General features: G+C 75.5%; 51 protein-coding genes (2 of these 51 cut by a window edge). 20 read left to right on the top strand and 31 right to left on the bottom strand.

Annotation, left to right across the window (positions count from 1 at the left end; all coding sequences use genetic code 11):
* From BUE45_RS00550 to BUE45_RS00495, 12 genes are all read right to left on the bottom strand, one after another.
* Positions 1-1103, bottom strand: partial view of a hypothetical protein gene (locus BUE45_RS00550; RefSeq protein ID WP_073373801.1) — the 5' portion only. The gene continues 259 nt to the left of window position 1, outside the view; only the first 1103 of its 1362 coding nucleotides appear in the window; its start codon is at positions 1101-1103; its stop codon lies beyond the left edge, outside the window.
* Positions 1104-1233: 130 nt separating this feature from the next.
* Entirely contained in the window at positions 1234-2454 is a 1221-nt protein-coding gene (locus BUE45_RS00545; RefSeq protein WP_143173225.1) for a site-specific integrase, read from the bottom strand.
* Positions 2455-2474: 20 nt separating this feature from the next.
* Complete coding sequence (locus BUE45_RS00540; protein WP_073373799.1) at positions 2475-2984, bottom strand: hypothetical protein; 510 nt, start codon at positions 2982-2984, stop codon at positions 2475-2477.
* Between the two features lie 10 nt (positions 2985-2994).
* The gene (locus BUE45_RS00535) at positions 2995-3318 is read right to left on the bottom strand and encodes a hypothetical protein (RefSeq protein ID WP_073373797.1); all 324 of its coding nucleotides are present in this window, start codon (positions 3316-3318) and stop codon (positions 2995-2997) included.
* A 155-nt stretch (positions 3319-3473) separates the two neighbouring features.
* Entirely contained in the window at positions 3474-7070 is a 3597-nt protein-coding gene (locus tag BUE45_RS00530) for a TM0106 family RecB-like putative nuclease (RefSeq protein ID WP_073373795.1), read from the bottom strand.
* A 163-nt stretch (positions 7071-7233) separates the two neighbouring features.
* Positions 7234-7971: a septal ring lytic transglycosylase RlpA family protein gene (locus BUE45_RS00525; protein WP_073373792.1), complete on the bottom strand. Its 738-nt coding sequence runs from the start codon at positions 7969-7971 to the stop codon at positions 7234-7236.
* A 274-nt stretch (positions 7972-8245) separates the two neighbouring features.
* Complete coding sequence (locus tag BUE45_RS00520) at positions 8246-9397, bottom strand: dual specificity protein phosphatase family protein (RefSeq protein ID WP_073373790.1); 1152 nt, start codon at positions 9395-9397, stop codon at positions 8246-8248.
* Between the two features lie 92 nt (positions 9398-9489).
* Positions 9490-10182: a sirohydrochlorin chelatase gene (locus BUE45_RS00515; RefSeq protein WP_073375178.1), complete on the bottom strand. Its 693-nt coding sequence runs from the start codon at positions 10180-10182 to the stop codon at positions 9490-9492.
* A 5-nt stretch (positions 10183-10187) separates the two neighbouring features.
* The gene (locus tag BUE45_RS00510; RefSeq protein WP_073373788.1) at positions 10188-11327 is read right to left on the bottom strand and encodes a uroporphyrinogen-III synthase; all 1140 of its coding nucleotides are present in this window, start codon (positions 11325-11327) and stop codon (positions 10188-10190) included.
* Positions 11324-11683, bottom strand: coding sequence for a nitrite reductase small subunit NirD (nirD, locus tag BUE45_RS00505; protein ID WP_073373786.1), 360 nt, complete (start codon positions 11681-11683; stop codon positions 11324-11326). Before nirD ends, BUE45_RS00510 begins: the two co-directional genes overlap by 4 nt.
* On the bottom strand, positions 11680-14175 hold the full coding sequence (nirB, locus tag BUE45_RS00500) for a nitrite reductase large subunit NirB (RefSeq protein WP_073373784.1): 2496 nt from the start codon (positions 14173-14175) through the stop codon (positions 11680-11682). The genes nirD and nirB overlap by 4 nt, the downstream gene beginning before the upstream one ends.
* Positions 14176-16255: 2080 nt before the next feature.
* Positions 16256-17143: a MerR family transcriptional regulator gene (locus BUE45_RS00495; RefSeq protein WP_073373782.1), complete on the bottom strand. Its 888-nt coding sequence runs from the start codon at positions 17141-17143 to the stop codon at positions 16256-16258.
* 80 nt (positions 17144-17223) lie between these two features.
* On the opposite strand from BUE45_RS00495, the gene BUE45_RS00490 reads away from it, so the two are divergent.
* Positions 17224-18333, top strand: a complete 1110-nt coding sequence (locus tag BUE45_RS00490) for a protein kinase family protein (protein ID WP_245832669.1) — start codon at positions 17224-17226, stop codon at positions 18331-18333.
* Positions 18334-18508: 175 nt separating this feature from the next.
* Here the strand turns inward: BUE45_RS00490 and BUE45_RS00485 are convergent, their stop codons facing one another.
* Together BUE45_RS00485 and BUE45_RS32330 are read right to left on the bottom strand one after the other, a co-directional pair.
* Positions 18509-19483, bottom strand: coding sequence for an arsenic resistance protein (locus BUE45_RS00485; RefSeq protein ID WP_073373779.1), 975 nt, complete (start codon positions 19481-19483; stop codon positions 18509-18511).
* A gap of 4 nt (positions 19484-19487) precedes the next feature.
* The gene (locus tag BUE45_RS32330) at positions 19488-19655 is read right to left on the bottom strand and encodes a MerR family transcriptional regulator (RefSeq protein ID WP_178378412.1); all 168 of its coding nucleotides are present in this window, start codon (positions 19653-19655) and stop codon (positions 19488-19490) included.
* Between the two features lie 706 nt (positions 19656-20361).
* On the opposite strand from BUE45_RS32330, the gene BUE45_RS00475 reads away from it, so the two are divergent.
* The gene (locus BUE45_RS00475; protein ID WP_084736740.1) at positions 20362-21246 is read left to right on the top strand and encodes a SigB/SigF/SigG family RNA polymerase sigma factor; all 885 of its coding nucleotides are present in this window, start codon (positions 20362-20364) and stop codon (positions 21244-21246) included.
* Positions 21247-21497: 251 nt separating this feature from the next.
* Here the strand turns inward: BUE45_RS00475 and BUE45_RS00470 are convergent, their stop codons facing one another.
* Positions 21498-22280, bottom strand: a complete 783-nt coding sequence (locus tag BUE45_RS00470) for an SDR family NAD(P)-dependent oxidoreductase (RefSeq protein WP_073373777.1) — start codon at positions 22278-22280, stop codon at positions 21498-21500.
* A 408-nt stretch (positions 22281-22688) separates the two neighbouring features.
* Positions 22689-23480 carry an SDR family NAD(P)-dependent oxidoreductase gene (locus BUE45_RS00465; protein ID WP_073373775.1) on the bottom strand — a complete coding sequence of 264 codons (792 nt, stop codon included), beginning with the start codon at positions 23478-23480 and terminating at the stop codon, positions 22689-22691.
* 153 nt (positions 23481-23633) lie between these two features.
* Between BUE45_RS00465 and BUE45_RS00460 the strand changes: the two genes are divergently transcribed.
* Positions 23634-24266, top strand: coding sequence for a TetR/AcrR family transcriptional regulator (locus BUE45_RS00460; RefSeq protein ID WP_073373773.1), 633 nt, complete (start codon positions 23634-23636; stop codon positions 24264-24266).
* A 79-nt stretch (positions 24267-24345) separates the two neighbouring features.
* Here the strand turns inward: BUE45_RS00460 and BUE45_RS00455 are convergent, their stop codons facing one another.
* Positions 24346-24720, bottom strand: a complete 375-nt coding sequence (locus BUE45_RS00455) for a DoxX family protein (protein WP_073373771.1) — start codon at positions 24718-24720, stop codon at positions 24346-24348.
* A 116-nt stretch (positions 24721-24836) separates the two neighbouring features.
* Here BUE45_RS00455 and BUE45_RS33695 point away from each other — a divergent pair, with 116 nt between their 5' ends.
* A complete protein-coding gene (locus BUE45_RS33695; RefSeq protein ID WP_073373769.1) occupies positions 24837-25388 on the top strand; it encodes a MarR family winged helix-turn-helix transcriptional regulator in 552 nt (183 codons plus the stop codon).
* A gap of 200 nt (positions 25389-25588) precedes the next feature.
* A complete protein-coding gene (locus tag BUE45_RS00445) occupies positions 25589-26143 on the top strand; it encodes a pyridoxamine 5'-phosphate oxidase family protein (RefSeq protein ID WP_073373767.1) in 555 nt (184 codons plus the stop codon).
* 394 nt (positions 26144-26537) lie between these two features.
* Here BUE45_RS00445 and BUE45_RS00435 read toward each other — a convergent pair whose 3' ends face one another.
* Positions 26538-27323, bottom strand: a complete 786-nt coding sequence (locus BUE45_RS00435) for an SDR family oxidoreductase (RefSeq protein ID WP_073373764.1) — start codon at positions 27321-27323, stop codon at positions 26538-26540.
* 118 nt (positions 27324-27441) lie between these two features.
* On the opposite strand from BUE45_RS00435, the gene BUE45_RS00430 reads away from it, so the two are divergent.
* A complete protein-coding gene (locus tag BUE45_RS00430; RefSeq protein ID WP_073373762.1) occupies positions 27442-28095 on the top strand; it encodes a TetR/AcrR family transcriptional regulator in 654 nt (217 codons plus the stop codon).
* A gap of 28 nt (positions 28096-28123) precedes the next feature.
* On the opposite strand, the gene BUE45_RS00425 is transcribed toward BUE45_RS00430, so the two are convergent.
* The 3 genes from BUE45_RS00425 to BUE45_RS00415 all read right to left on the bottom strand — a co-directional run bounded on the left by BUE45_RS00425 (position 28124) and on the right by BUE45_RS00415 (position 32141).
* Positions 28124-30043 carry a S9 family peptidase gene (locus BUE45_RS00425; RefSeq protein ID WP_073373760.1) on the bottom strand — a complete coding sequence of 640 codons (1920 nt, stop codon included), beginning with the start codon at positions 30041-30043 and terminating at the stop codon, positions 28124-28126.
* Positions 30044-30166: 123 nt separating this feature from the next.
* Entirely contained in the window at positions 30167-30907 is a 741-nt protein-coding gene (locus BUE45_RS00420; RefSeq protein ID WP_073373758.1) for a MerR family transcriptional regulator, read from the bottom strand.
* Positions 30894-32141, bottom strand: a complete 1248-nt coding sequence (locus tag BUE45_RS00415) for an MFS transporter (protein ID WP_073373756.1) — start codon at positions 32139-32141, stop codon at positions 30894-30896. Before BUE45_RS00415 ends, BUE45_RS00420 begins: the two co-directional genes overlap by 14 nt.
* Before the next feature lie 152 nt (positions 32142-32293).
* On the opposite strand from BUE45_RS00415, the gene BUE45_RS00410 reads away from it, so the two are divergent.
* From BUE45_RS00410 to BUE45_RS00400, 3 genes are all read left to right on the top strand, one after another.
* Complete coding sequence (locus tag BUE45_RS00410; protein WP_073373755.1) at positions 32294-32737, top strand: nitroreductase family deazaflavin-dependent oxidoreductase; 444 nt, start codon at positions 32294-32296, stop codon at positions 32735-32737.
* A 317-nt stretch (positions 32738-33054) separates the two neighbouring features.
* Positions 33055-33621, top strand: a complete 567-nt coding sequence (locus tag BUE45_RS00405) for a DUF3887 domain-containing protein (protein ID WP_073375174.1) — start codon at positions 33055-33057, stop codon at positions 33619-33621.
* 53 nt (positions 33622-33674) lie between these two features.
* Positions 33675-34631, top strand: a complete 957-nt coding sequence (locus BUE45_RS00400; protein WP_073375172.1) for a CPBP family intramembrane glutamic endopeptidase — start codon at positions 33675-33677, stop codon at positions 34629-34631.
* 245 nt (positions 34632-34876) lie between these two features.
* Here the strand turns inward: BUE45_RS00400 and BUE45_RS00395 are convergent, their stop codons facing one another.
* Entirely contained in the window at positions 34877-35365 is a 489-nt protein-coding gene (locus BUE45_RS00395; RefSeq protein WP_073373753.1) for a macro domain-containing protein, read from the bottom strand.
* A 112-nt stretch (positions 35366-35477) separates the two neighbouring features.
* Here BUE45_RS00395 and BUE45_RS00390 point away from each other — a divergent pair, with 112 nt between their 5' ends.
* Positions 35478-35897 (top strand): MarR family winged helix-turn-helix transcriptional regulator, encoded by a 420-nt coding sequence (locus BUE45_RS00390; protein WP_073373751.1) that lies wholly within the window; start codon positions 35478-35480, stop codon positions 35895-35897.
* Between the two features lie 6 nt (positions 35898-35903).
* On the opposite strand, the gene BUE45_RS00385 is transcribed toward BUE45_RS00390, so the two are convergent.
* Together BUE45_RS00385 and BUE45_RS00380 are read right to left on the bottom strand one after the other, a co-directional pair.
* Positions 35904-36464, bottom strand: coding sequence for a GNAT family N-acetyltransferase (locus BUE45_RS00385; protein WP_073373749.1), 561 nt, complete (start codon positions 36462-36464; stop codon positions 35904-35906).
* Between the two features lie 109 nt (positions 36465-36573).
* Positions 36574-37221 (bottom strand): winged helix-turn-helix transcriptional regulator, encoded by a 648-nt coding sequence (locus BUE45_RS00380; RefSeq protein ID WP_178378415.1) that lies wholly within the window; start codon positions 37219-37221, stop codon positions 36574-36576.
* 69 nt (positions 37222-37290) lie between these two features.
* Between BUE45_RS00380 and BUE45_RS00375 the strand changes: the two genes are divergently transcribed.
* Positions 37291-38094, top strand: a complete 804-nt coding sequence (locus tag BUE45_RS00375; protein ID WP_073373748.1) for an alpha/beta fold hydrolase — start codon at positions 37291-37293, stop codon at positions 38092-38094.
* A 168-nt stretch (positions 38095-38262) separates the two neighbouring features.
* Here BUE45_RS00375 and BUE45_RS00370 read toward each other — a convergent pair whose 3' ends face one another.
* The gene (locus tag BUE45_RS00370; protein ID WP_073373746.1) at positions 38263-38919 is read right to left on the bottom strand and encodes a TetR/AcrR family transcriptional regulator; all 657 of its coding nucleotides are present in this window, start codon (positions 38917-38919) and stop codon (positions 38263-38265) included.
* 66 nt (positions 38920-38985) lie between these two features.
* On the opposite strand from BUE45_RS00370, the gene BUE45_RS00365 reads away from it, so the two are divergent.
* Positions 38986-39672: a GAP family protein gene (locus BUE45_RS00365; protein ID WP_073373744.1), complete on the top strand. Its 687-nt coding sequence runs from the start codon at positions 38986-38988 to the stop codon at positions 39670-39672.
* 87 nt (positions 39673-39759) lie between these two features.
* On the top strand, positions 39760-41643 hold the full coding sequence (locus tag BUE45_RS00360) for an ABC transporter ATP-binding protein (protein ID WP_073373742.1): 1884 nt from the start codon (positions 39760-39762) through the stop codon (positions 41641-41643).
* A gap of 99 nt (positions 41644-41742) precedes the next feature.
* Here the strand turns inward: BUE45_RS00360 and BUE45_RS00355 are convergent, their stop codons facing one another.
* The 3 genes from BUE45_RS00355 to BUE45_RS00345 all read right to left on the bottom strand — a co-directional run bounded on the left by BUE45_RS00355 (position 41743) and on the right by BUE45_RS00345 (position 44228).
* Positions 41743-42285, bottom strand: a complete 543-nt coding sequence (locus BUE45_RS00355) for a sugar O-acetyltransferase (RefSeq protein WP_073375170.1) — start codon at positions 42283-42285, stop codon at positions 41743-41745.
* A gap of 127 nt (positions 42286-42412) precedes the next feature.
* Entirely contained in the window at positions 42413-43579 is a 1167-nt protein-coding gene (locus BUE45_RS00350; protein ID WP_073373740.1) for an acyltransferase family protein, read from the bottom strand.
* Between the two features lie 28 nt (positions 43580-43607).
* On the bottom strand, positions 43608-44228 hold the full coding sequence (locus BUE45_RS00345) for a TetR/AcrR family transcriptional regulator (protein WP_073373738.1): 621 nt from the start codon (positions 44226-44228) through the stop codon (positions 43608-43610).
* A gap of 445 nt (positions 44229-44673) precedes the next feature.
* Between BUE45_RS00345 and BUE45_RS00340 the strand changes: the two genes are divergently transcribed.
* Both BUE45_RS00340 and BUE45_RS00335 read left to right on the top strand, forming a co-directional pair.
* On the top strand, positions 44674-45387 hold the full coding sequence (locus tag BUE45_RS00340) for a DUF4287 domain-containing protein (RefSeq protein WP_073373736.1): 714 nt from the start codon (positions 44674-44676) through the stop codon (positions 45385-45387).
* Between the two features lie 600 nt (positions 45388-45987).
* Complete coding sequence (locus tag BUE45_RS00335; protein WP_073373735.1) at positions 45988-46923, top strand: serine hydrolase; 936 nt, start codon at positions 45988-45990, stop codon at positions 46921-46923.
* 354 nt (positions 46924-47277) lie between these two features.
* On the opposite strand, the gene BUE45_RS00330 is transcribed toward BUE45_RS00335, so the two are convergent.
* Entirely contained in the window at positions 47278-48318 is a 1041-nt protein-coding gene (locus BUE45_RS00330) for a saccharopine dehydrogenase NADP-binding domain-containing protein (RefSeq protein ID WP_073373733.1), read from the bottom strand.
* A gap of 235 nt (positions 48319-48553) precedes the next feature.
* Here BUE45_RS00330 and BUE45_RS00325 point away from each other — a divergent pair, with 235 nt between their 5' ends.
* A complete protein-coding gene (locus tag BUE45_RS00325) occupies positions 48554-49405 on the top strand; it encodes a GlxA family transcriptional regulator (protein WP_342745968.1) in 852 nt (283 codons plus the stop codon).
* Between the two features lie 231 nt (positions 49406-49636).
* Here the strand turns inward: BUE45_RS00325 and BUE45_RS00320 are convergent, their stop codons facing one another.
* Complete coding sequence (locus tag BUE45_RS00320) at positions 49637-51904, bottom strand: ATP-binding cassette domain-containing protein (RefSeq protein ID WP_073373731.1); 2268 nt, start codon at positions 51902-51904, stop codon at positions 49637-49639.
* A 70-nt stretch (positions 51905-51974) separates the two neighbouring features.
* Between BUE45_RS00320 and BUE45_RS00315 the strand changes: the two genes are divergently transcribed.
* A complete protein-coding gene (locus BUE45_RS00315) occupies positions 51975-52799 on the top strand; it encodes a TetR/AcrR family transcriptional regulator (protein WP_073373729.1) in 825 nt (274 codons plus the stop codon).
* A 25-nt stretch (positions 52800-52824) separates the two neighbouring features.
* Here BUE45_RS00315 and BUE45_RS00310 read toward each other — a convergent pair whose 3' ends face one another.
* Positions 52825-53655: an alpha/beta fold hydrolase gene (locus BUE45_RS00310; RefSeq protein ID WP_073373727.1), complete on the bottom strand. Its 831-nt coding sequence runs from the start codon at positions 53653-53655 to the stop codon at positions 52825-52827.
* 163 nt (positions 53656-53818) lie between these two features.
* Between BUE45_RS00310 and BUE45_RS31600 the strand changes: the two genes are divergently transcribed.
* The 3 genes from BUE45_RS31600 to BUE45_RS00295 form a co-directional block, all read left to right on the top strand.
* Positions 53819-54136 carry a hypothetical protein gene (locus tag BUE45_RS31600; protein WP_143173224.1) on the top strand — a complete coding sequence of 106 codons (318 nt, stop codon included), beginning with the start codon at positions 53819-53821 and terminating at the stop codon, positions 54134-54136.
* A 236-nt stretch (positions 54137-54372) separates the two neighbouring features.
* Entirely contained in the window at positions 54373-55542 is a 1170-nt protein-coding gene (locus tag BUE45_RS00300) for a PP2C family protein-serine/threonine phosphatase (protein ID WP_073373725.1), read from the top strand.
* A 221-nt stretch (positions 55543-55763) separates the two neighbouring features.
* On the top strand, positions 55764-56061 hold the 5' portion of the coding sequence (locus BUE45_RS00295) for a TetR/AcrR family transcriptional regulator (protein WP_073373723.1). It continues 281 nt past the right edge of the window; 298 of the gene's 579 nt are visible here — the first part of the coding sequence; it begins with the start codon at positions 55764-55766; the stop codon falls past the right edge of the window.

Here is a 56061-nt window from a genome sequence, read left to right as displayed (position 1 = left end):
TGGGCCAGGACCGGCTCGGGGATGGGGGTGGAGTCGTCGGTGGGGTCGGGGATGGCCGGCTCGGCCGGGGCCACCCGCTTCCACCACAGGTCGACCTCCTGCGGGGACAGCTCGTCCTCCACCTCCAGCCAGCCGGCGACCTCCGGGTGGCGGCGGCGGGCGTTCCAGGAGCGGGGGTAGGGCTGCTCGTCCAGGACCAGGACGTGTTCGCCGTCCAGGGTGGGGATCTCGGCGGGCACGCCCTCGTTCCACACCCAGGTGCCGTCGTGGGCGACCAGGTTCCACCAGCCGCGCACGGTGCGGGCGGCCGGGTCGGGGTCGTGGTCGCGGAAGGCGCGCACCCAGCGCGGGTCCGGGGGTTCCCCGGCCAGGCCCCGGCCCCCGGGGCCCACCAGGGCGTCGGCGAGCAGGGTGTGGAGCTGGAAGTTGTCGCCGATGCCGTCGAACAGGACGCGGAAGCCGCGGCCGGAGGCGCGGTCCAGGACCAGGGCCGAGCCGGCCTCGGCCATGCGCAGCAGGGCGCGGACCTGCTGGAGGTCGGGCAGGTGGTCGCCGAGCTGGTTGGCCACGGCGACGAGTTCGGCGTGCAGGGTGGGGTCGCGGCGCACGTGGGAGCGGACGGTGGAGCGCGCGAGCATGGTCTTGGCGGCCACGGAGTGGCGGCCCACGGTCCACCAGCACATGGTGGCGCCGGGGGCGTCGGCGCCCAGGTCGGTGGCGACGCGGTTCTCGTCGGCGGCGGTGACGGAGTCGGGCTCGGGGGGCTCGCCGCCGCCGGTGCGCTGCCAGGCGCGGGCGAAGACGATGGCGCCGCGGCCGATGGCGCGCAGGCGGCGCAGGACCTCGTGGCCGGCGGGTCCGGGGTCGGTGCCCATCTCGACCAGGGCTCCGGCCACCACGCACAGGTCGGCGGTGATGCCGGGGGCGGCGTGGTCGCCGGTGAGCAGGGGGGCCAGGGCCTCCAGGGCGAGTTCGCGCTCGGAGACGGGGATGTGGTCGGCCAGGACCAGGACCTGGTGGACCGCGGGCGGGAACTGACGGGGGTCGGCGGACACCGACGCGTCGATCAGCTGCTGGAACGCCGCGCGGAATTCATCGACCATGGGTCCGTCCCCTTTCTCCCGCAACCAACCTAATGTGTCGCGAGTGAAGGATCGCACGGTAAGTGGAGTTTTCCGTGCTCAGTGGCGGGTTTGTTGACGATTCGAGACGGGGCGTGCGCACGGCGGCGCCTCACAGCCCCAGACGGGTGACGGCGTTGTCGTCCAACGGGTCCGCGCTGCGGATGTAGTCGTGCACCGTGCGCGGGTTGGTCCACCGCCCCTGCCGCATGATCTCACGGTCGGCGGCACCGCCCAGCGCCGCCTGGGTGGCGAACCCGGCGCGCAGCGAGTGCCCGCCGAACGCGTCGGGGTCCAGCCCCGCGCGGGCGGCGTACTTCTTGACGACCTCCCCCACCGACTGCCCGGTCATCGCCTTGGCGCCCAGGGCGCCGTGGCGCGAGACGGGGACCAGCAGCGGGCGGCCGGAGCCGTCGGCCAGCGGAGCCAGGTCGGCCTGGGACAGCGCCCCGCAGCGGTGGGCGGCGGCGGGCGGTTCGTCGGCGGCCCCGGCCAGCAGGGCGCGCACCGCCCCGGCGCCGCCCTCCAGGTGCGCGGTGCGCAGCTGCGCCCAGTCGGCCAGCGCGCACACCGGGCAGGTGTGGCGGTGGCGGCCCCGGGGCAGCGCCACGACGTGGCCGCGCCGCCCCTCCTGGTCGGTCTTGGTGGCGCCCAGCGCCACCAGCAGGGTGGTGGCCCCGCCCGCGGGGTCGGTGCGCACCGTGATGTCGTCGAAGGTGATCCCGGCCAGCTCCGAGCGGCGCAGCGCCCCCGCGAACCCGGTCAGCAGCAGCACCGTGTCGCGGCGGCGGGTGGCGCCGCCGGGGTGCCCGGGTCCGGGGCGCCGGGCCAGCAGCGCCTCCAGGGTCGCCAGCACCACCGGGTCCTTGCGGCGGGGGCGGGCCCGGCGAGTGCGGCGGATGCCGCGCAGGGTCAGGCGCACCACCTCGGCGCGGGTGGGCGACTCCAGCCCGTGGGCGCCGTGGACGGCGGCCACGGCCGCGGCCCGGCGCTCGATGCTGGCCGGGGCCAGCGCCAGGCGCCCGTCGGGGGTGCGGGCCTCGGCGCAGGCGGCCAGGTAGACGGCGACGTCGACCGGGTCGGCCGGCAGCGAGGTGCGCCCCTCGGCCAGGCACCAGGCGGTGAAGGCGCTCCAGTCGGTGCGGTAGGCGCGCAGGGTGTTGGGCGACTGGGCGTTGGCCAGGAACCGGCCCAGGGCGCGGGCCTGGTCGTCGTCGAAGCGGTCGCGGACCCGCTCCAGGGCGCGGGCGTCGACCAGGACGCTGTGGGTGACCGCGGCCAGGCGGGTGCGCACGGCCTCGGGCAGGGCCACGGCGCGGTCGGGGGCGTCCACGGGCTCCTCCTCCTCGGGGGTCAGCCTGTCAGGTGGGCGCGCAGGGCGTCCCACAGCTCGGCCGGGGGCATCGCCCAGAACACCAGGGCGGCCGAGACGGCCAGGGCGGCGGTGAAGCCGATGGCGGCGATCTTGCGGCGCAGGACCACGGCGGCGACCGCGGACAGCGCGGGCACGGCCAGGGCCAGGACCAGCAGCCAGATCAGCGAGGTGCCGATGGCGTCCACCGCGCGGGCGGCCCCCCGGGGGTCGCCCGGGTCGACGGCGGCGGCGTCCAGGGTGGTGAACAGCAGCACGGCCAGCGCCAGCGGCGAGCCCAGGCCCCAGAGCAGGCCCAGGACCACCCACAGGGCGGTGACGCGCCGGTCGGGCGGGTCGTGCACGACCACGGGGGTGCGCGAGACCCTGCCCGGGGCGCCCGCTCCGGGGTCCGGGCCGGGCGGGGCGCCCGCCCGGCCCGCGTGCTCGGGGGCGGGTCCGCGGCCGCTCTCCCGGCCCCGTCTGCGCTGCCTGCGTTTCTTGGGTGACACGCCCGGGAGCCTACCCGCCCAGGGGGGTGAAGTGGATCAGGGACACGAACACCAGCGGCCAGGCCAGCAGCACCAGCGATCCCAGTGCGGCCCTGCGGTCCCCGGCGACGGTGGCCACGGCGGCGGCCAGCAGGGGGATGCCCACGAACGCGCCGAAGGAGAGGGTGAACCACTCCGCGGCCGATCCGGCGTGGGACTGCGCGTTGGTGCCCATGAGGTACCCGGCGGGTCCCAGGACGAGGGCCATCAGGGCCAGGACGAGGACGACGACGCGGATTCCGGTGGGGTGGCGGGTGTTGCGGCCACCGCCGGAGGCGGAGGGACTGTCGGACACGGGGGCCGGGGTGCCTTTCGGGAACGGGGCGGGGTGGGCCGTCGCGCACGCACGGCGCACGGCCCCGCGAGGGTGCGCGGAGCGGCCGTGGCAGGGGGCGTGCCTGTAAAACGTACTCCACCCGGCGGGTGCCCGAAACCGGTGCGGGCGTGTCGTCACCGGAGGTCGGGCCAGGGGCGGGCGGCGCCGGACAGGCGGGTGAAGGAGGCCAGCAGGCGCAGCTCCTCGATGCTGCGCGGGGCGGTGGTCGCCAGGTGCGGGGAGTGGACCAGCACGGCGATCAGCTGGGCCCGGGACAGGGCCACGTTGAGGCGGTTGCGGTCCAGGACGAACGCGGTGCCGCGGCTGGTCTCGGCGGCGTCGGAGGTGGTCATGGAGCAGATGACGGCCGGGGCCTCCTGGCCCTGGAAGCGGTCGACGGTGCCCACGCGCACGCCCTCCAGGGCGGGGTCGGCCTCGGCGGCGCGGGCCAGGGCGCGGCGCAGGGCCCGCACCTGGAGGTTGTAGGGGGCCACGACGAGGATGTCGTGGCCGGTCAGCGGCCGGGGCGGGGCGCCCGGGTCGGTGGTGACCTTGTCGGCGACCAGCGCCAGGGCCGTGGCCACGACGGCCTCGACCTCCTCGGGGCTGTGGGTGGTGCGGCCCCGGTGCTCCACGACGCGGGAGTACAGGCCGGGCTCGCGTACGGCCAGGCCGCGCCGGGCGGTGGTGGGGTGGGCGTGCAGGCGGCCCTGGTAGGACAGGTCCGAGACGGGGGCGCACACGGCGGGGTGCATGCGGCGGGTCTGGTCCAGGAAGTAGCCGCGGGCGGGGTCGATGATCTGGCGGCCGCCCATGAGGTGCTGGAGGGCGGAGGCGTCGGCGCCCTCGCCGTGGGTGCCCTGGACGACCTGGGGCAGCTGCTGGGGGTCGCCCAGCAGGACCAGGTCGCGGGCGGAGGCGGACACCGCCAGGGTGTCGGCCAGGGCGAACTGCCCGGCCTCGTCGATGATGAGGACGTCCAGGGGGTCGGCGACCATGGAGGCGTTGGCCATGGCCCAGGCGGTGCCGCCGATGAGGACGGGGCGGCCCTGGGCGGTGTGCTCGGTGCGCCACCCGGCCAGGGCCTGGGGGCTGGTGGGCTGGTCCCAGGGCAGGTCGGGGTCGGCGTCCTTCTTGGACTTGGCGCGCTTGGCGGCCGGCAGGTCCACGCCCGCCTCCTCGGCGGCGCGCAGCGCGGCGGCCATGACGTTCTCCACGGCCTTGTGGCTGGTGGAGCACACGCCCACGCTCTTGCCCTGGCGGGCCAGGTGGGTGATCAGGCGCCCGGCCAGGTAGGTCTTGCCGGCGCCGGGCGGGCCCTGGACGGCGAGGTAGGAGTGGTCCAGGCGGTCGACGGCGGCGACGGTCGCCGCGATGAGGTCGCCTCCGTGCCCGGCGGGGTCGGGCAGGGGGCCGGCGGGGGACAGCCGCGGGGGGATGCGGCGCAGCAGGTCCAGTCCGGCGTGGCGGGGCCACTCGGGCAGGTCCTCCAGGGCGCTGCCGGCGACGATCTCCAGGGCGCCGTCCTTGGGGGCGGGGTTGACCGGGGAGCCGGGCAGGACGGCGACGGGGTTGCGAAAGTGCAGGGCGTCGGCGTCGCAGGTCTCGACGATGGTGAGGCTGTCGGGGCGGGCCTCGGTGACCGAGGCGGTGGCGGCCAGGGCGGGCTGCCCGGGGGCGCCGGGGTAGAGCAGGTGGATGTCCTGGCCTGCGGTGAAGGGGTGGGGGTGGGAGGTGTCCAGGCGCATGAGGATCTCGCGGCGCGCCTTGCGCTGGCGCCCGGTGGGCTCGATCCACTCCCCCGCCCGGACCTGCCAGGGGACGGCGCAGTCGGTGTCGGTCTCCAGGTCGGTCAGGGGGGCGTTGGTGCGGCGGTAGTGCTCGCGCCAGGGCGGGAGGTTCTCGCGCTGGTAGTAGCCGACCAGGGCGGCCAGGGAGGCGCGGGCGGCGTCCTCCTCGGTGCGTTCGGCCGGGTCCTCGGGTACCTGGGACAGGAGGGGTTCGGTGAGGGCGGCCTGGCGGGCCAGGCGCTCGGCGCGCTTGCGGGCGCGCTCGGCCTCGTCCTCGGTGAGTTCGAGCTGGACCAGGGGGCGGTCGGTGATGCCCTGGAGGGTGCGGTGCTCCTCCAGCCAGTCGCGCAGGCGGGCGGTGGAGTGGCAGTCGTCGCGGTTGTAGGCGGCGATGTCGGCCAGGACCTGGGCGGCGCGGTCGCCGTCCCCCGCCTCGCCGGCGGCGAGGTAGGCGGCGTAGGCGTCGATGCTGGAGGTGGCGGTGGTGACGCCGCCGGAGCGGGCGTCGGGCAGGTAGAGGGGCTCCAGGTACTTGATGGAGTAGGAGCGCTGGGACACGCGCAGGCTCTTGCGGACCACGGTGTAGAGGTCGACGAGGCGGTGCTCGCGCAGGAGGCGGTTGACCTCCTCCTCGCGGGTGGCGAACTCGGAGCTGAGGTGCTTGAGGCGGTCGACCTCGTAGGAGGCGTAGTGGTAGATGTGCGCGTCGGGGTCGGCCTCGATGCGGGCGCAGGCGAAGTCGACGAAGTCCTCCAGGGCCTTCTTCTCCTGGATGCGGTCGTGGGCCCAGTAGGTGTGGAAGGTCTCGGTGCCGTTCTCGTCCTCGGTGGTGGCGCCGAAGAGGTACTCCAGGCCGCGTCCGCCCTCGCGCGAGTGGTAGGGGTAGCCCTCCATGTCGAAGAAGACGTCGCCGGCGGCCGGGGCGGGCAGGGAGGCCAGGCCGTCGGGGGCGAAGACCTCGGCGGTGACGGTGCCCTGGGGGTTGTCGGGGGTGCGGGTGGTGTCCTGGCGGACCTGGAGGGATGCCTGGGCGCGCAGCTGTTCGAAGGAGCGGCGGGGCAGGGAGGCCGGGCGGGCCGCGTCGTCGGCGCGGGCCAGGTCGTCGATGGTGTGGATGCCGGCGTCGATGAGCTTGGCGGCCTGGTCGGTGCGCAGGCCCGCGACCAGGGACAGGTGGCGGGCGGCGGTGCGCCCGGAGGAGCACCAGGAGGAGTAGCCGCAGCCGTCGCAGGAGGGGCGGGGGGCGCCCCAGGTGGGCGCGGGCAGGGCGGGGTCGGTGGCCAGGGAGTCCAGCAGCCGGTCGGTGACGGTGCCCAGGATGGGGGTGAAGTCGGTGGTGTCCAGGCTGTGGGTGTGGCCGTCGCCGGTGAGCAGGTGCATGCGGCGGGGGGTGCGGCCGGTGGCCACGGCGACGGCCTGGGCGTAGGCGGCGAGCTGGACGACGGCGCCGGGGCCGGGGCGGCGGGCGAGCTTGGTGTCCCAGGGTTCGTAGGTCCAGGGCTCGTCGGGGTCGGCGTCGGGGCGGGTGCCGCCGGTGGCGGGGTCCAGGTCGGCGCGGATGAGGAAGTCGGAGCGGCCGTGGAAGGAGACGGGGACGCGCCCGCGGGGGGTGAGGGGGTGGTGGAAGGAGCCCTGGTAGATGACGGGGGCGCCCTCGGCCATGGCGCGGGCGGTGGCGGCGGCGGCCTCGGACAGGGACGCGTCGTCGGGGTGGGGGTCGGGGATGTGGACGACGCGGCCGAACAGGGCGGTCAGGCGTTCGAGTTCGGCCTGTTCGTGCAGGTGGCCGTGGTGGGCGACGAGGGGGTCGACGGGTTCGGGCGCGGGTGCGCCCTCCACCCGGGCGGCCAGGGCGGCCTTGAGGGCGCTGCGGTGGTCGCATTCGAGGGTGTCGACGAGGTCGGTGGGTGAGACGACCCAGCCGGTGGTGGTGCGGAACAACGCCCCTGCTCCCTCGCGTGTCGGTGGTGATCGTGCGAATGACGGGGATTGTGCCACGGGGTGGGGACGTGCGGGGCATCACACGCGCGGCCGGGAGTGCCGGGAACGCCGGGCGCCCCGCGCCCCGGTCGGGGGTACGGGGCGCCGCGGGGGTGCGCTGGGCCTAGGAGACGACCTGCCACTGCACCTGGCCGACGCCGGCTCCGGTGCCGATGATCTGGTCGAACGCGGCGGTGGACAGGTCCAGGCAGCGTCCGGCGATGAAGGGTCCGCGGTCGTTGATGCGCACGGTCACGGACTGGCCGTTGTTGGGGTTGGTGACCTGGACCATGGTGCCGAAGGGCAGGGTCTTGTGCGCGGCGGTCATCGCGGAGGGGTCGAAGGTCTCGCCGTTGGCGGTGGTGCGTCCGGCGAAGTCGGCCCCGTAGAAGGACGCCTCGCAGGTGCCCCCCTCGCCGGTGGGCTCCCCGCCGCCTCCGCCGTCCGAGCCGCCTGCGGTGGAGGCCTCCTCCTCGGGTTCGGGCTCGGGCGCCTCCTCGATGTCGGAGGCGTCGGCGCTGGTGGTCTGGGTGGCCCCGGCGACGGCGTCCTCGGCTCCCTGGGCGGCGCCCTCGTCCGGGTCGCCCTGGCCCTGGGCGGGGACGAGGGGGTCGGCGTCGGCCTCGGGGACAACGGTGGCGCTGGTGGCCGACCCGGGGTCGCCCCCGGTGGCCACGACGGCGGCGGTGGCGGTGCCGCCCACGATCAGGGCCAGGCCCGCGGCGCCGGCGATGAGGAGGGTGCGCTTGCGCCGGGCGCGCTTGGCGGCGACCCGCGGTCCCACGGGCGCGGGCCCGGGGGTGGTGTCGACGAAGGTGGCCCCCTCGTCGTCAGGTTCGGTCTGGGGCTGGTGTTCGCCCACGTCGGAGTCCTTTGAACGGGAACAGGGCTGTGCGGGCCGCGGGTCGGCCCGCGCGCGGCACCGCCCTGCGAGCGGGAGGGCGGGGGGTGGGTGCCGGGTGCGCGGTCCCGTCGGGTGCCGGGCCGTACCGGGGCCCGGTCGCGGGGCCGGAGGGACCGCCGTGCGGTCTCGCGCGGGGTCTGAGCGCAGAGCATAAGGGGTAACGCGGGGGTAACGGTACCGGAAAGCGACGGTTTGTGGAACTTCTCACCGCGCGGTGGCGGACGGTCCCGGGTCAGCCGGTGATGCGGGGGTCGGGCAGGTCGGCGCGGCGGGGCGGGGTGCCGCCGGGGAACAGGGCGGCGGCCGGGTCGGCGAGGTCCTGGCCGCTGAGCCGGGCGACGGCGCGGGCCAGCGAGGGGTTGTCCAGGTGGCCGCCCACGGTGCGGATGAGCAGGGTCAGGGAGGGCAGGACCGGGGCGCCCAGCCCGGCGGCGGCGTAGCGGGCGGCCACGGCGGGGGTGCGCGAGGCCCCGGCCCAGCAGTGCAGCAGGACGCGCTTGCCCTCGGCGCGCAGGGCGGCGACCGCGGCGGCGGCCTCGTCCAGGGCGAAGTGGAGGTTGGGGTTGCGGCCGGGGTCGTCGTGCAGCCAGACCCGCACCCAGTCGGCCCGGGGCAGGCCGGGGGCGTCGGTGGGGTGGGTGCGGCACAGCGACACCGCGGCGTCGAAGGTCTCGGGGCGGGCGCGCAGGTGGTCGATGTTGCCGAGCAGGACGTCGGGGTCCAGCGGGTGGGGGACGGCGAAGGGCGGCAGGCGGCGGGGCTCGTCGGCGAGCACCGTGGCGTGCGGCCACCGGTCGGGGCGGTGGCCGCGGACCAGGGCGAAGGTCGCGGCGAGCAGGGCGTGGGGGTCGGCGGTCCCGGCCATGGCGCGCTGGGCCTGCAGGGGGACGGCGGACAGGCCCCAGCGGGCGCCGGCCAGCGCGCCCGTGTACATGGCGGCCAGGTCCCCCGCGGAGGTGTAGGAGGTCCAGACGGCGTCGACGAGGTGGGCGCAGGCGAACGCGCCGCGGTCGGGCGCGTGGCGGGGCACGGGGGTGCGGGTCAGGGCCCGCCAGGAGACCCCGCGGGGGTCGTCGGCGGGCGCGTGCTCCAGGTCCGGGGAGCGCTCGGGCGGGGCGCCGGTGCGCACCAGGGTGCGCACGGCCCCGACCCAGGCGCGGTCCAGGGGGTCCCCGCCGGGTGGCGGGCGGTGGTCCAGGGCGGCGCCCGCCAGAGCGGCCAGGCGGGCGGGCGGCGAGGGGGCCGGGTCCAGGAACCGGGCGGCCAGGGAGGCGTCGGCGCCGACCAGGGCGGTCGCGGCTGTGGCGCCGGTGAGGACTCCCAGGGCGCGGTCCCAGGAGGGGTCGCGCAGGTCGTCGGCGGGCGGCGGTGCGGGGGCGGGCATGGCGGGCCTCTCGTGGACGGGGGCGGGTCCACCGGAGTGTCTTCCCCGCCGGGGGGCGGGCGTGCACCCCGTTGCCGCAACCGGCCACGCCCTCACACCGGGAGCGGCACGGCGGCCTCCCGGTAGCGGGCGGCCACGGCGCGGGCCGGGGCCGGGTCCGGGCACAGCGGGTCGGCGACCACGTCGGCCCCGGACGCGGCCAGGCGCCGCTGGAACAGTCCCGGGGCCAGCAGCCAGGACGCCACCGCGACCCGGCGGTGGCCCGCGGCGCGCAGCTCGGCGACGCGGTCGGCCACCGAGGGCCCGCACGTGGACGCGAACGCCGGGTGGACGGGGGTGTCCAGGCGGGCGGCCAGGGCGTCGGCGGCGCGGTGCAGGTCTGCCAGGGCGCGGGGGTCGGAGGTGCCGGCGCAGCCCAGGACGACGGCGTCGCCGGGCCGGTACCCGGCCCGGCGCAGGCGCCGCACCGCGGTGTCGCGCACGGCCGGGTGGCCGCCCAGGGCGGGGGTCAGGACGGCGTCGGTGCGCCCGGCCCGGACGAGGGCGTCGGGGATGTCGGTGCGCACGTGGTAGCCGGCGGCCAGGAACGCGGGGACGACCACCAGGGGGCCGGGGTGGGCGGCGGCGACCCGCCCCACGGAGGGTTCGCGCACGTCGGCGAAGGCCAGCAGGGTGGGGACCCGGACGAGTTCGGCCGTGCGCAGGGCCAGGGAGTGGGCGACGGCGGTGCCGCGGGGGTCGCGGGTGCCGTGCACGGCCAGCAGCAGGGCGGGGCGGCGCTGCACGGGCCTCACCCGCACCCGGGGGTGTCCAGGGCCAGCCGGTAGCCGCGTTTGACGACCGTCTGGATGAGGGCGGGGTCGCCCAGGGCGGTGCGCAGGCGCGCCACGGCGGTCTCCACGGCGTGGGCGTCGGCGTCCTCCCCCAGGCAGGTGAGCAGGCGGGCGCGGTCCAGGACCTGGCCGGGCCGGCGGGCCAGGGCGCGCACGAGCCGCATGAGGGTGGGCGAGAGGGTGTGGACGGTGCCGTCGACCAGGACGGCGTGGCCGCGCAGGCGCAGCCGGTGCCCGGCCACCGACAGGGCGGGGAAGCGGGCGGGCAGCTCCTGGGCCAGGGCGCGCACCTGGGAGCCGATGCGGGCGCGCTCGGGCCAGGTGGTGGGGATGTCGTGGGCCATGAGGGGGCGGGCGGTCACCGGCCCCACGCACATGCACAGCACGTCCGAGCGCAGGGCGCGCACGAGGGCGTCGGTGCGGCCGGTGGCGCCGGCGCGGGCGAGCAGCCCGGCGGCGGCCGGGGCGCTGGTGAAGGTGACGGCGTCCACTCCCCCGCAGGTCAGGGCGTCGATGAGCCGGTCCAGGGGTGCGGTCTGCTCGGGCTGGGTCCACCGGTAGACGGGGATCTCCACGACCTCGGCCCCGGCCAGGCGCAGGGCGGCGGTGAAGTCGGGCAGCGGCTCCCCGTGCAGCTGGACGGCCACCCGCAGCCCCTGGACGCCGCGGGCCAGGAGGTGGTCCAGGACCTCGGCGGAGGACTCCGAGGGCGGGGACCACTCCTCGGTGAGCCCGGCGGCGCGGATGGCTCCCCGGGCCTTGGGGCCGCGGGCCAGCAGGCGGGAGGAGCGCAGGGAGTCCAGGAGCCCGTCGACGGTGCCCCAGGTCTCGCAGGCCTCCACCCAGCCGCGGAAGCCGATGCCGGTGGTGGCGACGACGACGTCGGCGGGGCGGCGGACGAGGTCGTCGGAGACCGCGGCCAGGCGCTGGTCGTCGCTCAGGGGGACGATGCGCAGGGCGGGCGCGGCGATGACCTGGGCGCCCTTGCGGCGCAGCAGGGCGGAGAGCTCGTCGGCGCGGCGCGCCGCGGTGACGGCGACGGTGAACCCGGCCAGCGGCGCGGTGGTGGGCGGGGCCGCGGCCGGTGCCGCGGTCACGGCGTCCCCTCGGTGCCGATGCGCACGGTGGTGCCGTCGTCGTGGACGGGCCAGGTGTCCAGGCGCACCGCGGGGTCGTCCAGGCTGAGCCCGGTGCGCAGCGAGAAGACGTTCTTGAGCAGGGGCGAGGCGACGGTGGGCTCGCCGGCGCGGTCGCCGACGATGCCGCGGGAGAGCACGGCCGCCCCGGTGAAGGGGTCGATGTTGTCGACGGCGTACAGCCCGGTGCGGGTGCGGAACAGGGCGGCCTGGCGGCCCCCGGGCAGCAGCACGGCGACCCCGTCGTCGGGGCGCAGGCGGGCGCTGGGGCAGGCGGCGGTCCAGGCGGTGGGTGCCTCGGTGGCGTAGGCGGTCATCGTGCGTCCTCCCGGGTGCGCAGGGACGGCATGCCCAGTCCGACGGGGACGGGCTGGTCGCGGGTGGTGGTGAAGGCGATGGTGGGGTCGGGGGTGTCGGGGGCGTTGGCGAAGGACTGGAAGCGGGCGAGCTTGTCGGGGTCGGCCAGGACGGCCGCCCACTCGTCGGTGTAGGTGGCGACGTGGCGGTCCATGGCGGCCTCCAGGTCGGCGGCGATGCCCAGGGAGTCCTCCACGACGACCTCGCGCAGGTGGTCCAGCCCGCCGTCCATGGCCTCGATCCAGGCGGCGGTGCGCTGGAGGCGGTCGGCGGTGCGGATGTAGAACATGAGGAAGCGGTCGATGCAGCGGATGAGGGCGGCCTCGTCCAGGTCCGAGGCCAGCAGGTCGGCGTGGCGGGGGGTGAAGCCGCCGTTGCCGCCGACGTAGAGGTTCCAGCCGTGGTCGGTGGCGATGATGCCGAAGTCCTTGCTGCGGGCCTCGGCGCACTCGCGGGCGCAGCCCGAGACCGCGGACTTGAGCTTGTGGGGCGAGCGCAGGCCGCGGTAGCGCTCCTCCAGGCGGATGGCCAGCCCCACCGAGTCCTGGACGCCGTAGCGGCACCAGGTGGTGCCCACGCACGACTTGACGGTGCGCAGGGACTTGCCGTAGGCGTGCCCGGACTCGAACCCGGCCTCGACCAGGCGGGTCCAGATGGCGGGCAGCTGCTCCAGGCGGGCGCCGAACAGGTCGATGCGCTGGCCGCCGGTGATCTTGGTGTAGAGGCCGAAGTCGCGGGCGACCTCGCCGATGACGATGAGCCGGTCGGGGGTGATCTCGCCGCCGGGGATGCGCGGGACGACGGAGTAGGTGCCGTTGCGCTGCATGTTGGCCAGGTGGCGGTCGTTGGTGTCCTGGAGGGTGGCCTGCTCGCCCTCCAGGATGTGGCCGTTGCCCAGGGAGGCCAGGATGGAGGCGACCGCGGGCTTGCACAGGTCGCAGCCGGTGCCGGTGCCGTGCGCGTCGATGAGGGCGGAGAACGTGGTGGTGCCGGTGGCGCGGACGATCTCCAGAAGTTCGGCCCGGGAGTGGGTGAAGTGCTCGCACAGGGCCTTGGACTGGGCGATGCCCTCCTTGTCCAGGAGCCGCTTGAGGACGGGCACGCACGACCCGCAGCTGGTGCCGGCCCGGGTGCAGGCCTTCAGCGCGGGCACGTCGTGGCAGCCCTCGCCGATGGCCCGGACCAGGTCGCCCTTGGTGACGGCGTTGCACGAGCACACCTGGGCGGTGTCGGGCAGGGCGTCGGCGCCGACGGGCTCTCCCTGGGGGGCGATGAGCGCGAGCGGGTGGCCCGGGATCGGGGAGCCCACCAGGGGGCGCAGCGAGGCGTAGGCGGCGGCGTCGCCGACCAGCACGCCGCCCAGCAGGGTGGAGGCGTCGTCGGAGAGCACGAGTTTGGCGTAGCGGCCGGTGGCGGCGTCGTTGACGACCACGTCCAGGCAGCGGGGGGTGCGCCCGTGGGCGTCGCCGAAGCTGGCCACGTCCACGCCCAGGAGTTTGAGCTTGGTGGAGGTGTCGGCGCCGGTGAAGGTCGCCCGCCCGCCCAGGAGGCGGTCGGCCAGCACCTCGGCCATGGCGTTGCCGGGGGCGATGAGCCCGTAGACGGTGCCGCGGTGGCAGGCGACCTCGCCGACGGCGTGGATACGGGGGTCGGAGGTGGTGCAGGTGTCGTCGACGACGACGCCGCCGCGCTCGCCCACGGCGATCCCGGCCGCGCGGGCGAGTTCGTCGCGGGGGCGGATGCCCACGGAGAAGACCACCAGGTCGGTGTCCAGGTGGGTGCCGTCGGCCAGGCGCAGCCGGGCGGCGCGGCCGTCGGGCCCGGCCTCGACGGCGGTGGAGGCGGCCCCGGTGTGCACCTGCACGCCCAGGTCGCGCACGAGCCCGGCCAGCAGGGCGCCGCCGCCCTCGTCGACCTGGGCGGGCATCAGGTGCGGCGCGAGTTCCACGACGTGCGCGCGGAGCCCGAGCAGGCGCAGCGCGTTGGCGGCCTCCAGGCCCAGCAGCCCGCCGCCGACGACGACCCCGGTGCGCGCTCCGGCCCGGGCCGCCGCGGTGATGGCGTCCAGGTCCTCGATGGTGCGGTAGACGTGGCAGCCGGGCAGGTCGTGGCCGGGCACGGGCGGCACGAAGGGGGCGGAGCCGGTGGCCAGGACCAGCCGGTCGTAGGAGAGGGTGCCGCCGGTGGTGGTGACGGTGCGGGCGCCGCGGTCCAGGGAGGTGGCCCGCTCGCCCACCCGGACCCGCACCCCGGGCCCGGCCAGGTCGCCCAGGGAGAGGTCCTGGGCGGTGGCGCCGTCGAAGTACGAGGACAGGGCGACCCGGTCGTAGGCGGAGCGGGGCTCCTCCCCCACGACGGTCACCCGCCAGCGCCCGTCCCCGCCGCGGTCGCGCAGGGCCTCGACCAGCCGGTGCCCGACCATGCCGTTGCCGATGACGACGAGTTCTTCCATGGGGTCCCTCCCGGTGCGGTTGCGTTTCAGGCAACCGCCGGGGTGTTACCCGGGCGTTGGGCGACGGTGTCGGGCGTGTTTCTTTGTCCTGTCACCCCAGGTGGAACGGGAGTGATCCGGCACGGGCCGCGGCGCGGGGGCCCGCCACCTGCCACGACACCGGACCGGACCGCGGACGGCCCGCCGCAGACCCCGGCCACAGGGGGGGCGGTGTGGTTCCTCACCCGACCGGGGCGCTGGGTCATGGTCGTTGAAATGACCGGGGTGCCCGGCCCCAGCCGGTCGGCTGGCCGCGACCTCGCCACATACCTTCCGGCCCGACCGGGGCTCTTGGTCGCAGTCGTCGAGGTGCCGGGGTGTGCGCCGTGGTGGTTGTTCTCTGAACAGGGGCGACCGGCCCCAGCCGTCGAGGTGACCGGGGCATGCGCCGTGGTGGTTGTTCTCCGCACCGGGCCACCCGGCCACTACCGGTCGGCGGACCGTGGCCTCCACCACGTGGTTTTCCACCCGATCGGGGCGCCCGGCCACAGCCGTAGAGCGTTGCTCCCCGCTCAGGTTGTGGGGGTGAGAGCTCGACCGGAGTTCTCCGAAAGCTCAGCCGCTTGGGAAGGGCGGCCAGCGGAGCGTGGACCTGGCCCCGGCGCAGTCGGCGGACGGCAGACCTCCCATGCTGTGCGTTGGGCGCACGTCCGTGGTGGTGGGGGTGTCATCCGGGGCTGGGTCGAGCGAGGCGATCCCAGCTCAGCCGCCTGGGGCGGGAGGAATGCCCCCTGCAAAGGCTGGTGGGCGCGACAAGCGGCCCGTACGTAGAGCACACCCATGCCCTCCCAACGCCGTAGGGGGTGAAACGTGCGCTGTCTCTGGGCCCTGGACACAGCCCGTGGGCGTTGATCGCCACCCCGACCCCAGCGGGTTTCGGTAGGGCGTACCTCCCTCCCCAGACACACGGGGGTGAAGGCCGCGCGTACCTGCCCCGCCCCGCCCCCGGGGGTTGTCCACCCGCCCGGAGCCCCCGACCCCAGCCAGAGGGTGTCCCGCTGTCTCAGGTCGCGCGTGGTCAAGGCCGCGAGCACCTTCGCGTCGCACCCCCCGGGGGTTGTAGGAGGAAGAACCGCGCCCCGGGCCCCGGGGTCGTCCACCCGCCCAGCACCCCACGCCGTGCGGGGGCGGGAGCTGTGTGTGCTCGCGGCCTCGGTGCGTCGTGGTGCGGGAGGGCGCTTGGGTGCGGGTTACTACGTCTGGTGCTGGTGTTCCAAGCGAGGTCGGGAGCGACCGCGCGGCCCCGGTCGGACCTTTCCTCCGTTTCCACGTGGTGGGGCGGGGCAGGCCTCGCCCGGACCCGCCCCCGGACAGCACACCCCCACCACCCCGGACGCGCACCCCACGCACCCGCCCGGCCGTCTGCCGCCCGTTGCATCGTGGGGGCGGATCCGGCTCCGCCGGTCTGTACCTTCCCAAGCGGTGACCGTTCTGGAAACCAAAGGTTCTGGTCGGGCGCTACCACAGACCGCCGTTTCCACGGGGTGACCGTTCTGGAGACCTCCAAGTCCCTCTCACCCCCTCGGGCGGAGCATGCGGGAGCGTGTCCGGAAACCCCTGCGGCCGGGCCGGGCAGGTACCCGCGGCCCTACCCCGCGCGACCCGGCGTGGGAGCGATGCCCTCCGGCCGTGGCTGGGCGCTCCAGGCGGGAGGACAACCCCCGGGGGCGCGGCGGGCAGGTACCCGCGGCCCTACCCCGCACAACCTGCCGTGGGAGCGACACCCTCCGGCTACGGCCGAGCACTCCAGGCGGGTGGACAACCCCCACTGGCGGGCCGGGCAGGTACCTGCGGCCTTCACCCCCATGGGTCCGCGGAGCCGAGTACGCCCTCCCCCGACCCCCTGGAGCCGGGGTGCCGATCCATGCTCACCGGCCGTGCCCAGGACCTCAAGACAGCGCACGCTCCACCCCCCCACGACGTTGGAAGAGTGAGGCAGGTACCCCCGCCCCACCCCGCGCGACCTGTGGCAGGAGCGACGGCCTCCGGCCAGGGCCGCGCGGGCAGGTGGCCCGCGGTACCGGGGGCGGCTTGGCGGGGGTCAGGCTTCGTCCTCCCCGCCCTCGTCGTCATCGTCCTCGACCTCGCCGACCGGGCGCAGCGGCATGGCGGTCTCGATGCCCTCCGCGTGCAGAAGGTGGCGGGTCTCCCCCAGGGCCGCGAAGTACCCCTCCGGGGGCTGGTGGGCGACCAGCTGCACCCCTGCCATGGAGTACTTGGCCGCCGTGTGCCGCCCGGGCATCCGCACCGACACCTCCTCGCGCGCCGCGAACTCCTGCACGTCGACCTTCTCCGCCAGGGCCGCCCGCACCTCGGCGTCGGCGACGACCGGGAGCTTGACCAGCCAGTGCGGGCCCTCCGGGTCCGAGAACCGCTCCTTCTGCTCGGGGGTCTCCAGGGCCATCGTGAACCACGGGGTGCCCGCCACCGCGGCACCGTGCTCCCGGGCCAGGGCGCGCAGCTCCCCGGCGGTGGCCTCCGCCACGACGGCGACCTCGGTCCAGTCGTAGCGGTCCGGCTGCCCTGGCCGCCTCTCCACGGGGACCGCGGGGGCGAACGCCGACAGTACGGTCTCCCCCGGCACCTTCTTGTGCTCGACCTCGGGCCAGGAGGCGAGCAGGTCGCGGGCGGTGGCCATCGCCTCGTCCTCGGCCGCGCGCCTGCGGCGCTGCGTCTCGGCGTGGGCACGGAGCAGGTCGGCGGCGCTGTCGGGCTCGTCCAGGGCCCGGCGCACGTCCCTGACGCTCAGCCCGGCCTCGCGCAGGGCGCTGACCAGCAGGGCCGTCTCGACCTGGTCCATCTCGTAGTAGCGGTAGCCGGTCGCCTCGTCGACCTCGGCCGGGACCAGCAGTCCCTCGGAGTGGTAGAAGCGCAACGTCTGCGGGGAGAGGTCGCTGATCTCGCTGAAATCCTTGATGAACAGGCTCATGGTTGGAGTGTCGGGCTTGCGGTAACCGCAAGGTCAAGTCCGCGCCCCGGGGGCGGGCGGATAGGGTCGGGTCCGCCCCTGTGACCACGCACGCCCCGGCACGGGGCGCCGAGGAGCCGTCGATGCGCCCCTGCGATTCCCGATACGACGCGCGCCTGGCCGCCCACCGGACCGTGGGGACCCGCCTCGCGCTGCTGGGCGACCGGCGGCTGGGCGAGGTCGTGGCGTCCGCCGCCCCGGCCGGGTCCGGGATCGGCGGCCGGTCGGCCGAGCTGGACGTGGACGGGACGCGGGTGTTCGTCAAGCGGGTGCCGCTGACCGACGTGGAGGTCCGCCCGGAGAACGTCCGGTCCACGGCCGACCCCTTCGGCCTGCCCGTGTTCTACCAGTACGGCCTGGGCTCGGCCGGGTTCGGCGCCTGGCGGGAACTGGCGGCCCATATCCTGACGAGCCACTGGGTCCTGGGCGGGGAGTACACGGGCTTCCCCCTGCTCCACCACTGGCGCGTGCTGCCCGACTCCCCGCCCGAGGGCTTCGCGGACGAGTTCGGCGGGATCGACGGGGCGGTCGCCCACTGGGACGGGTCGGCGGCCGTACGCGAGCGGCTGGAGGCCATCGGCCGGTCCTCCGCGAGCCTGGTGCTCTTCCTGGAGCACGTGCCGCGGACGCTGGGCGCGTGGCTGGGCGAGCGGCACCGCGACACGGCGGCCGGCGCCGCCCACCCGTGGGTGGAGGACGCCCTGGTGCGGGGGGCGGAGTTCATGGCCTCCCGCGGGTTCGTGCACTGCGACGCCCACTTCGACAACCTCCTGACCGACGGCCGCCAGGTCTTCTTCGCGGACTTCGGGCTGGCGCTGAGCCGGGACTTCGAGCTGTCGCGGGAGCAGGGGCGGTTCCTGGCCGACCACCTCTCCTACGACCGCCACTACACGGCGAGCCACCTGCTCCACCACCTCACCGCACCACTGCGGGGCGGGACGGGGACGGAGGTGTTCCTGCGGGAGTGGATCGCGGGCCGCCGACCCGGCGGTGTGCCGCCCGAGACCGCGGCGGTCATCGAGCGCCACGCCCGGACCGCCGTGGTGCTGGGCGGCTTCCACCGGCGGCTGCTCACGCGGGACAAGCGGACCCCCTTCCCGGCGGCCGAACTCGACCGCGCCGCGGAGGCGGGAGGGGGTCCTCGGACATAGCCGGGGGCCGCGGGGCCGGAACGTCACCGACCCGCCCGACCCGTCCTTCGCCAGGGCGGCGCGCCGGAACCGCCCGCGAACGGACCGGGCGCGGCAGGCGCTGCCGCGCCCGGGAGCGGTTCCCAGGACCGGTTTCCGGGAGCCGGACGGCGGACTCGGCTCGGCGGCCCCGCCCTCACCCCCGGGGCACGGGCCCCGGGCGCGGCGCGGGCGCCCGCACCAGCTGGGCGAGCAGGGCCAGCACCGGCAGCTCCACCAGCGGGCCCACGACCAGGGCGACCGCGATCAGCGGGCGGTCGGGGAAGGCCGCCACCGCGATCGCCAGCGCGATGGGCGAGTTGCGGGCGGTGACCGCCATGGTCAGCGTGACCTTCTGGTCGTCGGGCAGCCGCAGCAGGCGGGACAGGCCGACCGCCGCCAGCGGCAGCACCACGAAGAAGGCCGCCAGGGGGAGCAGCAGCGCGAGCAGGTCGCCCAGGTGGGCCAGGACGGTGCGGGCCTGCCAGGCGAACATCGCCAGCACCGCCGTGTACAGCAGCGGCAGCACCAGGCGCGAGGCCGCGCCGTCCACGTACCGCTCGCGCAGGCGCGCGCCCATGAACCGGTTCGAGGCCCACCGCAGCACCAGGGCCAGGACCAGCGGCACCACGAGGACCAGCAGGACCGACTCGGCCAGGGTGGCGCCGTCGACCATCGCGGCCCGGCCGCCCAGCAGCAGCACGTACACCGGCAGCAGCAGGAGCTGGAGGATCAGGTTGACCGGCAGCAGCGCGGCGGCGATGCCCGTGTGGCCGCGGGCCATGGCGGTGAAGACCAGGTACCAGTCCGTGCAGGGGGTGACCAGCAACAGCAGCAGGCCGATGCGCAGGTCGGGCTCGCCTCCGAGCAGCCCCGCGCCCAGGGCCCAGGCCAGGGCCGGGGTGAACACGAAGTTGAGGGCGAGGCTGACGGCGACCAGGGTCTTGGCGCGGCGCACCTCGCCGACGCGGGCGGTGTCCATCTGCACGAACACGGCGGTGAGCATCAGCAGCAGGGCGGGCAGCACCACGTGTTCGGCAGCCGGGCCCACGGGCAGCAGCAGCCCCGCGGCCAGGCCCGCCAGGGCGGCCAGGGCCACGAACAGGCTCTGGAGGCGTTCTGCCAGGGGCATCGGGTCAGTCCTCCTCGACGGGTTCGGGGCCCGGGGCGCCGAGCGGGCGCGCGGAGCCGTACCCCGCCGGGGAGCGCCGCGCGGGGAGCGCCCCGCGCTCCCCGTGGTAGCGCAGGGCGGTGGCCGCGACGCCCGAGCGTTCGGCCGGTTCGGAGACCCGCATCAGTGCCATGCGGCCACGGTAGGCCTTCGAGTCGGCCGGCAGGTCGAGGCGGTCCGTGCCGCACGGCCGCGGGGCGGGCGGGGACCCCCGTGCCGTGGGCGTGCCCGGTGCTCCCCCGGCGGGCGCGGACCGCCGGGGCGGGGCCGCGGTGGCGGCCGGGGCCCCGCCCGGGCCGGCGGGGCGCGCACGGCTCGGACCGCGAAGGGTCATACCCGGCGTTTTCGCAGGCCAGCACTGGTTATGGAAGGGTAAGGACACGCCGACGGTTCCCGGACACGCCGCCCGCATATCGCGACGCCGGGTCACGATGTGCTTACGGTGAGCGGGCCTGAGCCGTTCCGGGTGCGTGCGGGACCCCGCAGGGGGTCCGGGCCCGCGCGTCCAGCGATCGCGCGCGCCCGGCCGGGACGATCACGGGGTGCCGCCGCGTTCGGGTGACGAACCGCACGTTGCGCGCCGCATCCCCCGGATGCGGGGGTGTTTCCGGGATCGCGGCGCCCGCGATCGAATCCTTAACCAGACAAATATTGTCGCACGACAAGAAATGTGTCGCCATGGCGCTTTAGGGGGGTTTTCCCGGGCATGGCCACGTGTGCCGGATCCCCCCTAGGCCTCATGTGTCACACGGGTGACGGGTGTCGGCCGGAGGGAGACCGGACGACAGCCTGCACCAGCAGGAACGAGCTTCACGCAGGCCAGAGCACCGGGGGTTTTCTTGTTCCCGTCCGCAGCACAGGACACCTCACCCGCTTCATCCGCCTCACCCGAGGCCGGTCGGGGGCTCATCCCCCGCCCGCGCCGGCCCTCGGAGTTCACCGCGTTCGAGAAGGACTCCGCGGAGGACCTCCTCATCCGGCTCCGCGCGCTGGAGGAGGACGATCCGCGCGCCCGGCACATCTGGGAGCAGATCGTGGAGGAGTTCGGGCCGCTGGTGTCCCGGATCGCCCGCGACTACCGCGACAAGGGGGAGCCGCTGGAGGACGTCACCCAGGCCGCGATGGTCGGCCTGGTCAAGGCCGTCCGCGGCTTCGACCCCTCCCGTGGCATCCCCTTCATGGCGTACCTGCGGCCCACCGTCACCGGGGAGATCAAGCGCCACTTCCGGGACCACACCTGGGCGGTCCACGTGTCCCGGTTCCACCAGGAGAACCGGATCCGCCTGCGCCGGGTCCTGGCCGACTACGAGCAGCGCCACGCGCGCCGTCCCACCACGCCCGAACTGGCCCGGCTCATGAAGCTGAGCGAGCGGCAGGCGGGGGAACTGCTCCAGGCCTCCGAGGCCTACCGGTGCCTGTCCCTGGACCGGCCCGAGGCCGACGACGAGAGCGACGACTCCGGGTCCCGCCTGGAGGACCGCCTGGGGGCGGAGGAAACGGGCTTCGAGCAGGTGCTGGAGCGCGAGAGCCTCAAGCCTGCGCTGGCCGAGCTGGACGAGCGGGCGCGCACCATCCTGCGGCTGCGGTTCTTCGGCGACCACACCCAGGCCGAGATCGGCGAACACCTGGGCTGCTCCCAGATGCACGTCTCCCGGCTCCTGAAGGAGGTCCTGGACAAGCTGCGCGACCGGGTCGACCGCCCGGACCGGCTCTCCGGCCTGTAGCGGCCCTCCGGGGCCGCGCCCCGTCCCAGGGGGCGGCCCGACACCGGGGGCACGGCCCGCGAACGCGGCGGCCCCCGGGCGAAGCGGCGACGACCCCGACGGCACCGCCAAGGGCCCCGGCGCCGGGTCCTCTCCGATGCCTCCGGTGGGACCGGGGACGGGGCGGGCCCCGCAGGGGCCCGACCCCTACCCCCGGGACGGGGGCCGACCCGGGCACGCCGCCCCGCCGCCCGCCCCGGCGGCCGACACGGTCACAGGGCGTGCCCGCCCGCGACCTGGAGGACCTGGCCGGTGATCCACCGGGCCTGGTGGGACGCCAGGTAGACCACCGCGTCGGCGATGTCCTCCGGATCGCCGACCCTGCCCATCGGCACGATCTCCCGCGCCCGGGCCAGGACGTCCTCATCCATCCAGCCGGTCTGGACGGGGCCCGGGGCGACCGCGTTCACGCGGACGCCCCGGGCGGCCAGGTCCAGCGCGTTGGACCTGGTGAGCGCCTCCAGTGCCGCCTTGGACGTCCCGTAGCCGGTCTGGCCGGGAAAGGCCCGCGCGGCGTCGGTGCTGATGTTGACGACGCACAGCGGGTCGTCCCCGCGGCGCAGCCGGACCGCCTCGGCGGTCAGGAGCGCGGGGGCGACGGCGTTGACCCGGTAGTGCCGGTCCAGCGACGCGTGGGTCAGGGTGTCGACGGTGTCCGGCGTCTCGCAGTGGGCGGCGTTGTTGACCAGGACGTTGACCGCGCCGGCCCGGGCCGCGACCGCGCGCAGCAGCCGTGCGGCCCCGTCCGGTTCGGACAGGTCGGCGCTGACGGCGAAGGAGCCGTTGCCGAGTTCCTCCGCGAGCCGGTGCGCCTCCCGGGCGGCGGGGGTGGCGTGCGCCCACGCGGTGTCCGCCGGGGCGGGGGGATCCTGGGCGAGGTGGTGCACCGCCACGCGTGCCCCCTGCGCCGCGAAAGCGCGGGCGATCGCCGCGCCGATGTTGCCTGCGCCTCCGGTGACCAGGACGTTCTGTCCGGCAAGGCGGGTGTCGATCATCGTGTCTCCTTCCATGAATTCCCCTGTCGTCCGGTGCCGGACGACGACTGCGCGTTTTCCGGGCGCGGGAGGGGGTCCGCGGGCGGGCGCGCGGCGCGGACGGGGAGAACGGGGGCGGGGAGGGGGCACGGGCGTCCTGGTCCTGGGCAGGGTTCGTCCCGCGGGGCTGTACGCCGCGCACACGGGGACCGGCACTCTCAGGAACGCATGTGCGCATGGTACACAAGCCGCCGCCTGGCGGGCGGCCATCGGGGACATCGGCCGCGAGGGGCCGCCCGCCCCGCTCGCCCCGGCCGGCCGGGGCGAGCCACCGGGACCGCTGGACGCCGGCACGGGGCGAAAGGCCGGGAGGGCGGCGGTCCGGCTCCCCGCCGGTCCCGTACCCGGCACGGGACCGGGCGGCCCGGCTCAGGCGGGGGCCTTGACGGCCCCGGCGTGGACGGCCCAGTTGGACCCCACGGCGCTGGGCATCTCCGGAGAGGCCAGGAGCACCACGGCCCGGGCGATCTCGGCGGGGTCGACCAGCCGGCCGGTGACCATGCCGCTCCGCTCCGCGAAGCCCGCCACGACGGCGTCGCGGTCCGCCCCGGTGGCGGCGGCGACCTTGGCCGCCATGCCGTCCTCGCCCGTGATGAGGGGCGTGCGCGTCGAGGACGGCGTGACGACGTTGACCCGTACACCCGCACCGCCGACGTGCTCGGCCAGGCCCCGGGAGAACGCGTGGAGCGCGGCCTTGGCCGCCGCGTAGGACAGCGGGACGGTGTGCGGCTTCAGGGCCGAGTCCGACCCCACGGTCACGACCGCGCCCCGGGCCTCGGCCAGCGCGGGAAGGGCCGCACGGGTGGTCCGCACGGCGGCGAAGAGGTTCAGTGCCAGCGCCTGCTCCCAGTCCTCGTCGCGGCCCCCGAACGGGTCGGCGAGCACCCCGTCGGGCACCACCCCGCCGCCCGCGTTGTTGACCAGCACGTCCAGGCGCCCGTCGGCGGCGAGCGCCGCCCCGACCATGCGCTCGGGGCCGTGCGGCGTGGCCAGGTCCGCGGAGACGAAGGCCGCGCCGGTGGCCTCCAGTTCGGGCGTCATCGTGCGGGAGGCGGCGGTGACCTCGGCGCCCTCGGCGAGGAACGCCCGGACCGTGGCGAGCCCGATCCCCCTGCTCGCTCCGGTCACCAGGACGCGCTTGCCTGCCAGTCCGAGTTCCATGCGGTGGTCCTCCAGTCGTGGGGATGTGGTCCGACACCGCAAATAAAACACCGGAGTCTCAGTCATGTCAATAAGTGAATCATTGATGTCTCACTTGGCGCCGCTGTGGAGACGCATGTGACTCGGCTACGATGAGGGCGTGAGGCGACGCGGATGACCGAAGACACCAGGACCCGGCAGGTGCGCGCGGACGCGCGGCAGAGCATCACCCGGATCCTCGACGCGGCGAACCGGGTGCTCGCCCAGGACCCCCAGGCGTCACTGGAGCAGGTGGCCGAGGCCGCCGGGGTGAGCCGGGCGACCGTGCACCGCCACTTCTCCTCGCGCCGGGCGCTGCTGGACGCGCTGGTGGAGGACCTCAACAGCCGCTACCGGGAGGCGTTCCGGCAGGCCCGGGTGGAGTCGGTGCCGCCGATGGTCGCGCTGTACCGGCTCACCGAGGGGGCCTTCGAGCTCAAGACCGCCCACCCCTTCGTCATCGGCCTCACCCCGGCCGGCGGCCCCGGCTCCGCGGAGTCGGACCCGGTGCTCCGGGAGGGGCTGGAACGGCTCTTCGCCAGGCTGTGCGCGGACGGGGAGATCACCGCGCGGGACCCGTCCTGGTGCCGCCGGGTCTACCTGGCGCTCCTGCACGAGGTCTACGAGCTGGACGCCGGCTCCCCCGCGCTGGCGGCCGGGGGCTCCGCACCCGCCGACGACGTGGGCGCCCGGGTCCGGCTCCTGGTCTCCACCCTGGTCGGAGCGCTGGGCGGCCCCCCGGCGGCGGCCGGGGGCGGGGACGGGTGACCCGAGGACGCGCCGCGGGCCCGGGGCCGCACGCGGGGGGTGCGCGGCCCCGGGCCCGCGGAGGGGGCCCCTCGCGGGGTCAGAAGGCGTAGGGTCCCAGGCGGCCCCAGGCCACCAGTGCGGCCAGGGCCAGCAGTACCGCGTTGACGGCGATCAGCGGGACCTCCGAGCGGCGCGCGTGCACCACGATCGCGCCCGCCATCATCAGGACCAGGCCGACGGCGGCGGCCCCCGCCAGCACCGGGGCGACGCCCACCAGCGGCGGTACCACCAGGCCCACGGCGGCCAGTACCTCCAGGGCGCCGATGGCCTTGACCGGGCCGGTGCCGAAGTCGCGGGCCCACCCCAGGCCGGCCTCGGCCAGCTGCTCGGGGGTGCGCGCCAGCTTCATCGCCCCGGCGGCGGCGAACACCAGGGCCAGCAGTCCCGCGACGACCCACAACACGATGCCCATATCGTTCCCTCATCCCAGCGTTTGACTTCAAGCTTGTAGTGAACATACAGCCTGTTGACTTCAAGCGTGAAGTCGAGCCGAAAAACGTGACTTCACCGTTGAACTAGATTGGGAGCATGGAGGAAACACAGGAGGACCGGGGGACCCGCTGGCTGGACGATCAGGAGCAGGAGAACTGGCACGCCTTCGCCTACCTGCTGTCCCAGCTCCCCGCGGCGCTGGAGGCGCAGATGCAGCGCGACGCGGGGTTCGGGCACTTCGAGTACCTGGTGCTGTCGGCCCTGTCCGGGGCGCCCGGGGGGACCCTGCGCATGAGCGAGGTGGCCCACTACACCGGCAGCACGCTCTCGCGCCTGTCCAACCTCGTCTCCCGGCTGGAGAAGCGCGGCTGGGTCACCCGCCGGCCCGACCCGGACGACGGCCGCTACACCCTGGCCTCGCTCACCGGGGACGGCCGGCGGGCCACCGCCGCGGCGGCGCCCGCGCACGTGGCGGAGGTGCGCCGCCTGGTCCTGGACCCGCTGACCAGGGCCCAGCAGCGCCAGCTCGGCGCCGCCGCCCAGCGCATCCTCACCGCGCTCCAGGCGCCCTGCCCCCCGGCGGTCACCCACCGTGCCGCACCCCCGTGCCCGCCGCCGTCGGCGGAGCGGGGGGCGGACCCGGCCTGAGGGCCGCCGGGGCATCCGGCTTCCGGGCCCCGGCGCCGCGCGGCGGCCGGGACGCGCAGGCCGCCCGCCCTCTGGGGAGGCCGCGCCGACGCCCGCCCGGGGATGTGTCCGGCGCCGCCGTGGTGCCGGAGGAGCACCGCGCCCCGGGAGGGCCGGGGCATCGGCGTCCGTGCCGGCGCCCTCGCTGCCAGAATCCCCCCATGGCAAAGATCTACGAGTCCATCACCGACCGCCTGGCCCGCTTCCTGCTCGACCAGCCCGTGTTCTTCGTGGGCACCGCGCCCCTGTCCGGGGACGGCCACGTCAACGTCTCCCCCAAGGGCATGTCCGGCACCTTCGCGGTCCTGGACGAGCACCGCGTCGCCTACCTGGACTACACGGCCTCCGGCGTCGAGACCATCTCCCACCTGCGGGAGAACGGCCGCATCGTGCTGATGTTCTGCTCCTTCGACGGCCCGCCCGCCATCGTGCGCCTGCACGGCACCGGGCGCTTCGTCACCCCCGGCGAGCCGGAGTTCGCGCGGCTGCGCGCCCGCTTCTCCAAGGAGCGCACCCTGGGCCAGCGCGCCGTCATCGTCGTGGACGTGCACCGCGTCTCCGACTCCTGCGGGTACTCCCTGCCCCTGATGGACCTGCGCGGGGACCGCGACCTGCTGGACCGCCACCACGGGCGCCGCGACCCGGAGTACTTCGACGAGTACCGGCGCACCCGCAACGCCACCGGTATCGACGGCCTGCCCGCCCTGCCCCGGTAGAACCGCCCGCCCCGGGGGCACGCAACGGACGGACCGGTCGGGACCGCCGTGCCCCCGACCTGCCTCCGGCCGGCGTGAGGCTCCGTCCGCGCGGCGGGCCGCGCCGCCGCCGGTGTCGCCGGGGAGAGCGGTTACGCCGACCAGGCCCACCTCCACCGCGAGGTCAGGTCGTTCACCGGGCGTACCCCCACGGCCGTGGCGCTCGCCCCGTGGCTCGCGATCGACGACGTGGCGTGGCCCGGACGGCCTCCGGGGAGGACCGGTCCGGGCGGTCGCGCTCCCGGTGACGTGAGCGGGTGAGCGCGCACCCCCGCGGATGTCCGGCCGACGACCGCCGTCCTGACACCCGCGGGGCGCGGCGCACCCGCTCCTCCATGGGAAGCCCTCCCCCGCCTCAGGCCGCCGCCGGCTCGGGCCGCAGCGCCGGGCCCAGCAGCAGGCCGCCGTCCAGGACGAACTCCGACCCCGTGGCGAAGGAGGCGTCGTCGGAGGTGACGAACAGCAGGAGCCGTGTGACGTCCTCCGGCTCTCCGAGCCGGGGGATCGCGAAGGGCTCGGGCGAGTAGAGGTCGGAGAGGGGGACGGCTCCCGGTGCGCTGGGCTCGTGGACCAGCGGCGTGGACACGACGCCGGGGTGGAGGGAGTTGACCCTGATGCCGTCGCGCCCCAGTTCCAGGGCCGCGCTGCGGGTGAGGCCGCGCACCGCCCACTTGCTGGCCACGTAGGGCGCGTACATCGCGGTTCCGCCGTTGGCCATGGTCGAGGCGATATTGACGATCACCCCCGCGCCGGCGCGGCGCAGGGAGGGGACCGCGGCCCTGATGCCCAGGAACTGGCCGGTGACGTTGATGCCCAGGGTGCGCTCCCAGACGGCGGGCGCGGTGTCCTCGATCAGGGCCGGCGCGTGCTGGACGCCCGCGTTGTTGACCAGGACCGAGAGCGGGCCGAAGCGGTCCTCGGCCCGCCGGACGGCGCTGTCCCACTCGTCCGCGCGGGTGACGTCCAGGCGGACGAAGAGCGCGCGCTCTCCGAGTTCCCCGGCGAGCGCGTGCCCGGCCTCGTGCGCGATGTCGGCGATGACCACGCGGGCGCCCTCGCGGTGGTAGGCCCGCACGTGGCTCGCCCCCATGCCGCCGGTTCCCCCGGTGACCAGGACGGTGCGGTTGTCGAAGCGTCCCATGACGCTGTCCCCCTTGGTGTACGTAAGGCGAGGCGAGTCACTTGACTCACCTCGAAGGGTAGGCCCGCACGAGTAGTGAGTCAAGTGACTCGCCTCGCCTGAAGGCTAGACTCGCGCCATGACCACGGAGCCTTCGAGGTACCACCGGCGGGTGGCCGAGGAGAAGAGGACGGCCATCATCGAGGCCGCCACCGGCCTGTTCCTGGAGAAGGGGTACGGCGGCGCGTCCCTGGCGCGGATCGCCGAGTCCGCCGGGGTGTCCAAGGCCACCCTCTTCAAGCGGTTCCCCACCAAGGCCGCGCTCTTCGACGCCATCGTCACCGAGTACTGGCGCCCGGGAGGGGGCGAGCGCCCCGAACCCGACCCCGGGGACCTGCGGGCCGGGCTCACCGGCATCGGCAACGGCTACGCCGACCTGCTCACCCGGCCCGGCATGGTGTCCCTGTACCGCATCGTCATCGCCGAGGCCCCGCGCTTCCCCGAACTGGGCCGCGCCCAGTTCGACCTCGGCAAGATGCCCTACTTCACCTCGGTGCGCCGCTACCTGGAGGCCGCGCGCGACACGGGGACGGCCCGGTTCGAGGACGCCGACACCGCGGCCACGCAGTTCCTCGGGATGATCGCCGACTACGTCCTGTGGCCGCGTATGCTCCTCGTGGACTGGTCCCCCTCCTCCGGTGCGGTCCAACGCGCGGTGGCCGAGGCGGTGGCCACGATGGAGGCCAGGTACGGGGTGCGCGACGCCGGCCGGGAGGACGCCGCCCGGCGGTGAGGCGCCGCCGCCCCGCACGGCGCGGGTGTCAGGCGCCCCCGGAGGTCCGTCCGCCCAGGTGCCGGGCCAGGAACCGCTCCAGCCTCCCGTACAGCTCGATGTTGCTCTCCGGGTTGAGGAACCAGTGCCCCTCGTTCTCGTTCAGCAGGTACTCCACCTCGGCGCCGCGCGAGCGCAGCGCCTCGGCCACCCGGTCGGAGTTGCGGCGGTGCACGCGCACGTCGTTGGCGCCGTGGATCAGCATCACCGGAGCCGTGATGTCGTCGACCCGGCTGATCGGCGAGCGGGCGAGCATGTCGGCCTCCTGCTCCGGGACGTCCGGGTCGCCGATGTAGCGCAGGTAGCTGTTGGCGACCATGCGGCGGGCGAACGGGACGACCGACCGGACCAGGTCGGTGAGGTCGGACATCCCCGTGTAGCTGACCGCCGCGGCGAACCGGTCCGGGGTGAACGCGGCCCCCACCAGCGCGGCGTAGCCGCCGTAGGAGGTCCCGTAGACCGCGACCCGGTCGGGGTCGGTGAACCCCTGGTCCACCGCCCAGTCCAGGGCGTCGAGGAGGTCGTCGTGCATGCGTCCGGCGAACTGGCCGATCGCGGCCTGGGTGTGCGCCTTGCCGTAGCCGGTGGACCCCCGGAAGTTCACCTGGAGCACCGCGTAGCCGCGGTCGGCCAGCAGCTGCACCTCGGGGTCGTAGCTCCAGCTGTCGCGGTACCACGGGCCGCCGTGCACCAGCAGCACGGTGGGCAGGCCGCGCGGGTCCGCGCCCACCGGCAGGGTGAGGTGGCAGGGCAGGGACAGCCCGTCGCGGGCGGTCAGGGTGACGGGCGTGACCGGGGACAGCCGGGCCGGGTCCAGGTGCGGGAAGGGCCGGAACAGGCGGCGCGCCCGCCCCGTGCCGTGGTCGTAGAACCAGGTGACGCCGGGGTCGCGGTCGTGGGTGAAGTCCACCACCCAGCGCATGGCCCCGGTGTCGCAGGAGACGTGGGCCAGGTCGCCGTCGGACAGCTCGGCCAGCCGGGGCAGCACCTCGGCGAAGTGCGGGTCGAGCGCGTGGATCTCCTGGCGGGCGCCGAGGTAGCGGGCCCCCAGCAGCTCGCCGGTCACCGGGTGCAGGATCAGCGAGGACGGGAAGCGCGTGTCGGCCTCGGGGCGGGGCGTGTCCAGGTCGAACACGGGGTGGCTGTCGACCCCGGCCTCCTCGCCGGTCTCTAGGTCGACCCGGACCAGGCGGGTGCGGTCGGACCCGCGCGGGGAGCCGATCCACAGCCCGTTCCCGTCCGGGGTGGGCACGGCCGGGGTGAGGCCGAAGGGGAAGTCGGAGCCGGAGAACCGGGCGATGGTGCGCAACCCCCCGTGCGCCCACTCCGAGAGCACGTGCTCGCCGTCCTCCTCCAGGGTGAACGCCAGCAGCCGCCCGGAGGCGTGCAACCAGGTCAGGACGTCGCCGGGGTTCTCCGCGGCCGTGGTCAGGCGGCCGGTCTCCAGGTCGAGCTCGAACAGGTCGATCAGGTCCGGGCGGCGCTTGTTGAGCTGCACGAACGCCGTGCCCGGCCGGTCGGCGGGAAGCTGGGTGCCCAGCAGCCGCACGCCCTCGTAGGGCGTCAGGTCGACGGCGGGCTCTCCGGGCCGGTCCGGGTCGGCGCGGTACAGGTGCCAGTTCTCGTCGCCGTCGTCGTCCTGCTGGAACAGCAGGTGGCGGCCGTCGACGCTCCAGAAGAACAGGTCGATGTTGCGCCGGGTCTGGGAGGTGACGCGCCGGGCGCCGGAGCCCTCGGCGTCGTCGGGGGCGGCCCAGTCCGAGTCCACCTCGCGCAGGAAGACGTTGAGCCGCCCCCGCCAGGGGGCGAGGTAGGCGACCCGGGTGCCGTCCGGGGACAGCACGGCGCGGCTGCGGGTCGGCGGTGAGAAGAACTCTTCGACGGTGATCGGTGCGTACGGTGCGGTCATGGCGGGTCCTCGGTGTCGTGGGTCGTGTACGGCTTCGAGTCCACTCCCCGACGTCGCGTCGGACTCAAGGCCGCGCGGGGTGTTCCGGGTCACACGCGGCCCGGGGCCGGCCCCCGGGCGCGCTCAGGCGTCCCCGGTCCCGACCAGCCGCTGCTGGACACGGCGTATGACGCGGTGCTGGACGGGGCGCAGGGTCTGCTCGTTGAGCTGGTCCATCAGCGCCGCGCCCCGCTCGTCCAGCGGCGCGGCGTCGGCCAGGTGCGCCACCACGGGTTCGAGGTGGGAGACCAGCGCGTCGACCAGCGCCTCCACCTCCTGCTCCGGGGTGTGGGGGCCCAGGTCGTAGAAGCGCGTGGTGAGCGGCGCCGCGGCCGCCAGGGCCTCCTGCGCCCCGTCGAACAGCGCGGCGAACTCCTGCGCCCCGCCCTCGCCGAGCAGGTGGCCGATCAGGACCAGCAGGTGGTGCTCGTAGCGCGCCATGTCCTCGGGCATCTCCGTCTCGGGTGCCGTGCGCCAGGACGACATCTCCGGCGCCAGGTCGGGAGGGGTGCCGCTGCGGCGCAGCGCGGCGATGCCCGCCCTGCGGGCGAGGAGGCGCTCGACCTCGGCGGCGGCCTGGCGGTCCAGCTCGTCGAGCAGCGCCTCCGCGGCGGCCGGGTCGTCCAGCACCTCGGGCAGCGCGGACAGCGGCACGCCCAGGGCGGCCATGCGCGTGATGCGCAGCAGCCGGACCAGGTGGCCCACGTCGTAGCGCCGGTACCCGCCGGCCGAGCGCGGCGGCTCGGGCAGCAGCCCGATCTGGTGGTAGTGGCGCAGCGTGCGGACGGTGACGCCGGCCAGGGCGGCGAGCTCACTGCTGAGCATGGGACGGCTCCTTCGGTTCCGGTGCGCGCGGCTCCAGGCCGCGCAGGGCGCGCGAGGCGATCACGGCGGGCAGGACGAGGACCCACACCCCGGCGACGGCGAGCCCGGCCAGTATCGGGGAACCGTACTCGGCCACCAGGCCGGCCAGGCCGATCCCCGCCGGTGCGGCGACCATGAGCAGGGCGGTCTTGACGCTGAGCACCCGGCCCAGCGCCGCGGCGGAGGTGCGCTCGATCTGGAGCACCCCGATGACCGCGCCGACCACGGCGTTGCCCACGCCGAGCGCGGCGGCTCCGGCGAACACCGCGGCCGGGGAGAGCAGGGAGGCCATCAGCAGGAACCCCGCGGTGGTCGTGACGAACCCGGCCGTGAGCCAGACCCGCACCGAGAGGCGCCGGCCGACGCCGCTGTAGAGCGCCGCACCGGCCAGCATGCCCGCGGCCAGGGCGGTCAGCACCAGGCCGAGCAGGTCGGGGCGGTCGATGAGGTCGAAGTACAGCGGCATCACCAGGCCCTGGAGGCCGCCCAGGGCCACGGCCAGGCCGATGAGCAGCACCGACGTGCCGAGCAGGAACCTGCTGCGCGCCACCACCGCCACGCCCTCCCCTAGTTCGCGCAGGACCGGCCGGCGGGGCGGCCGCTCCCCCTCGACCTCGCCGAGCGTGCGCGGCAGCGTCCGGGTGAGCAGGGCCGCGGCGGCCGAGGTCGCCGCGGTGATCCACAGTACGGAGGCGGCGTCGAAGGCGGCGAGCAGCACGCCGGCCAGCGCCGGGCCCACCACCAGGGCGGCGGAGGTGAGGGTCTGGCGCAGGCCGACCACCCGGGTCAGGTCCAGGCCCGTGTGCCGGGCCACCATCGGGGCCAGCACCTCGCGGGCCGTCATCCCGGGCACGTCGCCGAACGAGCCCGCGATGCCCAGCACGATGAACCAGGTCAGGTTCAGGCCCCACACCATGTCGACCAGCGGCAGCGCGGCGACCGAGGCGGCGGAGATGACGTCGGAGACGACCGAGGCGGTCCGGCGGTTGATCCGGTCGATCACCACACCGCTGAGCAGGCCGACCAGGACGGCGGGGACCGCCGTGGCGGTCGCCAGCGCGGCGGTGCCCAGCGGGCTGCCGGTGGTCTGGAGCACGATCAGCGGCAGGGCGACCGCGGCGATGCCGTTGCCGAGCAGGCTGAGCAGGTGGGAGGAGAGGTAGGCGGAGACGACCAGGGTCTTCTTGAGCGGCATGGGACCAGGAAAGACCCCGACGTTGCGTCGGGGTCAAGCGCGGAGCCGGGCCGCGGGGCCGGTTCCGGGGGTGATCCCGGACACCGGGGCGCCGGCCCCGACACACGGGCCGGGTGTTTTCCCGGGGCCGGTCCCGCTGTTTGACTGGGGCCATGCCTCTGCACGGTGAATACGAACCCAGCACCTCCACCCGGGCCCGCGAGCAGGCGGAGCTCTACGAGTCCTCCGGCGGCACCGAGGGCACCACGTTGAACGGCATGCCGGTCGTGGTGCTGACCTCCGTCGGCGCCAAGTCCGGGAAACTGCGCAAAACGCCGCTGATGAGGGTCGAGCACGAGGGCCGCTACGCGGTCGTCGCCTCGCTCGGCGGCGCCCCGCAGCACCCCGTCTGGTACTTCAACCTCAAGGCCGACCCGCGCGTGGAACTCCAGGACGGGCCCGCCCGCTCCGACATGGCCGCGCGCGAGGTCACCGGCGAGGAGCGGGACCAGTGGTGGGAGCGCGCGGTCGCGGCGTTCCCCCCGTACGCGGACTACCAGGCCAAGACCGAGCGGCACATCCCGGTCTTCGTGCTGGAGCCCGCCCGGCACGGCTGACCCCGCTCCCGCGCCCCGCGCGGTGCGACGCCCGGTCCCAGGCAGGGGCCGGGCGTCCGTGTTGCGGGGCCCGTGCCGGGGCGCGCGACCTGCGCTGGAGGGCTCCGGCCCCGGGCGGCCCGGCGATCCGCCCCACCCCCTGCGCGGAGCGGGGAAGCCGCGCGCCCGTGGCGCGCGGAACCGGCGCCGGGGACCCCTGTCCGGGCGCCGCCCGGACCGATCTTGTCAAGCTCTCCTTGCGCATGACCCGCTTGTGAAGCTAACCTTTACACGTGCAAGGAAAATTGACGGATGCGCTGCGGGCGTTGAAAACCCACCTGGACGCGTTCCTCGCGGCACGCGTCCTGGGGCGGGACGACGACTGGACCGGCTCGATCGCGCGCGCCGTGGACATGCAGGCCGCCGCCGACGACGTCGTGCGCGCCGTCGTGCAGCAGGCGCGGCGGAACGGAGTCACGTGGCAGGTGATCGGGGACGCGCTCGGCGTGACCCGCCAGGCCGCGTTCCAGCGCTACGGCAAGCCGATCGACCCCAGAACGGGAGAACCCATGAACACCACGCCACTCACCGGCGCGGCCGACCTGGCCGCCTCGGTGATCGAGGACCTCACGGCCGGGCGCTGGTCGCGCGTCACCGGGAAGTTCGACCCCGCCATGCGCGACGGCCTGTCCGAGGACGCGCTCTCCGCCGCCTGGGCCCAGATCGTGGGCCTGTCGGGTGCCTTCGAGGGGCACGGGGAACCCGAGGTCGCCCGGGCCGGGGACGTGACGGTGACGAACACGCCGCTCTCGCTGGAGGCGGGCGACTACACGGCGCGGATCGCGTTCCGCGACGACGGCACCATCGCCGGCCTGCACATCCTGGAGCGGGGGCGGGAGTCGTGACCGGCGCACCCGCGGGCGCACCGGACGCGCCCACCACCCCGGGCGGGCCCCGCATGAGCGCCCGCGACCTGCGCTCCGTCGGCCTGTTCACCGTCCTGGCGTTCGCGCTGGCCTGGCTCGTCGCGCTTCCGCTCTGGCTCGGCGACGGCCTGGCCAGCCCCTGGTTCCCGGTCGTGGCCGTCGCCATGATGGCGACCCCGGCGATCGCCGCCCTCGTCGTCGTGTTCTTCGTGGAGCGGCCGCGGCACCGGGCGCGGGTGCTCGGCCTGCGGCCGCTCAAGCCGCTCCCGCGGCTGGTGGGCTACGCCGCGCTGGGGATCGCCGTCCCCATCGCGCTGGCCCTGGCGGCGCTCCCGGTCGGCGCGCTGCTGGGGGTCTACCCGGCGGACTTCACCGGGCTCTCCGCTTTCCGGGAGATGCTCGACGGGCAGACGGGGGGCGCCGAGATCCCGATGCCGATCGGCGTGCTCGTGATCCTCCAGCTCGCCGCACTCCCCACGGCCGCATTCATCAACCTCCTCCCGGCGCTGGGGGAGGAACTCGGCTGGCGCGGCTGGCTGCTGCCGAAGCTGATGCCGCTCGGCACGATCCCGGCCCTGCTCGTCTCGGGCGTGATCTGGGGCGCCTGGCACGCCCCGCTCATCCTGCTCGGCTACAACTACCCGGACGCTCCGGGCTGGCTGGCCATGAGCGCGATGATCCTCATGTGCATCCTGGTCGGGGCGGTCTTCAGCTGGCTGCGGCTCCGGTCCGGCTCGGTGTGGCCCGCCGCGCTCGCGCACGCGGCGTTCAACGGGGCGGCCGGCAGCTACCTCGTCTTCGCCCGGGCCGGGGAGCACGTCGACACCACCCAGGCGACGGTCCTGGGCTGGAGCGGGTGGATCGTGCCGCTCGTGCTCGTCGTGGTCCTGCTCGCCACCAAGCAGTTCGCCCCCTTCCCGGTCCCGCCGCCGGAGGGCTCCCCCGACTCCCCCGGGAGCCCGGCGGCGGAGCCGACCGCCCGCGGGTAGCCGCGCCGCCCCCGCGGCCCGGGAATACGGCCTCCCGGCGGTGATCCGCGCCCCGCGGTCCACCGGGGCGCGTCCGCACCGGGCAGCGGACCACCGTGGAGGGCGCCGCCGGGACGTTCACCCCCGGGGGAGCCCGACCTGCGGGGCCACCGCGCCCCGGGCGGCCGGTCCGGCGGTGGCGGGTCCGCGCGGTGCCGCCACCGGACACCGCGCGCGGAGGCGGCCCCGCGTCACGGGCGCGCGGCTCAGTCCGTGTCGTAGACGGTGACGGCGACGCCGCGGGCGCACAGGGCCTCGCGCACCAGCGGCTCCACCCGCTCCCACCTGCCGCCCGCCAGGCCGCAGCCGATGCGCGGCATGTGCACGGTGGCGCCCAGCTCCAGGGCGTGGCCGGCCACCGTGCGCAGGCCCGCGGCGATGGCCTCGTAGCGCACCGGGGGGCCGCCGCTGCCGCGCCGGGTGCCGTGCTGGCCGACCATGTTGGCCACCCACGTGTCGGGCAGGACCCGGACCAGGCGCACCGCGCCCAGGGCGAAGCCGTTGCGGGCCCGGTCGCGGTGCCAGGCGCGGTAGTCGCGCTCGGGTTCGGGCCAGCGCCGCGACAGGGCCAGCACGAACCCCCGGCCCCACCCCCCGCGGTCGTTGCACACGTGGGCGATGATCTTGGGCCCGGCGGCCCGGGGAGCGGTGGCGTCGCCGCGCAGGACGCGCAGCGGGGCGGGTGCGTCGGACATGCCGGGCACGTTAGCGGGCGGGTAGGACACATGGCGGGGGAAGACACCGCCACGCTGAAGATGTATCTTTCGCGGTGTCGATAGTACGCAGAGGTCTCCAGGGGGAGAGAACATGTCGGACCTGCCCATCGGCTACTGGCTCAAGCACCTGGACCGGCTCATCGAGAACGACTTCGACCGGACGGTGGCCTCGGAGGGGCTGGGTCGCCGCCACTGGCAGGTGCTGCACTCCCTGCACCAGGAGCCCGGCACCCTGGCCGACCTGGACCGCAGGCTCGCCGCGTTCCTGGACGAGAGCGAGGTCAGCGTCGCCCCGGCCGTGGAGGAGCTGCGCCGGCGCGGCTGGGTCCAGGGCCTGGTGGCCCTGGAGACGACCCCCGCGGGCCGCCGGGCGCACGACGACCTCTTCGCCCGGGTGCAGGCCACCCGCGAGCGCCTCACCCACGGGATCGGCGACCGGGAGTACCGGGACGCGGTCGACGTCCTCGAACGGATGTCGGCCAACCTGGAGGCCCCGCCCGAGGGGGACTGACCCCGCTCAGGCGGGCAGTTCGCGGGTCAGCTCCACGAACGCCAGGTCGTCGCGGCGGGGCAGCCCGAAGGCCTCGTCGCCGTAGGGGAAGGGCTCGGTGCGCCCGGTGTTGGTGTAGCCGCGCCGCTCGTACCAGGCGATCAGCTCCGGGCGCTGCTTGAGGACCTTCATGCGCATGAGGCGGCAGCCCCACTCCCGGGCGGCGGTGCGCTCGGCCTCGGCCAGGACCCGCCGCCCCAGGCCGCCGCCCTGGATGTCGGGCCGCACCGAGAACATCCCGAAGTAGGCGCCGTTGACGCCGCGCCGGAGCTCGCAGCACGCCACCAGGGCGTCCCCGGACTCGGCGAGCAGGACCAGGGTGTCGGTGCGCTCCAGCAGCACGGCCATCGACGCGGCGTCCACGCGCCGGCCGTCCAGCAGGTCGGCCTCGGTGGTCCAGCCCTGGCGGGAGGGGGCGCCCCGGTAGCACGAGTTGACCAGGTCGACCAGGGCCGGTATGTCGGCCCGCCCGGCGCGGCGGTAGGTCGGGTCCGGGCCGGTGGTCTCCTCCGTGCCGTCCGTCGTCACCCGTGCCTCCCCCGGTGGTGGTCTCGTCGGGCACACCCTAACGGCCCGCCTCCGGCGCCCCGGAACCGGACCCCCGTCACACCGGGGCCCAAAGGCCCCGTCCGGCCGGCTAGCGGGCGCGGTGGTCGTCGAAGGCGGCGAGGAAGCGGGCCAGGAGGGCGGAGTCCCCCTCGACGCGTGCGTCGCCGCTGCGGAGGGCGTCGTCCAGGGGCCTGCGGTCGAAGACGAGGTCCTGGACCGTGCGCACGGAGGAGCTGAGCACCGCGTCGGCCCGCCCGGTCCCCCGTTCGGCCTTCAGGTGCCCGTCGCGGACCGTGAGGAGGAACGCGTCGCCGGGGAGTTCGAGCCGGACCGTCCCGTCCGCCCCCGCGGCCGCCTCCGGGACGAAGGTCGTGCGCAGCGCGACCACCAGGGCGTCCGGGCCGAGTTCGTCGGCCGATTCCGGCCCGGGGCTCAGCGCGCCGCCCCAGCGACCCAGCGCGAGCAGGACCGGTTCGAGGTCCCGGCCGCGCCCGGTCAGCTCGTACACCAGGCCGGCGGCCGGCGGCAGGGCGCGCCGCCGGGCCAGCACGCCGGCCCCCTCCAGGTCCCGCAGCCGCTGGGTCAGCACGTTCTGGCTCAGGCCCGGCAGCCCGCGGTGCAGGTCGGCGAACCGCTTGGGCCCGAACACCAGCTCCCGCACCACCAGCAGCGCCCAGCGCTCCCCGACCACGTCGAGGGCCCGGGCGATCCCGCACAGGTCGCGATAGGTACGCACCGGAACAGTCTACTTCTGTTTTGACACTGGTGACTCCTAGAGTAGGAGCAAAAGACGAAGGAGCGGACCATGCCCCACGTGACATCGGCCGACGGCACCGCCATCGGGTACGACCGGCTCGGCGGCGAGGACCCCGCGGTGGTGCTCGTCGGCGGCGGGCTGGACGACGGCACCGAGAACCTCCCCCTGGGGCGGCACCTGGCGGAGTCGTTCGCCGTCGTCTCCTACCGGCGGCGCGGGCGGGGCGACAGCGGCGACACCGGGCCGTACGCGGTGCAACGCGAGGTCGAGGACCTCGCCGCGGTCATCGACGCGGCCGGCGGGCGCGCGCACCTGTTCGGCGCCTCCTCCGGCGGAGCGCTCGCCCTGGAAGCGGCAGCGGCCGGGCTGCCGGTCGACCGGATCGCCGTCCACGAGGTCCCGTACCTGCTCGGGGACCACATGCTCGCCGCCTGGCGCGCCTACAAGGCCGACCTCGCCGCAGCGCTCGACGCAGGCGACCGGGACGGGGCGCTGCGGCTGTTCATGCGCCTGGCCGGCTCGACCGACGACGACATCGCCGCCGCCGGGGCCGCGCCGGTCTGGCCGGCGTTGCGGGCGCTCGCGCCGACGCTGCGCTACGACGCCGCCTGCCTGGGCGAGGGCCCGCCCCCCACCGCACGGCTGGCCGCCGTGACCCGGCCGGTGCTCCTGACCACCGGCGTGACCGCCGACGCCCGCTCCGCGGGCCTGCCCGCCGGCTTCTTCGCCGCCGCGGCCGACGCCGCGGCCCACGCCCTTCCCCACGGGCGGCGGGCGACGCTCGACGTCGCCGGGCACGTCCCCGACCCCGCCGCGCTCGGCTCCCTGCTCACCGGGTTCTACACCGGCTGAGGGCGGGCCTGCCGCCTCCGCTCTCCCGGAGCACACGGGCGCGGAGCGCCCGGGCACCGGTCCGCCACGCGGCGGGCCCCGGAGCCGCAGGGCCGCACGGGGCCCGCCGAGGGCTCCCAAGGCGCGGGGCCGTCCGGCCCCGCGGAGAGGGGGAGGGCGGCCCCGCGCTCACCCGCTCCCGGCGCCCGGCGGCCGGGCGCCGTCGCGGTAGGAGGCCGCCTCGGCCACCCGGGCCAGAAAGGCGCGCAGCATGCGGCGGCAGTCCTCGGGGTCGGTCGAGTCGGGGGTGACCATCAGCTGCAGGGCCAGGCCGTCCACGATCGAGTGCAGGTGGGCCGACCACTCCTCCACCCAGGGGTCGGGGTGGGGTCGCTCGGGCTCCTCGCCCACGTCGACCCCGGCCAGGGCCGCGACCAGGCGGCGGTAGAGGCCGAGCTGCTGCTGCCAGCGGCGGTCGCGGTCGCGGTCCTGCTCCTTGAGGATCCCCGCCGACTCCCAGGCGCGGTACTCGGCCCGGCGCTCGTCGTCCAGCGGCAGCAGCTGCTCGGCGTAGCGGGCCGCCCGCTCCAACAGCGGCAGGTCCGGGGCCAGGTGCTCGTGCAGGCGGGAGATACGCTCCACGGCCCGCTGCTCGGACAGGTCCATCGCGAACAGCAGCAGCTCCTCGCGGGTGGGCAGGTAGTGGCGCAGCGCCCCCGGGGACCAGCCCGCCTCGGCGGCGACGGAGCGGATGGAGACCCCGGCCGGGCCCTGGGAGGTGACGACCCGCCACAGGGCGTCGGCGAGCGCGCGGCGCCGCTCCTCGTGGTCGACGATCTTGGGCATGCCCCCTTTCTAGCACATCTGTGTTATTTTATTTAACACAGCCGTGAGAAATAAGAGGAGGACCCCGTGTTACCCCTGGACGTCCTGGTCCCGGTCGCCGGACTGGCCCTGCTGGACACCCTCAGCCCCGCCGTCATCGGCGTCTCCCTGTACGTGCTCCTGAGCGGGTCGCGCTCGGTGGCCCGCCCGCTGCTGGCCTACCTGGGCACCGTCGCGGCCTTCTACCTCGCCCTGGGCTGCGCGCTCATGCTCGGCCTCGGGTTCGCCCTGGACCGGCTCGGCGGCCTGCTCGACGACACCGCCCTGGGCTGGGTCCTCACCGTCGCCGGCGGCGGCGCCCTGGTGTTCTCCTTCTTCATGTCCACCGGGCCGCGCCCCCGCCGCCCGGCCTCCCTGCGCACCGGCGCCATGGTCGCCCTGGGCCTGGGGACCGGGGTCCTGGAGGGCGCCACCGCGCTGCCCTACTTCGGCGCGATCGCGCTCCTGACCGCCGCGGACCCCTCCCCCCTGGTCTGGCTTCCGGTGCTGGCCGCCTACAACCTCGTCATGGTCCTGCCGGGCGTGCTCCTCTACCTGGGCCTGCGGGCCCTGGGCGAGCGGGCCCGCCCCCGCCTGGAGCGGTGGCGGGCCAAGGTGGAGTCCGGCGGGCGCGGGGCGCTGCCCTGGATCGTGGGCATCGCCGGCTTCCTGCTCCTGCGCCAGGGCCTGTGGCTCACCGGCGCCCTGGAGGGGCTGGGCGCCACCGTCGGCTGAGCGGCGCGCCCGGATTGACCTCAACATTGGTTGAGGTCATAGCGTTCCCGGTGTCCGCCCACCACGAACGGAACCGGTGACCCCGCCATGAGCATGGAGATGGCCGCGTGGAACTCGATCTACCACGCCATGCACGCCCGAGAGGACCGGCACCCCTTCTCCCTCCCGGTCCTGCGGCGCATCGCCGCCTTCGCCCGCCCGCACTCCCGCGTCCTGGCCTGGTTCCTCGCGCTGAGCGTGGCCGTCGCCGTCCTGGCGGTGGCCGCGCCGCTGCTGGCCGGCCGGGTCGTGGACACCATCGTCGGCGGCGGCGCCCCGCGCACCGTCCTGCTGCTGGCCGGGCTCATCGCCGCCGTCGCCCTGCTGGAGGCCGCCCTGGGCCTCGTCGTGCGGCGCCTGTCCGCCGGGCTCGGCGAGAGCCTCATCCTGGACCTGCGCACCACCGTCTACGACCACGTCCAGCGCATGCCGGTCGCGTTCTTCACCCGCACCCGCACCGGCGCCCTGGTCAGCCGCCTCAACAACGACGTCATCGGCGCCCAGCGCGCCTTCAGCAGCGTCCTGTCCGGCGTGGTCAGCAACCTCGTCACCCTGGTCCTGGCCCTGGCCGTGATGCTCACCCTGTCCTGGTGGATCACCCTGGCCGCCCTGGTGATGCTGCCCGTGTTCGTCTACCCCGCCCGCCGCATGGGCGCCCGCCTGGCCCGCATCGAGCGCGAGCGCACCGTGCACAACTCCGCCATGAGCACCCAGATGACCGAGCGCTTCTCCGCGCCCGGCGCCACCCTGGTCAAGCTCTTCGGCTCCCCCGAGCGCGAGTCCGCCGAGTTCTCCCGCCGGGCCGGGCGGGTCCGCGACATCGGCGTGCGCACCGCCATGGTCCAGGAGGTGTTCTTCACCGCCCTGACCCTGGTCTCGGCGCTGGCTCTGGCGCTGGTCTACGGGCTGGGCGGCCACCACGCCCTGGCCGGGAACCTCGACGCCGGGACCGTCGTGGCCATGGGCATGCTCCTGACCCGCCTGTACGCGCCCCTGACCGCCCTGGCCGGGGCCCGCGTGGAGGTCATGAGCGCCCTGGTGGCCTTCAGCAGGGTCTTCGAGGTCCTGGACCTGGAACCGCTGGTACGCGAGGCCCCCGGCGCCGCCGACCTGCCGCCCGGGCCGACCTCCCTGGAGTTCGACCGGGTCTCGTTCACCTACCCCGCCGCCGACCGGGTGTCCCTGGCCTCCCTGGAGGAGGTCTCCGCCCTGGACCCGTCCCCGGGCCGGGAGGTGCTGCACGAGGTGTCCTTCACCGTCGAGCCCGGCACCACCGTGGCCCTGGTCGGCTCCTCCGGCGCCGGCAAGTCCACCATCGCCCAGCTCGCGCCCCGCCTGTACGACCCCGACTCCGGCACCGTGCGCCTGGGCGGGCGGGACGTGCGCGGGCTGTCGTTCGCCTCCGTCCGCGGCGCCCTGGGCATGGTCACCCAGGACGGCCACCTCTTCCACGAGAGCATCCGAGCCAACCTCACCCTGGGCCGCCCCGGAGCGACCGACGCCGAGGTCTGGGACGCCCTGCGCCGCGCCCGCCTGGAGGACCTGGTGGCGTCCCTGCCCGACGGGCTGGACACCGTCGTGGGCGAGCGCGGCTACCGCTTCTCCGGCGGGGAGCGCCAGCGCCTGACCATCGCCCGGCTGCTGGTCGGCGACCCCGAGGTCGTCATCCTGGACGAGGCCACCTCCGCGCTGGACTCCACCTCCGAGGCCGCCGTCCAGGCCGCCCTGTCCGAGGCGCTCCGGGGGCGCACCGCGCTGGTCATCGCCCACCGCCTGGCCACGGTCCGCGCCGCCGACACCATCCTCGTCGTGGAGGACGGGCGCATCGCCGAGCGCGGCGACCACGCCGCGCTCCTGGCGCTGGGCGGGCGCTACGCACAGCTGTACCGCACCCAGTTCGCCACCGGCGAACCCTCCCCCGCGGCCCCCTGACCCGGGATCCCCGACCCCGTCCCCCGGTGGCGCCACACCGGGGGACGGCCCCCGCCCGCGGCTCCGGGGCCGGCCGGCGCCGTCCGGCCCCGGCCGTGCTCAGGAGTCGGGGTCGATCTCGCGGATCACCCGCGCGGGGTTGCCCACCGCCACCACGTTCGCGGGCAGGTCGCGGCTGACCACGGCGCCCGCGCCCACCACCGTGTTCTCGCCGATGCTCACCCCCGGGCAGACGATGACGCCGCCGCCCAGCCACACGTTGTCGCCGATGGTGATGGGCTCGGCCGCCTCCCACTTGTCGCGGCGCGGCCCCGGCTCGACGGGGTGCGTGGGGGTGAGCAGCTGGACGTTCGGGCCGATCTGCACGTCCGCGCCGATCCGGATCGGCGCCACGTCCAGCATCACCGCGCCGAAGTTGGCGAACGAGCGCGGCCCGAAGGTGATGTTGGTGCCGTAGTCCACCCGCAGCGGGGGCCGGATCCAGGCGTCCTCGCCCAGCTCGCCCAGCAGCGCGGCCAGGGCCTCGCGGCGGGAGGGGTCGTCCACCGGGGCGTTGTTGAAGCGCTCCATCAGGCGCTCGGCCCGCAGGACGTCGGCCTGGATCTCGGGGTCGTCGGCCTGGTAGAGCTCGCCGGCGAGCATGCGTTCCTTCTGGGTGGCCACGCGGGTCCTTTCCGAGGGGGTATCGACCCCCGCACCCTAGCGGCCGGCGCCCCGCCGGACACGGCGAAGGGGCCGCCCCGGACGGAACGGCCCCCTCACCCCGGGCTCACAGCACGCGCCGCGCCCCCGGGAGCGCGCGGACCGCAGCGGCCAGCGCCCAGCAGGCCGGGACCGCCAGGGCGGACAGGCCCAGGAACTTGAGCACCGCGGGCGCCTCCCACCCGGCCAGCAGCACCCCGCCGCCGACCAGCACCAGCGGGTGCAGGACGTACACCGCGAAGGCGTTCTGCGACAGGAACCGGGAGAGGCGCCCGCCCCCGGTGGCGAACCGGCGGAAGAACACCAGCAGCGCCAGCATCGTCCCCACCGACAGGACGGTCTCCAGCACCAGCAGGACCAGCGCCTGCGGGGTGCCCGGCAGCGCGAGCGGACCGCCCAGCGCCCCCTGGGCCACGAAGTACGCGGCCAGGCCCGCCAGGGCGGTGGCCGCCCCGTACCACCCGGCCGCGCCGGGCAGGCGGGTGAACCAGTTGCGGCGGAACGCCAGGATCCCGACGGCGAACAGGGCGAGGTACTGGGGCAGGTAGTCGGGGCTGGGCAGGCCCAGGACGGGCCAGTACGGGGCCGGGTTGACCCACCGCCACAGGAACGACACCGCGGCCAGGGCCAGGGTGAACCCCGCCACCGGCCACAGCCAGCGCAGCGGCGCGGAGTCGGCGGGGCGGGGCACGGCGGTCGCCGCGCGGTCCCGGCGCAGACGCCGGACCAGCGCGTAGGCCAGCGCGAAGACCAGCAGCACCTCCACGAACCACATGGGGCCCGGGTCGTAGGCCACGATCGCGAACAGCCAGAACGGCAGGTCTGCGGCCAGGCCCTCGGCCACCGCGCCCTGGTAGGACGGGATCATCAGCACCGGCCGCACCAGCAGCACGAACAGCAGGAAGGGCACCCCCAGGCGGACCAGGCGCTCGCGCACGAACCCGCGCCCGCCCCTGCGGTCCGCGGCCCCGGGCGTGAAGTAGCCCGACAGCAGGAAGAACAGGCCCATGAAGTAGGTCTGGTTCAGGACGATGAAGACGTCCAGCAGGCCGGCCGTGGCGTCCCCCGCCGGCTCCAGGTAGAACCAGACCGGGATGTTGCTGTACGTCAGGGCCGCGTGGTGGAGCACGACCAGGACGGTCAGCGCCACCCGCAGGTTGTCGATGTAGTGCAGGCGCGTGCGGGGCGCCCCCGCGGGTTCGGCGGCCGGGGCCGGCGGGGCGTGCTGTGACATGGGCTGTCCTCGGTGTGGGGGGCGCGGCTCAGTCGGGCCGTACCGCGCGTACGAAAAGGTCGGCGAGCTCACGGGCGTGGGCGAGCAGGTCGGTGTCGGGGCGCGCCATCCAGTAGCCGAACATCGCGTCGATGCCCGCCTGCTGGGTGACCGCCATGACGCGGGGGTCGAAGGCGCGCAGCTCCCCGCTCGCCTGGCCCTCCCGGTAGAGGGTTTCCAGGGACTCGTAGAGCGGTTCGGCGGCCAGGGCCCCGTAGCGGGGGACGCCCTCGGCGTCGCGGTCGTGCACGAAGATCTCGGTGATCGTGCGCATCCGCTCCGGGTTGGCCAGGGCGTACTCGGCCACGCCCATCACGTGGGCGCGGACGATGTCGGTGGCGGTGTCCTTCTCCGCGAGCCGGGGCAGCAGGTGCTCGGCGATGTCGGTGTACACCGTGACGACCACCTGGTCCATCAGCTCGTCCTTTCCCGCGAAGTGGTAGGAGATGACGCCCTTGCTGATCCCCGCCGTGGCGGCGATCCGCGCCAGGGACGCCTTGGGGAAGCCCACCGAGGCGATGGTCTGGACCGCCGCCGCGATGATCTGCGCCCTGCGGGCCTCCTCGATGAAGGACCGCTTCTGACCGTCTGGCTCATTTTTTGACTGCATGGCCAGAATCTAACACGGGCGGTCGGAAATCCATGGGGGATGACCCTGAGCCTCCCCCGGCCCCACCCCGGCCCCGGGGGAGGTGCACCCCCGGCCCGCCTAGGCCGCCCGGCCAGGGGCGGGCGGGCGCCTGCGCCCGGCGGCCCCTGGCCGCGGGTGTGGCGGTGGCCGGTCCGGCCGCCGGGGCCCGGGCGGCGCCTCCCCGGTGCCCGCGGCCGTCCACCCGAGTGCGGTCGTCCACAGGGGCGGCCGGGGCCTGGAGGAACGCCCGGGACAGGGGTATCCTGGGGGTCGGCGCCGTCCCGCGCCCAACCCCCGGTTCCGGCGCCCACGCCGCCGGCTGAGAGGGGGCAAAGGGGACCTCGGGTCCCCGGGACGCCGGTCTGATGCGCCCTGCCGGCGGGGCGGACGAGCGTGGGTCGGCCGCTGTCGCCGAGGAGCCGTCATGACCAGGAACAAGTCCTTCAAGCAGCGGGTCCGCTCCCGCATGGCCAAGACCGGGGAGCGCTACACCGCGGCCCGCGCCCACCTGGTCCCCGAGGGGGAGCGCCCCGGTGCGGGACCCGCCGCGGCGGCCGACGCCCACGGGGCCTCCCCCGCCGCGCCCACCGCCCCCATGCGGGCGCGGGTGTCCTCCGACGCCGTGCGCGAGCGCACCGGACACGGCTACGACACGTGGTTCGCCCGGCTGGACGCCTGGGGCGCCACCGCCCGCTCCCACCGGGAGATCGCCGCCCACCTCGTACAGGAGCACGGCGTGGGCGGCTGGTGGGCGCAGTCGCTGACGGTCGCCTACGAGCAGGAGCGCGGCATGCGCGTCCCCGGCCGGCGCGCGGACGGGTACACCGCGAGCGCCTCCAAGACCGTGCGCGCGCCGCTGGAGGACGTCTTCGCGGCGCTGGTGCACGATCAGGTCCGCGAGCGCTGGCTCCAGGGCACGGATCTGGCGGTGCTCTCCCACACCCCGCCCCGCAGGGTCACCGCCGACCCGGGCGACGGGACCCGCGTCGTCCTCTACCTCACCGACCGGGGCGGCGACCGGGTGTCGGTGGCGGTGGAGCAGTCCCGGCTGGCCGACGCGGCGTCGGCCGCCCGCGCCAAGGAGTCCTGGCGCGAGCACCTGGGCCGCCTCAAGTCCCTGGTCGAACCGGCCCCCTGACCCGGCCCCCGCGCCCCCGGTGCGCGCCGCCCCCGCCGGGCGGCGCGCACCGGGGCACCCGGCCCGGCGCCGCCCGCCACCTTCCGGCGTCGTCCCTGCCCATGCCTGGCGTGCGCCGGATATTACCTTCGCGCGGTAAATCCCCCTGTTTCGATTGTCACATTCGGACGCCGCGGAGGCACAACGCCCCGAACTCCGGTTTCTCCACGCGTAACCCGCACACGCGCCCCGGGAAGAGTTGACTTCCCCCGCGCAGGCCCGACAGGATGCGAACGCCGCGGCGCCCACAGGCGCAACGGAAGCAGTGCACGACGCGCCTTTTCCGCGGAAAAGGCGAGAACGGGGACCTCCCGCCGCAGGAAAAAGGACGAAGGAAAACCGGGGGCGGCCGTGAAAAGGAGAATGCGGTCCGACGGCCGGACGCGTTTCCGGCGGTTCCCGGCCACGGGCCCGAGCGGGTGGGGGCCACCGCACGGGGGCCCGGCACGACGCCCGGACCCGACGACCCCCGCGCAGCATCATCCGATCATCGGCCCTGTGGCCACGGGTCCCGCACCGGAGGTCCCCCTCGACCCGGCTCCCGCAACCCAGAGGAGACACATGACGTCCATCGCCCGCACGAACACCGGACGCGGCACCGCCGCGGCGCTCACCGCCCTGCTCGCCGGCGGTCTGGCCGTCGCCCTGCCCCCGGCGGCCTCCGCCGACACCGCGGACGCCCCCGTCTGCACCTCCGACACCCGCCCCGAGCTGGCCGCGCAGCTCCAGGAGGGCATCCTGGAGGCCGTGGACGCCCGCGAGGGCACCATCGCCGTGGGCGTCTCCGCCTTCGACGGCGACCTGGTCTGCGAGCTCGGCGCCGACACCGACTTCGACGCCGCCAGCGTCGGCAAGGTCATCGTCCTGGGAGCGCTCCTGCGCAGCGCCATGGACGAGGACCGCGACCTCACCGACCGGGAGAGGGAGCTGGCCACCGACATGATCACGGTGTCGGGCAACGACTCCGCGGTCGAGCTGCGCAACCAGCTGGGTCCCGCCCGCATCCAGCACTTCCTCGACCTGGCCGGCATGGACGGCACCGTCCTGCACCCCGAGGGGTACGTGGGCCTGATGAAGATCAACGTCCACGACCAGCTCACCCTGCTGGAGCTGCTGCGCACCGACAACGACGTCCTGGGCGAGGCCGAGCGCGACTACGCCCGCGGCCTCATGGGCGACGTCGTCGACTCCCAGCGCTGGGGCGTGCCCGCCGGGGCCCCCGCCGACGCGCGGGTCCACGTCAAGAACGGCTGGCTCCCCTACGACAACACCGACACCTGGCGCATCAACAGCATCGGCGGGTTCGCCGGCACCCCGGCCGGCGACTACGACGTGGTCGTGCTCACCGACGGCAACGACGGCATGCAGTACGGCGTGGACAGCATCGAGTCCGTGGCCGCCGGCGTGCACACCGCCCTGAACGGCGAGAGCCCGCGCACCCTGTCGCAGACCACCCCCGCCCCCGAGGCCGTCTCCGACGGCTCCGACAGGGCCTGACCCCCGCGCCGGGGCCGCGTGGACGGCGCGGCCCCGGCGCGAGACCCCGTGTCCGGGGCGGCCGGGCCGCACGCCCCGTGACCGGTCTCGGCCGCCGGGGCCGGACGGCGACCGCCGCGGGCGGGGCCGACCGGGAACGGGTGCGCCGCGCACCCGCGCAAGAGCCCCGGTGCACGGGAACAGGACAGGCGGCCCGTCGACCGGGGTGGAGCACCCGTAGGAGCCGCTCGGGGAACCGCGCCCCGATCCGGACCCCGTCGGGCCGGGCACCGAGCGCCCCGAGGGCATCCCCGCCGCACCGCTCCGCCCGGGTCGGGCGGAGCGGTGCGGCGCCCCGACCACGGCGCCCGCGGGCTAGCGGGAGGCCGGGGGGAGGGACAGGTCCAGCGGGTCGGGCGCCAGCGCCGCGAGGAAGTCCGCGGCGTCGAAGGCCTCCCCCGGGGCCAGCGCCCCCGCCGCGCGGGCGCGCCCGTCCAGCAGGCGCACCACCGCCTCGGCCAGCAGCGGCGCGGTCACCGCGTAGATGTCCCGGCCCGAGACCGAGGCCCACCGCCGCTCCCCGCCCGCGGACACACGCACCTGCACCGCGAACCGCTGCGCGGACCGCCCCGTACCGTCGGCCGCCTCGGGCCCGGGGGTGGCGGGGTCGCGCAGCTCGGCCAGCGGGCCCTCGTTGAGGTAGGAGCGGATCCGGTCCGCCCCCAGGTGGCGGTGGAGCAGCACCACCTCGGAGAAGGGCAGCGGAACCACCATCTGCCGCCCCAGCGGTTCGGGGAAGTCCCAGGCGCGCCCGCCGGGCCCGACCGAATCCAGCGGCACCAGCGCGCCGCCCTCGACCACCAGCCGGGGCGCGGTGTTGCGCTCGCCGGTGATGCGCGTGCCCGCCGTGGGGCGCCACCCGTCCAGGCCCACCGCCACGGTCACCTCCTCCACCGGACCGCCGCCCGCCGCCGCGGTGGCCAGCAGGTCGGCCAGCCCGCCGTAGAACGCCATCGCCGGCAGCACCGCCACCCCGGCCCGGGCCGCGGCGGCACCGTACCCGGCGAGCACGGCCGCCGCCGCGGGCTGCTCGGCGCTCACGTCCAGGTAGTGCGCCCCGGCCGCCACGGCGGCCGCCGCCACCGGCTCCGCCGTCTCCAGGAACGGCCCGGCGGTGTTGACCACCGCCGCCGTGCCCCGCACCGCGCGGGCCAGCGCCGCGGCGTCCGGCGCCGGGCGCACCTCCAGCCCGGGGTGGCTCCGGGCGAGGCCGGCCAGGCGCTCCGCGCTGCGCCCGGACAGGACCGGCTCCAGCCCGCGCCGCGCCAGCTCGGCCACCGCGAACCGCCCGGTGTGCCCGTAGGCCCCGTACACCAGCACCTTTCCGCCCGGGGGCGGTGTCTTGGAGGAGTTCATGCCCCCATCCTCGGCCCCCCGACGACGGCGGACCAGTGTCCGATCCGACGCCCTGCGTACACTTTCGGACATGCACACCGTCGGGATCGCCCTGCACGAGCACACCATGCCCTACGAGACGGCGATCGCCGCCGAGGTCTTCGGGGTGGACCGCTCCGACCTGTCCCCCGGCGGCGGCTGATACCGGCTGAGCGCGCACACCCCCGACGGGGCCGCCGCGCCGCTGCTGCCGGGGGTGCCCGCACTGCGCTGGGAGGACCTGGCCGGGGTGGACACCGTGGTCGTCACCGCCTCCCACCGGCCCCTGGAGGCCCCCGACCCCCGGTTCCTGGAGGCGCTGCGCGCCGCCCACGGGGCCGGGCGGCGGATCGTGTCGCTGTGCACGGGGGCCTTCGTGCTGGCCGCCGCCGGACTGCTCGACGGGCGACCCGCCACCACGCACTGGATGCACGCCGACGAGCTGGCCCGGCGCCATCCGCGCGTGGACGTGCGCGCCGACGTCCTGTACACCGACGGCGGCCGGGTGCTGACGGCGGCGGGCAAGACCGCCGCGCTGGACCTGTGCCTGCACCTGGTGCGTACCGACCACGGCACCGCGGCGGCCAACGGGCTGGCCCGCCGCCTGGTCGCCCCCGCCCACCGGCCCGGCGGACAGGCCCAGTTCATCGCGCCGCCCGCGGTGCCGCGCACCCGCGACGGCCTGGGCGAGGCACTGGAGTGGGCGCGTACCCGCCTGGACCGGCCGCTGACCGTGGCGGACCTGGCCCACCGGGCGGGCCTGAGCCCCCGCCACCTGGCCAGGCGCATGAACGCCGAGACCGGTACCGGCCCCCTGGAGTGGCTGCACCGCCAGCGGGTGGGCCTGGCCCGGGAGCTGCTGGAGGGCACCGACGCCACCGTGGAGCAGGTGGCCGCCCGCTGCGGCATGGGCACCGCGACCACGCTGCGCCGCCACTTCCAACGCGCCGTCGGGGTGAGCCCCCTCGCCTACCGGGCCTCCTTCCGGGCCGTCCGCCCCGCCGACCCCCGCCCGGCGCACCGGCCGGGCGGGCAGCCGGCGCCCGCCCCGTCCGACACGGGCCGATGACACGGGTGGACCGGCTGTCCGCACCGGCCGCCGGGAGGCCCCCACGCCCCGCGTAGGGCCCCGCCCGCGCTCTTCGCCCAGGCCCCGGTCCGCCGGTCGGGGCGCCCCCGGCCCCGGCCCCGGCGGACCGGCCGTCCGCACCGGCCGCCGGGAGGTCGCCGCACCCCGCGCAGGTCCGCCCGTGTGCCACCGGACCGGCGGCGGCGCGCACCGCCGCCGGCCCGGACGGGTTCAGCGGCCCAGGTAGGTGCGCAGGTGGCGGGCGGTGAGGGTGTCCGACCCCTGGACCAGCTCGGCCGGGGAGCCCTCGAACACCACCCGGCCGCCCTCGTGCCCGGCGCCCGGGCCCAGGTCGATGATGTGGTCGGCGTGCGCCATCACCGCCTGGTGGTGCTCGATGACGATCACCGTGTTGCCGTCGTCCACCAGCCGGTCCAGCAGCGCCAGCAGCCGGTCCACGTCGGCCAGGTGCAGGCCGGTGGTGGGCTCGTCCATCACGTACACCGCGCCCTGGCGGGCCATGGAGATGGCCAGCTTCAGCCGCTGGCGCTCGCCGCCCGACAGGGTGGTCAGCGGCTGGCCCAGCCCCAGGTACCCCAGGCCCACGTCGTGCAGCCGGTCCAGGATGACGCGGGCGTTGCCCGAGGCGAAGAACTCCCGGGCCTCCACCACCGACATCGCCAGCACCTCGCTGATGTTCTTGCCGCGCAGGGTGTGCACGAGCACCTCGGGGCGAAAGCGCCTGCCCCCGCACTGCTCGCACGGGGTGGCCACCCCGGCCATCATCGCCAGGTCGGTGTAGATGACCCCGGCGCCCTTGCACTCGGGGCAGGCGCCCTCGGAGTTGGCGCTGAACAGCGACGCCTTGACCCCGTTGGCCTTGGCGAACGCGGTGCGGACCGGGTCCAGCAGCCCGGTGTAGGTGGCGGGGTTGGAGCGCCGCGACCCCTTGATGGCCGACTGGTCGACCACCACCACGCCCTCGCGGCCGGGCAGCGCCCCGTGGATCAGGGAGCTCTTGCCCGAGCCCGCCACCCCGGTGACCACCGTCAGCGCGCCCAGCGGGACGTCCACGCTGACGTCCTTGAGGTTGTGGGAGGAGGCGCCGGTGATCTGGAGCGCCCCGCGGGCGGTGCGCACCTTCTCCCGCAGCCGCGCCCGGTGGTCCAGGTGGTCGCCGGTGAGGGTGCCCGAGGCGCGCAGCCCCGCGACGTCGCCGGTGTAGGTGACGCGCCCGCCGGCCGGGCCCGCCCCCGGGCCCAGGTCCACCACGTGGTCGGCCAGGGCGATGGTCTCGGGCTTGTGCTCGACCACCAGCACCGTGTTGCCCTTGTCGCGCAGGTCCAGCAGGAGGTTGTTCATCCGCTCGATGTCGTGCGGGTGCAGGCCCACGGTGGGCTCGTCGAACACGTAGGTGACGTCGCTGAGGCTGGAGCCCAGGTGGCGGACCATCTTGACCCGCTGGGACTCCCCGCCCGACAGGGTGCCCGACTCCCGGTCCAGGCTGAGGTAGCCCAGGCCCACCTGCACCAGGGACTCCAGGGTGTGGCCCAGGGTGTCCAGCAGCGGTTTGACGGTCGGCTCGTCCAGGGTGCGCACGAACGCGGCCAGCTCGTCGATCTGCAGCGCCGAGCACTCGGTGATGGTGCGCCCGGCGACCCGCACTGACCGGGCGGCGGCGTTGAGGCGGGTGCCCGCGCACTCGGGGCAGGTGGAGAAGGTGACGGCGCGGTCGACGAACGCGCGCAGCCCCGCCTGCATCTTGTCGCGGTCCTTGGACAGGTAGGTGCGCCGGATCTTGGGGACCAGGCCCTCGTAGCTGATGTTGTTGGTGCCGATGCTGACCTTGGTGACCGGGCTGTACAGGAGGGTCTGCCGCTCCCGCTCGTCGTAGTCGCCGATCCTCTTGTCGGGGTCCAGCAGCCCGGAGGACGCGTAGACCTGCCAGTACCAGGTGCCCACGCCGTAGCCGGGGACGGTGATGGCGCCCTCGTTCAGGGACAGGCCGGGGTCCAGCAGCTCGTCCAGGTCCAGGGCGTTGACCCGGCCCAGGCCCTCGCACTCGGGGCACATGCCCTCGGCGTTGTTGAAGCTGAAGGCGCTGGAGGGCTCCAGCCGCGGGGTGCCCACCCGGCTGAAGACAACACGCAGCATCGCGGCGGCGTCGGTGGCGGTGCCCACGGTGGAGCGGGAGTTGGCGCCCATCCGCTCCTGGTCGACGATGATCGCCGCGCTGAGGTTGCGCAGCCCGTCCACCTCGGGGCGGCCGACGCTGGGCATGAACGACTGCACGAACGTCGTGTAGGTCTCGTTGATCAGCCGCTGGGACTCGGCCGCGATGGTGCCGAAGACCAGGGAGGACTTGCCCGACCCGGACAGGCCGGTGAAGACGGTCAGGCGGCGTTTGGGGATGTCCACGTCGACCCCGGCCAGGTTGTTCTCCCTGGCGCCGCGGACCTGGATGGTGTCGTGGCCGTCGGCCGGGTGCTCGGTTCGCACGCTGTACTCCAGGTTTCCTTATGCGATAAACTTCCAGACCGATGGAGTTTATGCCATAAGGAGGACAATCGTGGTCGTCTACCCCGGACGAGGTGACGCACGGCGGGCGATGACCCTGCTGTGGCGCGCCCCGGGCGGGACCCCCCGCGCCGCCGCCGGCCGCAGGCCCGAGCTGACCGTGGACCTGGTGGTGGAGACCGCGGTGGCGGTGGCCGACGCCGAGGGCATGGAGGCGCTGTCCATGCGGGCCGTCGGCGAGCGCCTGGGCCGCACCGCCATGTCCCTGTACACGTACGTGGCCAGCAAGAACGAACTCGTCGAGCTGATGTACGACCACGTCTTCGGCGAGCCCGCCGACGCCGCCGAGGCCGACGGCTCCCCCCACTGGCGCACGGCGGCGCAGGCCTGGGCCGAGCGGCTGTGGGACTTCTACCTGCGCCACCCCTGGACCCTGGAGGTCTCCACCGCCCGGCCGGTGCTGGGGCCCAACGAGTACCGGCTGTTCGAGGCGCTGGCGGCGGTGCTGTACCGGGCGGGCCTGCCCCCGGCGCGCATCCGCACCACCTACGGGACCCTGTTCAACCTGGTGCGCGGCCAGGTGCAGGTGGCCGCCGAGTCCCGCCGCGCCGAGGCGGTCACCGGGATCCCCGAGGACGAGTGGTGGTACGGGCGGTCTGCCCTGCTGGAGGAGGTGGCACCCGACTTCGGCGCGCGCTTTCCCACCCTGACCGCCATGGAGCGGGCGGGCGCGTTCGCCAACGAGAGCGAGTCCGAGCCCTACCTGGAGCAGGAGGCCCGCGAGACGTTCCGCTCGGGGCTGGCCTCGGTGCTGGACGCGCTGGAGGCGCGCCTGCCCGGGCCCGCCGGGGCGGGGGGCTCCGCCGGCGGTCCGTGAGCCGGCGCCGCGCGCCCGCCCGGGGTCAGGCGCGCAGGAAGTCCAGCACCGCGGGTCCGTGGCCGAGGAGGGCATGGCCCTCGCCGGGCAGCACGGTGACGTCCGCGTGCGGGACGTGGGCGCGCAGCCGCCGGGCGGTACCGGCGGAGTCGAGCATCACGTCCCGGTCCCCCACCAGGGCCATCACCGGCATGTCCAGGCCCCGCAGGTCGGCGTCGGAGAACACCGGCAGGGTCTCGGTGCGCGGACGGAACTCCCCGAAGACCGCGGCCACCTCCTCCACGATCGGCGCGTGTTCGGGGGCGTGCAGCCCCAGGACGGCCCGGACCGACCGGCGCCGCCCCAGCAGGCCCCGGGCCATGGCCCCGGCCAGGCGCAGCGGGGTCTGGCGGCCGATGCCGCCGGGGCACAGCAGGGCCAGCCGCTCCACCCGGCCGGGCCGGCGCACCGCGTGGTCCAGGGCGGTCCACCCGCCCAGGGACATGCCGACGAAGGCGGCCCGCTCCAGCCCGAGCCCCTCCATGACGTCGTCCAGCCACAGGGCGACGTCTTCGGAGTCCAGGGCGGGGCGCGAGGGGGCGCTCAGCCCGGGCTCGCCGACCATGTCCACGGCGTGCACCCGCAGGTGGCGCGACCAGGAGGCGGCGTCGCCCGCCCACACCGACGAGTTGGCGCCCGAGCCGTGCAGCAGCACCACGGGCGGGGCCTGCCCGGGTCCGCCCACCAGGACGAACGTCTCGCCCTGGCGGGTGGGGAGCCGCACCCGGTCGGCGGGGGCCGGCCAGGCGTCCAGTGCCCGCCGGTACCGCTCCAGGCTCTTGCGCTCCCCGGCCGGCGACCGGTAGATCGCGTTCATGGGCGTCTCCCCTCTCCATGCGCACCACGGCGCATCACTCCCCATTTGGTCGTGTTATTGTACCTTAAACTTCCCTATTGTGCGGAGTCAAAGGGAATGTCGGGGCGCGCCGCCCACCGGTGTCGCACCCCTGCCCCATACTCGTCACCATGGCGATCACGGCATGGGACGAGCGCGGACGGAAGGTCTTCGACCCCACCCCGCGGGACGTGGACACGATGGTGGCGAACCTGGGGGCGGCAACCGCTTCCTCATCGTCGACCGCGACGGCGACCACTACGTGCAGGTGTGGCGGTTCGACGGGGGCGGCTACGAGCTCGAATACCGCGACGGCGGCCCCCACTCCCACCACCGTGCCTTCAGCGACTCCTCCGTCGAGGTCGCCACCGCGATGTCGGGCTGGCTCACCGCGGCCCGGGACTGGCGCGAACCCCTCACCTGGGAGGACATCTCCCACCGGTTCACCGGCGACGCGGGCTGACCCCGCCCCGCTCCGGGAGGGCCCCGGGGTGTGGGCGGCCCCGGAACGGGGGACGACCCCAACGACCGCCTCCCCGGGGACGGGGCGGCCGCCCGTGCCGCCCCCGGCGGCGGACGGGTGCCGAACACGCGCACACGGGCTCCGACCCGGCCCCGCGTCCGGCCGGCGCGGACACCGGATCCCGGTGGTCCCGCCGCCGCACGCGCGCGAAGCCGAGGCGAAGGACTGGTGCAAAGATGAAACCGCACTGCGGCATCGAGACCGCCGTGGCGTCCATGGCACGGGACGGCCACCTGCGGTCCTTCACCGAGCTCCCCGCCATGGTCGCCCGCCAGGCGGCCCGCGCCGGTCTGGCGGATGTCCTCATCTACCTGGCCGACCGCCAGCAGCGCGTCCTGCGCGAGGCCACCGGCCGGGGCGAGGACGGCCACCGCCGGGGACGGGAGGTGCGGGTGGACGGCACCGTGGCGGGCCTGGCCTACATCCGGGGCGTCCCGGTGCGCATCGGCGCCGAGGACCGCTACTGGCTCCCGCTCCTGGACGGCACCGAGCGCCTGGGCGTCCTGCACGTCGCCTTCCCCGACGGGGCCGACCTGGACGCCGCGCGCACCCTGGCCTCGATGGTGGGGCTGCTCATCGTCGACAAGCGCTCCAACAGCGACGCCTACGCTCGGCTGATCCGTACCCGGCCCATGTCGGTGGCCTCGGAGATGCAGTGGACGCTGATGCCGCCCAGCACCTTCTCCAACGAGAGGGTGACCATCTCGGCGGTCACCGAACCCGCCTACGACAACGCCGGCGACTCCTTCGACTACGCCCTGGGCGGCGAGGGCATCAGCCTGGCGATCTTCGACGCCATGGGCCACGACAACGCCGCCGGCCTGCTCGCGAACCTGGCGGTGGGCGCCTACCGCAACCAGCGGCGGAGGGGCACCGACCTGGAGACGATGCCCCGGGCGGTCGAGGCCATCCTCACCGAGGAGTGGGTGCGCTCGCGCTTCACCACGGCCCTGATGTGCGAGCTCGACACGCGCACCGGCGTCCTGTCCTGGGTCGACTGCGGCCACCTGCCGCCCGTGCTCATCCGCGGCGGCAGGGCCAGGGAGCTGCCCTGCGACCCCTCCCACCCGCTGGGGATGGACCTGGGGCTGCCCGTCACGGTGTGCCGGGAGCCGCTGGAGCCCGGCGACCGGGTCCTGCTGTACACCGACGGGATCACCGAGGCCCGGGACGCGCGGGGACGGGAGTTCGGGCTGGAGCGGTTCGCGGACTTCATCCTGCGCGGCGAGACCTCCCGCCTGCCCGTGCCCGAGACCCTGCGGCGGCTGACGCAGGCCGTGCTCGCCCACCACCACGGAAGGCTCACCGACGACGCCACCGTCATGGTGTGCGAGTGGCACGGCTGAGGGGCCGCCCCGGGGCGCGGCGCGTGTGAGGGCTCCCGGCGGCGGTCGGCCGGCGCCCACCCGGTGCGGGCGGACCCGCGGGAGCACGCCGACGCGGCCCGCGACCCCGGCCGTCCGCCGACGGCCGCCGTGACCGGCGCCTCACCCCCCACGGGCATATCCCCTTTGCCTAAAGCCTTTAGGGAGAAGTAGATTCCCTGAAGGTGAAAGGGGAGAAGATGATGGCACGCGCGGGGCTCAGCCCCGAACTCCTGGTCCGGGCGGGCGCCGACCTGGCCGACGAGGCCGGCTTCGAGCACGTCACCCTCTCCGAGGTCGCCCGGCGGTGCGGCGTCAAGGTCGCGAGCCTGTACTCGCATCTGAAGAACTCCCACGACCTCAAGACCCGCATCGCCCTGCTGGCCCTGGAGGAACTCGCCGACCGGGCCGCCGACGCCCTGGCCGGACGCTCGGGCAAGGAGGCCCTGACCGCCCTGGCCGACACCTACCGCGACTACGCGCGCGTCCACCCCGGCCGCT

Source organism: Nocardiopsis flavescens (assembly GCF_900141985.1).
GTDB classification, from domain to species: Bacteria; Actinomycetota; Actinomycetes; order Streptosporangiales; family Streptosporangiaceae; genus Nocardiopsis; species Nocardiopsis flavescens.
Note: the sequence above shows the minus strand (reverse complement) of the source record. Positions and strands in the feature narration are given on the sequence as shown.

Excerpts from the sequence above, each read along its gene's own strand:
- BUE45_RS00520 (WP_073373790.1), bottom strand. The coding sequence starts at position 9,397 with ATGCCCGCCCCCGCACCGCCGCCCGCCGACGACCTGCGCGACCCCTCC.
- nirD (WP_073373786.1), bottom strand. The coding sequence starts at position 11,683 with ATGACCGCCTACGCCACCGAGGCACCCACCGCCTGGACCGCCGCCTGC.
- nirB (WP_073373784.1), bottom strand. The coding sequence starts at position 14,175 with ATGGAAGAACTCGTCGTCATCGGCAACGGCATGGTCGGGCACCGGCTG.
- BUE45_RS00495 (WP_073373782.1), bottom strand. The coding sequence starts at position 17,143 with ATGAGCCTGTTCATCAAGGATTTCAGCGAGATCAGCGACCTCTCCCCG.
- BUE45_RS00485 (WP_073373779.1), bottom strand. The coding sequence starts at position 19,483 with ATGCCCCTGGCAGAACGCCTCCAGAGCCTGTTCGTGGCCCTGGCCGCC.
- BUE45_RS32330 (WP_178378412.1), bottom strand. The coding sequence starts at position 19,655 with ATGGCACTGATGCGGGTCTCCGAACCGGCCGAACGCTCGGGCGTCGCG.
- BUE45_RS00470 (WP_073373777.1), bottom strand. The coding sequence starts at position 22,280 with ATGATCGACACCCGCCTTGCCGGACAGAACGTCCTGGTCACCGGAGGC.
- BUE45_RS00465 (WP_073373775.1), bottom strand. The coding sequence starts at position 23,480 with ATGGAACTCGGACTGGCAGGCAAGCGCGTCCTGGTGACCGGAGCGAGC.
- BUE45_RS00460 (WP_073373773.1), top strand. The coding sequence starts at position 23,634 with ATGACCGAAGACACCAGGACCCGGCAGGTGCGCGCGGACGCGCGGCAG.
- BUE45_RS00455 (WP_073373771.1), bottom strand. The coding sequence starts at position 24,720 with ATGGGCATCGTGTTGTGGGTCGTCGCGGGACTGCTGGCCCTGGTGTTC.
- BUE45_RS33695 (WP_073373769.1), top strand. The coding sequence starts at position 24,837 with ATGGAGGAAACACAGGAGGACCGGGGGACCCGCTGGCTGGACGATCAG.
- BUE45_RS00445 (WP_073373767.1), top strand. The coding sequence starts at position 25,589 with ATGGCAAAGATCTACGAGTCCATCACCGACCGCCTGGCCCGCTTCCTG.
- BUE45_RS00435 (WP_073373764.1), bottom strand. The coding sequence starts at position 27,323 with ATGGGACGCTTCGACAACCGCACCGTCCTGGTCACCGGGGGAACCGGC.
- BUE45_RS00430 (WP_073373762.1), top strand. The coding sequence starts at position 27,442 with ATGACCACGGAGCCTTCGAGGTACCACCGGCGGGTGGCCGAGGAGAAG.
- BUE45_RS00425 (WP_073373760.1), bottom strand. The coding sequence starts at position 30,043 with ATGACCGCACCGTACGCACCGATCACCGTCGAAGAGTTCTTCTCACCG.
- BUE45_RS00420 (WP_073373758.1), bottom strand. The coding sequence starts at position 30,907 with ATGCTCAGCAGTGAGCTCGCCGCCCTGGCCGGCGTCACCGTCCGCACG.
- BUE45_RS00415 (WP_073373756.1), bottom strand. The coding sequence starts at position 32,141 with ATGCCGCTCAAGAAGACCCTGGTCGTCTCCGCCTACCTCTCCTCCCAC.
- BUE45_RS00410 (WP_073373755.1), top strand. The coding sequence starts at position 32,294 with ATGCCTCTGCACGGTGAATACGAACCCAGCACCTCCACCCGGGCCCGC.
- BUE45_RS00400 (WP_073375172.1), top strand. The coding sequence starts at position 33,675 with ATGAGCGCCCGCGACCTGCGCTCCGTCGGCCTGTTCACCGTCCTGGCG.
- BUE45_RS00395 (WP_073373753.1), bottom strand. The coding sequence starts at position 35,365 with ATGTCCGACGCACCCGCCCCGCTGCGCGTCCTGCGCGGCGACGCCACC.
- BUE45_RS00390 (WP_073373751.1), top strand. The coding sequence starts at position 35,478 with ATGTCGGACCTGCCCATCGGCTACTGGCTCAAGCACCTGGACCGGCTC.
- BUE45_RS00375 (WP_073373748.1), top strand. The coding sequence starts at position 37,291 with ATGCCCCACGTGACATCGGCCGACGGCACCGCCATCGGGTACGACCGG.
- BUE45_RS00370 (WP_073373746.1), bottom strand. The coding sequence starts at position 38,919 with ATGCCCAAGATCGTCGACCACGAGGAGCGGCGCCGCGCGCTCGCCGAC.
- BUE45_RS00360 (WP_073373742.1), top strand. The coding sequence starts at position 39,760 with ATGAGCATGGAGATGGCCGCGTGGAACTCGATCTACCACGCCATGCAC.
- BUE45_RS00355 (WP_073375170.1), bottom strand. The coding sequence starts at position 42,285 with ATGCTCGCCGGCGAGCTCTACCAGGCCGACGACCCCGAGATCCAGGCC.
- BUE45_RS00350 (WP_073373740.1), bottom strand. The coding sequence starts at position 43,579 with ATGTCACAGCACGCCCCGCCGGCCCCGGCCGCCGAACCCGCGGGGGCG.
- BUE45_RS00345 (WP_073373738.1), bottom strand. The coding sequence starts at position 44,228 with ATGCAGTCAAAAAATGAGCCAGACGGTCAGAAGCGGTCCTTCATCGAG.
- BUE45_RS00340 (WP_073373736.1), top strand. The coding sequence starts at position 44,674 with ATGACCAGGAACAAGTCCTTCAAGCAGCGGGTCCGCTCCCGCATGGCC.
- BUE45_RS00335 (WP_073373735.1), top strand. The coding sequence starts at position 45,988 with ATGACGTCCATCGCCCGCACGAACACCGGACGCGGCACCGCCGCGGCG.
- BUE45_RS00330 (WP_073373733.1), bottom strand. The coding sequence starts at position 48,318 with ATGAACTCCTCCAAGACACCGCCCCCGGGCGGAAAGGTGCTGGTGTAC.
- BUE45_RS00310 (WP_073373727.1), bottom strand. The coding sequence starts at position 53,655 with ATGAACGCGATCTACCGGTCGCCGGCCGGGGAGCGCAAGAGCCTGGAG.
- BUE45_RS31600 (WP_143173224.1), top strand. The coding sequence starts at position 53,819 with ATGGGACGAGCGCGGACGGAAGGTCTTCGACCCCACCCCGCGGGACGT.
- BUE45_RS00300 (WP_073373725.1), top strand. The coding sequence starts at position 54,373 with ATGAAACCGCACTGCGGCATCGAGACCGCCGTGGCGTCCATGGCACGG.